General features: G+C 56.6%; 54 protein-coding genes and 2 tRNA genes (1 of these 56 running past the window's edge). 40 read left to right on the top strand and 16 right to left on the bottom strand.

Annotated elements, in window-relative coordinates; all coding sequences use genetic code 11:
- From polA to DSM25558_RS03875, 11 genes are all read left to right on the top strand, one after another.
- Positions 1-1,188, top strand: partial view of a DNA polymerase I gene (gene polA / locus DSM25558_RS03925; RefSeq protein ID WP_077102322.1) — the end only. 1,803 nt of this gene lie to the left of the window's left edge; only the last 1,188 of its 2,991 coding nucleotides appear in the window; its start codon lies off the left edge, out of view; its stop codon occupies positions 1,186-1,188.
- Between the two features lie 71 nt (positions 1,189-1,259).
- Positions 1,260-1,982, top strand: a complete 723-nt coding sequence (locus DSM25558_RS03920; protein ID WP_077101999.1) for a DUF1868 domain-containing protein — start codon at positions 1,260-1,262, stop codon at positions 1,980-1,982.
- A 191-nt stretch (positions 1,983-2,173) separates the two neighbouring features.
- Positions 2,174-2,359, top strand: a complete 186-nt coding sequence (gene rpmF, locus DSM25558_RS03915; RefSeq protein ID WP_003507205.1) for a 50S ribosomal protein L32 — start codon at positions 2,174-2,176, stop codon at positions 2,357-2,359.
- Between the two features lie 141 nt (positions 2,360-2,500).
- Positions 2,501-4,324, top strand: a complete 1,824-nt coding sequence (locus tag DSM25558_RS03910) for a sensor histidine kinase (protein WP_077101997.1) — start codon at positions 2,501-2,503, stop codon at positions 4,322-4,324.
- Positions 4,321-5,649 (top strand): sigma-54-dependent transcriptional regulator, encoded by a 1,329-nt coding sequence (locus DSM25558_RS03905; RefSeq protein ID WP_077101995.1) that lies wholly within the window; start codon positions 4,321-4,323, stop codon positions 5,647-5,649. The genes DSM25558_RS03910 and DSM25558_RS03905 overlap by 4 nt, the downstream gene beginning before the upstream one ends.
- A 120-nt stretch (positions 5,650-5,769) precedes the next feature.
- On the top strand, positions 5,770-6,201 hold the full coding sequence (locus tag DSM25558_RS03900) for a tudor domain-containing protein (RefSeq protein ID WP_083716303.1): 432 nt from the start codon (positions 5,770-5,772) through the stop codon (positions 6,199-6,201).
- Positions 6,202-6,493: 292 nt separating this feature from the next.
- Positions 6,494-7,477, top strand: a complete 984-nt coding sequence (locus tag DSM25558_RS03895; protein ID WP_077101991.1) for a tripartite tricarboxylate transporter substrate-binding protein — start codon at positions 6,494-6,496, stop codon at positions 7,475-7,477.
- A 72-nt stretch (positions 7,478-7,549) separates the two neighbouring features.
- Positions 7,550-8,011 carry a tripartite tricarboxylate transporter TctB family protein gene (locus tag DSM25558_RS03890; protein ID WP_077101989.1) on the top strand — a complete coding sequence of 154 codons (462 nt, stop codon included), beginning with the start codon at positions 7,550-7,552 and terminating at the stop codon, positions 8,009-8,011.
- 8 nt (positions 8,012-8,019) lie between these two features.
- Positions 8,020-9,525, top strand: a complete 1,506-nt coding sequence (locus tag DSM25558_RS03885) for a tripartite tricarboxylate transporter permease (protein WP_077101987.1) — start codon at positions 8,020-8,022, stop codon at positions 9,523-9,525.
- 108 nt (positions 9,526-9,633) lie between these two features.
- Positions 9,634-9,846, top strand: a complete 213-nt coding sequence (locus tag DSM25558_RS03880; protein WP_042616170.1) for a SlyX family protein — start codon at positions 9,634-9,636, stop codon at positions 9,844-9,846.
- Positions 9,847-9,856: 10 nt separating this feature from the next.
- Positions 9,857-10,408 carry a DUF924 family protein gene (locus tag DSM25558_RS03875; protein ID WP_077101985.1) on the top strand — a complete coding sequence of 184 codons (552 nt, stop codon included), beginning with the start codon at positions 9,857-9,859 and terminating at the stop codon, positions 10,406-10,408.
- Between the two features lie 78 nt (positions 10,409-10,486).
- On the opposite strand, the gene dnaJ is transcribed toward DSM25558_RS03875, so the two are convergent.
- The gene (gene dnaJ / locus DSM25558_RS03870) at positions 10,487-11,620 is read right to left on the bottom strand and encodes a molecular chaperone DnaJ (protein ID WP_077101983.1); all 1,134 of its coding nucleotides are present in this window, start codon (positions 11,618-11,620) and stop codon (positions 10,487-10,489) included.
- 85 nt (positions 11,621-11,705) lie between these two features.
- On the bottom strand, positions 11,706-13,610 hold the full coding sequence (gene dnaK, locus DSM25558_RS03865; protein WP_077101981.1) for a molecular chaperone DnaK: 1,905 nt from the start codon (positions 13,608-13,610) through the stop codon (positions 11,706-11,708).
- A 354-nt stretch (positions 13,611-13,964) separates the two neighbouring features.
- Between dnaK and DSM25558_RS03860 the strand changes: the two genes are divergently transcribed.
- The 4 genes from DSM25558_RS03860 to DSM25558_RS03845 all read left to right on the top strand — a co-directional run bounded on the left by DSM25558_RS03860 (position 13,965) and on the right by DSM25558_RS03845 (position 18,212).
- Complete coding sequence (locus DSM25558_RS03860; RefSeq protein WP_077101979.1) at positions 13,965-15,722, top strand: alkaline phosphatase; 1,758 nt, start codon at positions 13,965-13,967, stop codon at positions 15,720-15,722.
- A 93-nt stretch (positions 15,723-15,815) separates the two neighbouring features.
- Entirely contained in the window at positions 15,816-16,280 is a 465-nt protein-coding gene (locus DSM25558_RS03855) for a hypothetical protein (protein WP_077102320.1), read from the top strand.
- A gap of 2 nt (positions 16,281-16,282) precedes the next feature.
- Positions 16,283-16,963, top strand: coding sequence for an ABC transporter ATP-binding protein (locus DSM25558_RS03850; RefSeq protein WP_077101977.1), 681 nt, complete (start codon positions 16,283-16,285; stop codon positions 16,961-16,963).
- Between the two features lies 1 nt (position 16,964).
- Positions 16,965-18,212 (top strand): FtsX-like permease family protein, encoded by a 1,248-nt coding sequence (locus tag DSM25558_RS03845; RefSeq protein WP_077101975.1) that lies wholly within the window; start codon positions 16,965-16,967, stop codon positions 18,210-18,212.
- Between the two features lie 9 nt (positions 18,213-18,221).
- Here the strand turns inward: DSM25558_RS03845 and DSM25558_RS03840 are convergent, their stop codons facing one another.
- Together DSM25558_RS03840 and DSM25558_RS03835 are read right to left on the bottom strand one after the other, a co-directional pair.
- The gene (locus tag DSM25558_RS03840) at positions 18,222-20,237 is read right to left on the bottom strand and encodes a hybrid sensor histidine kinase/response regulator (protein WP_244554108.1); all 2,016 of its coding nucleotides are present in this window, start codon (positions 20,235-20,237) and stop codon (positions 18,222-18,224) included.
- 210 nt (positions 20,238-20,447) lie between these two features.
- Positions 20,448-22,076 carry an MFS transporter gene (locus DSM25558_RS03835; RefSeq protein ID WP_077101971.1) on the bottom strand — a complete coding sequence of 543 codons (1,629 nt, stop codon included), beginning with the start codon at positions 22,074-22,076 and terminating at the stop codon, positions 20,448-20,450.
- A 284-nt stretch (positions 22,077-22,360) separates the two neighbouring features.
- Here DSM25558_RS03835 and rimP point away from each other — a divergent pair, with 284 nt between their 5' ends.
- The 9 genes from rimP (at position 22,361) to DSM25558_RS03790 (ending at position 33,581) form a co-directional block, all read left to right on the top strand.
- The gene (gene rimP, locus DSM25558_RS03830) at positions 22,361-22,948 is read left to right on the top strand and encodes a ribosome maturation factor RimP (protein WP_077101969.1); all 588 of its coding nucleotides are present in this window, start codon (positions 22,361-22,363) and stop codon (positions 22,946-22,948) included.
- Positions 22,949-23,015: 67 nt separating this feature from the next.
- Positions 23,016-24,626, top strand: a complete 1,611-nt coding sequence (nusA, locus tag DSM25558_RS03825) for a transcription termination factor NusA (RefSeq protein ID WP_077101967.1) — start codon at positions 23,016-23,018, stop codon at positions 24,624-24,626.
- Entirely contained in the window at positions 24,623-25,315 is a 693-nt protein-coding gene (locus DSM25558_RS03820) for an RNA-binding protein (RefSeq protein WP_077101965.1), read from the top strand. The genes nusA and DSM25558_RS03820 overlap by 4 nt, the downstream gene beginning before the upstream one ends.
- Positions 25,316-25,417: 102 nt before the next feature.
- Positions 25,418-28,168, top strand: a complete 2,751-nt coding sequence (gene infB, locus DSM25558_RS03815; protein ID WP_077101963.1) for a translation initiation factor IF-2 — start codon at positions 25,418-25,420, stop codon at positions 28,166-28,168.
- A 75-nt stretch (positions 28,169-28,243) separates the two neighbouring features.
- A complete protein-coding gene (gene rbfA, locus DSM25558_RS03810; protein WP_067649736.1) occupies positions 28,244-28,660 on the top strand; it encodes a 30S ribosome-binding factor RbfA in 417 nt (138 codons plus the stop codon).
- 3 nt (positions 28,661-28,663) lie between these two features.
- Positions 28,664-29,611, top strand: coding sequence for a tRNA pseudouridine(55) synthase TruB (gene truB, locus DSM25558_RS03805; RefSeq protein WP_077101961.1), 948 nt, complete (start codon positions 28,664-28,666; stop codon positions 29,609-29,611).
- A gap of 176 nt (positions 29,612-29,787) precedes the next feature.
- The gene (gene rpsO / locus DSM25558_RS03800; protein ID WP_067649741.1) at positions 29,788-30,057 is read left to right on the top strand and encodes a 30S ribosomal protein S15; all 270 of its coding nucleotides are present in this window, start codon (positions 29,788-29,790) and stop codon (positions 30,055-30,057) included.
- A 285-nt stretch (positions 30,058-30,342) separates the two neighbouring features.
- Entirely contained in the window at positions 30,343-32,484 is a 2,142-nt protein-coding gene (pnp, locus tag DSM25558_RS03795; protein WP_077101959.1) for a polyribonucleotide nucleotidyltransferase, read from the top strand.
- A 77-nt stretch (positions 32,485-32,561) separates the two neighbouring features.
- On the top strand, positions 32,562-33,581 hold the full coding sequence (locus DSM25558_RS03790) for a class I SAM-dependent methyltransferase (protein WP_077101957.1): 1,020 nt from the start codon (positions 32,562-32,564) through the stop codon (positions 33,579-33,581).
- Here DSM25558_RS03790 and DSM25558_RS03785 read toward each other — a convergent pair whose 3' ends face one another.
- The gene (locus tag DSM25558_RS03785; protein ID WP_077101956.1) at positions 33,582-34,526 is read right to left on the bottom strand and encodes an AEC family transporter; all 945 of its coding nucleotides are present in this window, start codon (positions 34,524-34,526) and stop codon (positions 33,582-33,584) included. It lies immediately after the preceding gene.
- Positions 34,527-34,874: 348 nt separating this feature from the next.
- On the opposite strand from DSM25558_RS03785, the gene DSM25558_RS03780 reads away from it, so the two are divergent.
- Complete coding sequence (locus DSM25558_RS03780) at positions 34,875-35,867, top strand: adenosine kinase (protein WP_077101954.1); 993 nt, start codon at positions 34,875-34,877, stop codon at positions 35,865-35,867.
- Here the strand turns inward: DSM25558_RS03780 and DSM25558_RS03775 are convergent.
- Complete coding sequence (locus DSM25558_RS03775) at positions 35,860-36,396, bottom strand: SH3 domain-containing protein (RefSeq protein WP_077101952.1); 537 nt, start codon at positions 36,394-36,396, stop codon at positions 35,860-35,862. The genes DSM25558_RS03780 and DSM25558_RS03775 overlap by 8 nt on opposite strands.
- A gap of 184 nt (positions 36,397-36,580) precedes the next feature.
- Between DSM25558_RS03775 and DSM25558_RS03770 the strand changes: the two genes are divergently transcribed.
- The gene (locus DSM25558_RS03770) at positions 36,581-37,585 is read left to right on the top strand and encodes a 2-hydroxyacid dehydrogenase (RefSeq protein WP_077101950.1); all 1,005 of its coding nucleotides are present in this window, start codon (positions 36,581-36,583) and stop codon (positions 37,583-37,585) included.
- A 6-nt stretch (positions 37,586-37,591) separates the two neighbouring features.
- On the opposite strand, the gene DSM25558_RS03765 is transcribed toward DSM25558_RS03770, so the two are convergent.
- The 7 genes from DSM25558_RS03765 to DSM25558_RS03735 form a co-directional block, all read right to left on the bottom strand.
- Positions 37,592-38,062, bottom strand: a complete 471-nt coding sequence (locus tag DSM25558_RS03765) for a GNAT family N-acetyltransferase (protein WP_077101948.1) — start codon at positions 38,060-38,062, stop codon at positions 37,592-37,594.
- Positions 38,062-38,823 (bottom strand): molybdopterin-synthase adenylyltransferase MoeB, encoded by a 762-nt coding sequence (locus tag DSM25558_RS03760; RefSeq protein WP_077102318.1) that lies wholly within the window; start codon positions 38,821-38,823, stop codon positions 38,062-38,064. The genes DSM25558_RS03765 and DSM25558_RS03760 overlap by 1 nt, the downstream gene beginning before the upstream one ends.
- Before the next feature lie 40 nt (positions 38,824-38,863).
- On the bottom strand, positions 38,864-39,988 hold the full coding sequence (gene recF / locus DSM25558_RS03755) for a DNA replication/repair protein RecF (RefSeq protein ID WP_077102316.1): 1,125 nt from the start codon (positions 39,986-39,988) through the stop codon (positions 38,864-38,866).
- A gap of 96 nt (positions 39,989-40,084) precedes the next feature.
- Positions 40,085-40,714 carry a nucleoside triphosphate hydrolase gene (locus DSM25558_RS03750; RefSeq protein ID WP_077101946.1) on the bottom strand — a complete coding sequence of 210 codons (630 nt, stop codon included), beginning with the start codon at positions 40,712-40,714 and terminating at the stop codon, positions 40,085-40,087.
- Positions 40,711-41,493 (bottom strand): ATP-binding cassette domain-containing protein, encoded by a 783-nt coding sequence (locus DSM25558_RS03745; RefSeq protein WP_077102314.1) that lies wholly within the window; start codon positions 41,491-41,493, stop codon positions 40,711-40,713. Before DSM25558_RS03745 ends, DSM25558_RS03750 begins: the two co-directional genes overlap by 4 nt.
- An 11-nt stretch (positions 41,494-41,504) precedes the next feature.
- Positions 41,505-42,569: an ABC transporter permease gene (locus DSM25558_RS03740; RefSeq protein WP_077101944.1), complete on the bottom strand. Its 1,065-nt coding sequence runs from the start codon at positions 42,567-42,569 to the stop codon at positions 41,505-41,507.
- A gap of 134 nt (positions 42,570-42,703) precedes the next feature.
- Entirely contained in the window at positions 42,704-43,726 is a 1,023-nt protein-coding gene (locus DSM25558_RS03735) for a sugar ABC transporter substrate-binding protein (RefSeq protein WP_077101942.1), read from the bottom strand.
- A gap of 263 nt (positions 43,727-43,989) precedes the next feature.
- Between DSM25558_RS03735 and DSM25558_RS03730 the strand changes: the two genes are divergently transcribed.
- Positions 43,990-45,222, top strand: a complete 1,233-nt coding sequence (locus DSM25558_RS03730) for an ROK family transcriptional regulator (RefSeq protein ID WP_077101940.1) — start codon at positions 43,990-43,992, stop codon at positions 45,220-45,222.
- Between the two features lie 82 nt (positions 45,223-45,304).
- On the opposite strand, the gene DSM25558_RS03725 is transcribed toward DSM25558_RS03730, so the two are convergent.
- Positions 45,305-45,394 (bottom strand) — tRNA-Ser (locus DSM25558_RS03725).
- A gap of 233 nt (positions 45,395-45,627) precedes the next feature.
- Between DSM25558_RS03725 and DSM25558_RS03720 the strand changes: the two genes are divergently transcribed.
- The 12 genes from DSM25558_RS03720 (at position 45,628) to DSM25558_RS03665 (ending at position 56,580) form a co-directional block, all read left to right on the top strand.
- Positions 45,628-45,945, top strand: a complete 318-nt coding sequence (locus tag DSM25558_RS03720; protein WP_077101937.1) for a hypothetical protein — start codon at positions 45,628-45,630, stop codon at positions 45,943-45,945.
- A gap of 70 nt (positions 45,946-46,015) precedes the next feature.
- A complete protein-coding gene (msrA, locus tag DSM25558_RS03715; RefSeq protein ID WP_077101935.1) occupies positions 46,016-46,666 on the top strand; it encodes a peptide-methionine (S)-S-oxide reductase MsrA in 651 nt (216 codons plus the stop codon).
- A 304-nt stretch (positions 46,667-46,970) separates the two neighbouring features.
- Positions 46,971-47,963, top strand: coding sequence for a BMP family lipoprotein (locus tag DSM25558_RS03710; protein WP_077101933.1), 993 nt, complete (start codon positions 46,971-46,973; stop codon positions 47,961-47,963).
- A gap of 83 nt (positions 47,964-48,046) precedes the next feature.
- Positions 48,047-49,552 carry an ABC transporter ATP-binding protein gene (locus DSM25558_RS03705; RefSeq protein ID WP_077101931.1) on the top strand — a complete coding sequence of 502 codons (1,506 nt, stop codon included), beginning with the start codon at positions 48,047-48,049 and terminating at the stop codon, positions 49,550-49,552.
- 19 nt (positions 49,553-49,571) lie between these two features.
- Positions 49,572-50,675 carry an ABC transporter permease gene (locus tag DSM25558_RS03700; protein WP_077101929.1) on the top strand — a complete coding sequence of 368 codons (1,104 nt, stop codon included), beginning with the start codon at positions 49,572-49,574 and terminating at the stop codon, positions 50,673-50,675.
- A 6-nt stretch (positions 50,676-50,681) separates the two neighbouring features.
- Positions 50,682-51,653, top strand: coding sequence for an ABC transporter permease (locus DSM25558_RS03695; RefSeq protein WP_077101927.1), 972 nt, complete (start codon positions 50,682-50,684; stop codon positions 51,651-51,653).
- 3 nt (positions 51,654-51,656) lie between these two features.
- Positions 51,657-52,046: a cytidine deaminase gene (locus DSM25558_RS03690; protein ID WP_077101925.1), complete on the top strand. Its 390-nt coding sequence runs from the start codon at positions 51,657-51,659 to the stop codon at positions 52,044-52,046.
- An 11-nt stretch (positions 52,047-52,057) separates the two neighbouring features.
- Positions 52,058-52,846 (top strand): purine-nucleoside phosphorylase, encoded by a 789-nt coding sequence (locus tag DSM25558_RS03685; RefSeq protein ID WP_371479407.1) that lies wholly within the window; start codon positions 52,058-52,060, stop codon positions 52,844-52,846.
- A 1-nt stretch (position 52,847) separates the two neighbouring features.
- Positions 52,848-53,621, top strand: coding sequence for a deoxyribose-phosphate aldolase (gene deoC, locus DSM25558_RS03680; RefSeq protein ID WP_077101921.1), 774 nt, complete (start codon positions 52,848-52,850; stop codon positions 53,619-53,621).
- A 5-nt stretch (positions 53,622-53,626) separates the two neighbouring features.
- Positions 53,627-54,937 (top strand): thymidine phosphorylase, encoded by a 1,311-nt coding sequence (gene deoA, locus DSM25558_RS03675; protein WP_077102312.1) that lies wholly within the window; start codon positions 53,627-53,629, stop codon positions 54,935-54,937.
- 81 nt (positions 54,938-55,018) lie between these two features.
- Positions 55,019-56,224, top strand: a complete 1,206-nt coding sequence (gene coaBC, locus DSM25558_RS03670; RefSeq protein ID WP_077101919.1) for a bifunctional phosphopantothenoylcysteine decarboxylase/phosphopantothenate--cysteine ligase CoaBC — start codon at positions 55,019-55,021, stop codon at positions 56,222-56,224.
- The gene (locus DSM25558_RS03665) at positions 56,221-56,580 is read left to right on the top strand and encodes an MmcQ/YjbR family DNA-binding protein (protein ID WP_077101917.1); all 360 of its coding nucleotides are present in this window, start codon (positions 56,221-56,223) and stop codon (positions 56,578-56,580) included. The genes coaBC and DSM25558_RS03665 overlap by 4 nt, the downstream gene beginning before the upstream one ends.
- An 83-nt stretch (positions 56,581-56,663) precedes the next feature.
- Here DSM25558_RS03665 and DSM25558_RS03660 read toward each other — a convergent pair whose 3' ends face one another.
- Positions 56,664-57,023, bottom strand: coding sequence for a hypothetical protein (locus DSM25558_RS03660; RefSeq protein WP_077101915.1), 360 nt, complete (start codon positions 57,021-57,023; stop codon positions 56,664-56,666).
- Positions 57,024-57,169: 146 nt separating this feature from the next.
- Here DSM25558_RS03660 and DSM25558_RS03655 point away from each other — a divergent pair, with 146 nt between their 5' ends.
- Positions 57,170-57,409, top strand: a complete 240-nt coding sequence (locus tag DSM25558_RS03655) for a hypothetical protein (protein ID WP_143240011.1) — start codon at positions 57,170-57,172, stop codon at positions 57,407-57,409.
- 46 nt (positions 57,410-57,455) lie between these two features.
- Here DSM25558_RS03655 and DSM25558_RS03650 read toward each other — a convergent pair.
- Positions 57,456-57,532: transfer RNA gene (locus tag DSM25558_RS03650), tRNA-Met, on the bottom strand.
- Positions 57,533-57,671 lie beyond the last annotated feature (139 nt).

Raw genomic sequence — 57,671 nt, 5'->3', positions numbered from 1 at the left:
CGCATGGAAGAGCGGGGCATCACCGTCGACCGTCAAATCCTGTCGCGCCTCTCCGGCGAACTTGCGCAGAAGGCTGCCGCGTTCGAAGAAGAGATTTATGAGCTGGCGGGCGAAAAATTCAATATCGGTTCCCCCAAGCAGCTGGGTGATATCCTGTTTGGACGAATGGGTTTGCCGGGAGGTTCCAAAACCAAGACGGGACAGTGGTCCACCTCTGCGCAGGTTCTGGAAGATCTGGCCGCCGAAGGCGCGGAATTGCCGCGCAAGATCGTGGACTGGCGCCAGCTGACCAAACTGAAATCCACCTATACCGATGCGCTTCCGGGTTATGTTCATGCAGACACGAAGCGGGTCCACACATCCTATTCGCTGGCATCCACCACCACAGGCCGCCTCTCCTCATCTGAACCTAACCTTCAAAACATTCCGGTGCGCACGGCAGAAGGCCGCAAAATTCGCACGGCTTTCATCTCCACCCCCGGCAACAGGCTTCTGTCCGCGGACTACAGCCAGATCGAGCTTCGGGTTCTTGCCCATGTCGCCGATATTCCGCAGTTGAGAAACGCCTTTGAAAATGGCATCGACATTCACGCGATGACGGCTTCGGAAATGTTCGGCGTTCCAGTCGAGGGTATGCCATCCGAAGTGCGCCGCCGTGCCAAGGCGATCAACTTCGGCATCATCTACGGCATTTCCGCTTTCGGCCTCGCCAACCAACTCAGCATCGGGCGCTCGGAAGCGGGAGAATACATCAAGAAATATTTCGAGCGCTTCCCTGGTATCCGCGACTATATGGAAAACACCAAGGCTATTGCGCGCGACAAGGGTTACGTCGAAACCATCTTCGGCCGCCGCATCAACTACCCCGAAATCAAGTCGTCCAATCCTTCGGTACGCGCCTTCAACGAACGCGCAGCGATCAACGCGCCCATCCAAGGCTCTGCCGCCGATATCATCCGTCGTGCGATGATCCGTATAGAACCGGCACTGGAAGAGGCCCGGCTTTCTGCGCGCATGCTGTTGCAGGTGCATGACGAACTGATTTTCGAAGTGGAAGAGACGGAGATCGACAACACCTTGCCGGTCGTGGTGTCGATCATGGAAAATGCGGCCATGCCTGCCATAGACATGAAGGTGCCGCTGAAGGTGGATGCGCGCGCCGCCGCCAATTGGGACGAGGCGCACTAAGTCCAACTTGTCATTGAAGTGTCGCGTGCCGGGAGTAGGAGGCTACCTTGCTTACAAGGAGCCTTTGCACCATGCACGCGCCGTTCGTTTCACAGAAGCTTGCTGCCCTCTCCGCCGCCAATAACGATGCGCCGCCGCGCCATATTGGAACCCGGTATGACCTGAACGGCGACTTTCTGCATGAGCCGGGAAACACGGTCGTCTGTCATCTGGCAGACGGGTCACGCACCCAATATGCGATCATCAAGGCCCGCAAACAGCTTCTCGACATGCCGGAGGCCCATAGCCATCTGGCTTTCACCCCCATCTCCAGTCTCCACATGACCGTATTTCAGGGCATCATCGAGTATCGCCGCAACTGGCCCTATTGGCCAAAGGAGATGCCCGGCGATACACCCATCGAAGAGATGACGGATTTCTATCTGAACAAACTCCAGGCCTTTCCCCATCTTCCAGCCTTTGCAATGCAGGTAACCCGCGTCTCACCGCTCGGGCTGACGTTGAAAGGTGCAACGGTAGAGGATGACCGCGCCGTTGCCGAATGGCGCAATGCCTTTGCCGAAGCGTTTTCTTATCGCCATCCTGACCATGAAACCTATGAGTTTCACATTACCTTCGCCTACATCATGCGCTGGTTCGATCCTGGGTGCCTGCCGCAATGGCAAAGAATGCTCGATGAATGCCTTGAGGAACTGCGGTCCGCCGTGCCGGTTCTCGAAATGCGCCCACCAGCATTCTGTGAATTCAATGATATGAAGCATTTTGAGGAATTGATCGTTTTCGATCCAGTCTGATAGTCAGGGTAAAAAGCTTTCGCGTGAAACCCTTCCGCGATTCGGACATTCTGGAAAAAATCGACGCCGGGGCTGGTCAAAGCCTTGGGAGGCATGTATAAGCGCGCCAAAATTCAGATATAGAAACATGTGACATTCGGCCTGGGTCCTGGCTGGTTCCCGTGTTTCGCCGCTCAAGTGGAGTTACACAAATGGCAGTACCAAAGAGAAAAACTAGCCCGTCCAAGCGCGGCATGCGTCGTTCGGCCGATGGCCTGAAGTCTGCAACTTATGTTGAAGACAAGAACTCCGGCGAACTTCGCCGCCCACACCACATCGACCTGAAGACAGGCATGTACCGTGGCCGTCAGGTTCTGACACCAAAAGAAAGCGCATAATTTTTAGCGCAGTCTTCGATTGACGATTAAGCCGGCCTTTGGGTCGGCTTTTTTGTTTTGTACGGGTGCACTTCGATCGTGCTTGGAAAATCCAGCGCCTCCACTTAGACTTGCACATGGGAATGTGGAAGGGGGAGATCGGTGACATATCGCTGGATCGGTATCGTGCTTGTTTGCCTGGGGCTTGGCGGCGTCGCCTTGACCAGAGGAAGCGATCTCGTCGCCGAAAGTTATTTCGATGAAGTGGCTGCGCAAGGCGGCACGACGTTGCGGCTGGCGGTCTCTGCGCTGGGCGGGCATTTGAGCCGCTACGAGCCTCTACCGGCATTGATGGCCGATCATGACGATATCGAGGAGCTTGTCGCTCATCCACAAGATCAATCTTTGCGGTTGCGAGCCAATATCTACTTGAAATCCATCAATGATCTGCTGAAATCATCCGATATCTACATCATGACGTTGGATGGCGAGACGATTGCCGCCAGCAATTATGATGGCCCGGCAAGTTTCGTCGGACAAAACTTCAGCTACCGTCCCTATTTTCAGGACGCCGCCAAAGGCCAACAATCGAAATTCTTTGCGCTTGGCACCACCTCGCACAAGCGCGGTTATTATTTTGCCTCGCCCATTCTGTTCAACGCAGAGATCAAAGGCGTCATTGTCTTCAAGGTGGATATCGAAGGCATCGAGGCATCCTTCGGTAATGGCGAGAACCGGATTTTCGTCAATGATCCCGAAGGCATCATTTTCATGACGGGAACACCGGAATGGCTTTATTCGGCCATCCAGCCGCTGACACCCGAACGCATTGCCAGAACCGAAAGCTCTCGGCGCTATTCGGACGCCAATCTAAAGCAGCTTGCGGTGACACACAGCACCTTCGGCGCACATGATCTGATGACTATCCGCGAGGGTGAGCAAGACCGGGAGTATATTTCTTTTTCGCAGGACATGCCCGACGCCGGATGGACGGTCAATATGTTGATGGACACCGGTTCCATACGCACACAGGTCAAAACGACGATGATCGCCGTCGTTCTTTGTCTTTGCCTTGCCGGCGCGCTGGTTGCCGCAATGCTGCAACGGCGCAAGAGCCTTCAGGACAGATTGATCCATCAGGCAGAAGCGCAGGCCGAACTTGAACGACGGGTAGAAGAGCGCACCGCCGATCTCGCCCGCGTCAATGTTGACATCAAGCACGAAATTGCCGAGCGACGGCAGACCGAAAAGCGGTTGCGCAAGACGCAGAAGGATTTGATCCAGGCCGGCAAGCTGGCAGCACTCGGGCAAATGTCTGCGGCTCTCTCCCACGAGTTCAACCAACCGCTGGCCGCCGCCAAGACCTACGCCGAAAGTGCCTCATTGTTGATCGAGCGCGGCAGGGTTGGCGAGGCCTCCGATAATCTCAAACGCATCTCGGTGCTGATCGACCGTATGGCCGCCATCGGCAAGCACTTGCGTAATTTTGCGCGCAAGCCGAATGAAAAGCTCGGCCCGGTCTCGGTGGATACCGTGGTCAGCGACACACTGGAGATCGTCAATGCTCGTCTCAAGGCAGCCGATGCGCAGTTGACCGTGAATTTTGGGGCCGTGCCGCTTCAGGTCAAAGCTGGCCCTGTCAGGCTTCAGCAGGTCCTGGTCAATATCATTTCCAACGCCGCCGATGCCGTGGAGGGGCTAGAAGATCGCCGTATCGATCTGACTGCCCGGCAGGAGGGTGAGAAAATCATCCTTTCCATTCGCGACCATGGTCCTGGCGTACCGCCCGCCATCATGGAGCGCATTTTCGATCCGTTCTTCTCCACCAAGGGCGTGGGCAAGGGCTTGGGTCTTGGGCTTTCCATTTCCTACAATATCGTCAAGGATTTCGGCGGGCGTCTGAGCGTGACCAATCTTCCCGAGGGTGGCGCACGGTTTGATATTGAACTGGACGCCGACGTGCCGCTGGAGATTGCTGCTGAATGAACATGTCGCGCGTTTTGCTGATCGATGACGAAGAGGATTTGCGGCTTTCCACCGCACAGGCTCTTGAGTTGGCAGGTCTCGACGTCGTCACCGTCGACCATGCCGACCATGTCTTCGAACTCATTGGCTACAGCTTCGATGGCGTCATCGTCAGCGATATCAGAATGCCCGGCATGGATGGGATGACTCTGCTGCAAAAGGTGCGGGAACTGGATGCGGAAATCCCCGTCATTCTCGTCACCGGCCACGGCGACGTGCAGTTGGCCGTCAGCGCCATGCGCAACGGCGCTTATGATTTCATCGAAAAGCCCTTCAGCGTTCAATATCTCGCCGGCATCATCAAACGTGCGATAGATCGGCGCTCTCTTGTTCTAGAAAACCGCCGCCTCCGTGCCGTAGCTGGCAAACGTGACGATTTGGAAACGCGCCTGCCGGGACGCACGCAGGTCATGGTCGATCTGCGCTATCGCATCAGGGCAATCGGTGCTGCCGATGCCGATACGCTGATCATCGGCGACACCGGTGCCGGCAAGGAGGTCGTTGCCCGTGCGCTTCACGACGTGAGCGCTCGTGCAGACAGACCCTTCGTCGCCATCAATTGCGCAGCCCTGCCGCAGCACCTTATCGAAAGCGAGCTGTTCGGCCACGAGGCCGGCGCTTTTCCCGGCGCTTTGCGCCCGCGTTACGGCAAGTTCGAACACGCCCGCGGCGGCACGGTGCTGCTGGATGAAATCGGCTCCATGCCATCAGACATGCAAGGCAAGCTGCTGCGGGTGCTGCAAGAGCGTACGATCACCCGCCTTGGCTCAAACGAGACCGTGGAGCTCGATGTGCGCTTTATCGCGACCAGCAAGGCTGATTTGGCACAAGAGGCGCTGGCGGGGCGCTTTCGGCAGGACTTGCTGTACCGGCTGAATGTCGCGACGGTTCATGTCCCCGCGCTTTCGCAGCGCCGCTCCGATATTCCGCTGCTTTTCCTCCAGTTGGTGCGCGAAGCCGCGGCCCGTTATGGCAGGGATGATCTCGACGTACCCACCGATGTCATCTCGACGCTTGCCATGCAGGATTGGCCCGGCAATGTGCGGGAACTGAGAAATGCCGCAGATCGGCTGGTACTGGGGTTGGATGGCGGCGCATCGGATGGACCACAAACGACGTCGGAAAATGCTGCGAGCCTCTCGGACAAGGTCGCGGAGTTCGAAAAATCCGTTCTGGCAAGAGCGATCGCGCTCCACAAAGGCAATCTCAAAGCTGTCTACGAAACACTCGGAATATCCCGTAAGACCTTGTATGAAAAAATGCAAAAACATGCGCTGACGAAATAATACTTGGTGATGGCGGTTAAAATAGAATGAGAGGATCGGTCCATCCAATTTAATCATATATTGGAATAGAAAGGATAAATTTTACGAAATTCAAAACATTTCATTGAGTATTCATTCGCCATGTATATCTCTACATCCACTCATTTCAATTTATATCTGACTCGGGGGATATGGGCTTTGTTTAAATTCTTTTCTGTTTTATTTGCTGCTGGCGCGGTTGCTTTTGGTGCCGGTTCTGCCAGCGCCCAAACAAAGGGTGACTGGGTTCTTGGAAACTACAAAGGCGCTGGCTACTGGTTTCCAGGTGTTGTTGAGAAACTTTCTGGCGACAAGATCACTATTCGCTACGACGATGGCGACAGGGAAACCGTCTCAATCAATGCCGTCCGTCCTTACGACTGGATGATTGGCACGAAGGTTGAATGCAACTACAAGGGTGCAGGAAGCTGGTATTCTGGCCGCATCGCTTCACTCGCCGGTGAGAAAATCGGCATTGCCTATGACGACGGCGATAAAGAAACGACCAAGACTGGCCGCTGCCGCACGAAGTAAAGCTTTGTTCTAAAGACAATTCTCGCAGAGCCCGTCGCATCCGCGCGGCGGGCTTTCGACTGAGAAGAGCAATGAAACCGCAAGCCAATATTGAAATGGGTGGATTTTCACACATCGATATTGGCAAATGTTTCGAAATCCACCCATCTCCGGCCGTAGCGAACCACTTTGTTATTCGCTTCCTCGCGAAAGCGTTGCGTGAACGCTGACACCGATTGCAAATAGCCTCACCCCGACCGACGGCAATAGGAGTGCGCCGGTCGATGAGGCCATATTTCATCGGGAGGAAAAGATGAAAATTCTCAAGACCGTCACAGGTGCCGTGGCTGCTGCTGCCGTATCTCTATTCGCTCTGTCCGCTGCTGCGCAGACCTATCCGCAGCGCAACATCACCATGGTCGTTCCCTTCGCCGCAGGCGGCCCGACCGATACGGTTGCTCGCCTCGTTGCCGAATCCATGTCGAAGGACTTAGGGCAACAGATCATCGTGGAAAATGTCGGCGGTGCCGGTGGCACACTGGGTGCGGGCCGTGTCGCATCCGCTGATCCGGATGGTTACACCGTCCTTCTCCACCACATCGGTATGGCAACCAGCGCCACGCTGTACCGCAAGCTGGCCTACAACACGCTCGAAGCCTTCGACTATGTCGGCCTCGTCACCGAAGTGCCGATGACCATTCTATCGCGTAAGACGCTTGAGACCAACGACCTCAAGGGCCTGATCGAATATGCGAAAGCCAACAAGGACACGGTCACCGTTGCCAATGCTGGCATTGGTGCCGCCTCGCATCTGTGCGGAATGTTGTTCATGAGCGCAATCGAAACACCGCTGGTCACCGTGCCTTACAAGGGTACAGGTCCAGCCATGACCGATCTTCTCGGCGGTCAGGTCGATATCATGTGCGACCAGACGACCAACACCACCAAGCAGATCCAGGGCGGCACGGTGAAAGCCTATGCCGTGACGACACCGAAGCGTCTAGATGTTCTGCCAAACGTGCCGACCTCGACTGAGGCCGGTCTGCCGAACTTTGAAGTCGGCGTTTGGCACGGCATCTATACACCGAAAGGCACGCCTGCCGATATCAACGAGCGCCTGTCCAAGTCGCTGCAGATCGCGCTGAAGGACCCGAATGTCGCAGCCCGCTTTGCCGAGCTGGGCACCACGCCCTCGCCTGAAGCAGATGGCACGCCTGCGGCCCTCAAGGCCAAGCTCGAAAGCGAAATTCCGCGCTGGAAAACGGTGATCGAGGCTGCCGGCCAGTACGCCGACTAAGGCTGCGCCCAAGCAACCAACCGGTGGCGTTCACATGCCGCCGGTTTTCACTCGTCAGCGGGGGACAAATTCATGAAATCACTTTCTTTCGATGCAACAGAGGCGATTTGTGGTGCCTTTTTCATTCTACTCGGGATTTTCTTTGCCTGGCAATCTTACGGGCTGGAGCTGGGAACCGCGTTTCGCATGGGGCCGGGTTATTTCCCGCTGGTGCTGTCACTCATTCTCGTCGGGCTCGGCACGCTCATTCTCGTGCGGGCTGGCAAGGTTCAGGGCGAGCCGCTGGGGCCGATTGCTTGGCGCGGCATTTTTCTCATTCTGCCTGCGCCGATCTTCTTCGGCATGACAGTACGTGGCCTTGGTTTCGTTCCGGCGCTTTTCATCAGCGCACTGATTGCATCTTTTGCATCGCATAAGATGAAACCGCTGATGGCCGTCATTCTGTCCATCGGCATCACCGTCTTTTCCGTCGCAGTCTTCGACTACGGTCTTGGCCTTCCCTTCCAGCGCTTCGGCCCCTGGCTCAATTTCTGAGGTGCATGATGGAACTGTTCAATAATCTCGCGCTGGGTTTTTCCACCGCAACCTCTATCGATAATTTGTTCTTCTGCCTCATCGGTGTGCTGCTGGGAACCTTGATCGGCGTGTTGCCGGGCATCGGTGCCACGGCAACCATTGCCATGCTGTTGCCCATTACCTTTCAGCTGGAGCCGGTCTCGTCGCTCATCATGCTGGCCGGTATCTATTACGGCGCGCAATATGGTGGCTCTACGACGGCGATCCTGATCAACATGCCAGGCGAATCCTCGTCCGCCGTCACCGCCATCGATGGCTACCAGATGGCACGCAAGGGCAAGGCCGGAGTCGCACTTTCGGTCGCTGCGCTGGGCTCGTTCTTTGCCGGTACGGTCTCGACATTCCTCGTGGCAATTTTCGCCCCACCACTCACGGCGATCGCGCTTCAATTCGGTGCTGCCGAATATTTCTCGCTGATGGTGGTTGGCCTTGTGTCCTCCATCGCACTGGCCCACGGCTCCATCATCAAGGCGCTGGCCATGGTGGTCTTGGGTCTGCTCCTGGGTCTCGTCGGAACGGATATTTATAGCGGCACGCCACGCTTCACGCTGGGCATCCGCGAATATGCCGATGGCCTGAACTTCGTTGCCGTCGCCGTCGGTGTCTTCGGTATTGCCGAAATTCTGCGAAACCTCGAAAACGAAAAGACCCGTTCCGTTTTGATGGCAAAGGTCAGCGGCCTTCTGCCCAGCAAGGAAGACTTCAAGCAGATGATCGGCCCGGTTCTGCGGGGCACGGCCATCGGTTCGGCGCTCGGCATTCTGCCGGGCGGCGGTGCGATCCTTGCGGCTTTTGCGTCCTACACGGTCGAAAAGCGTGTCTCGAAACATCCGGAAGAGTTCGGCCATGGTGCGATTGCCGGTGTGGCTGGCCCTGAGTCTGCGAACAATGCCGGTGCGCAGACCTCGTTCATTCCGCTTCTGACGCTCGGCATTCCCGCCAACCCCGTCATGGCGCTGATGATCGGTGCTATGATCATTCAGGGTATCGTCCCTGGTCCCAATGTCGCCACCGAACAGCCCGCTTTGTTCTGGGGCATCATCGCGTCCATGTGGATCGGCAACCTTATGCTGGTCATTCTCAACCTGCCGCTGATCGGGCTGTGGGTGAAGTTGCTGACCATCCCCTACTACGTGCTGTTCCCCATTATCATGGCGTTCTGCGCCATCGGGGTCTACAGCGTCAACTCCAACGTCTACGATCTCTATGCCGTCGCCTTCTTCGGGCTCATCGGCTATGCGCTGGTCAAACTGCGCTGCGAACCGGCACCGCTTCTGCTCGGCTTCGTGCTGGGGCCACTGCTGGAGGAGAACCTGCGTCGTGCGATGATCCTGTCTCGTGGTGACGCAACGACCTTCGTTACGCGCCCGATCAGCGCCACGCTACTGCTGATTGCGCTGGCGGTTCTGGTCGTCGTCTTCCTGCCAAGTGTGAAGAAAAAGCGCGAAGAGGTCTTCCAGGAAGAAGATTGATCCTCCATCACATCACGGAAACCTTCAAAGGCCGGGCATCATGTCCGGCCTTTGTCTTGTTTGCGGGATATAAAGCTGGCAAAGCAGGGCATTGACGAGGAGAGACCCATGGCTGACGACAGCGAAAATCGCATCATAGCGCTCGAAGAAACCGTGGCGCATCAGGCGAAAACCATCGAAGAGCTTTCCGATCAGCTAACTGAGCAATGGAAAGTGGTCGAGCAAACCCGCGCCAAGCTGGATCGGCTGACAGACAGGTTCCTGAACCTTGAGGAACAATCGCTCGAAGCGCCCGCCATTACCAAGCCACCGCACTATTAAGGAGCGCACCATGAGCAACGGTACCGCTACGTCCGCTTCCGATGTCATGGCGTTTTGGAAAGATGCCGGACCTGAAAAGTGGTTCGACAAGGACGCCCAATTCGATGCAACGTTCCATGACCGTTTCAGGGATTTGCATTTTGTCGCCGCACGGCGCGAGCTGGACACATGGTTAGAAAGCGCTGAGGACAGCCTTGCTCTGCTGTTGCTGCTGGACCAGTTTCCGCGCAATTGCTTTCGCGGCACAGCGCATATGTATGCGACCGACCCGCTTGCTCGCCACTATACTCAAGAGGTCCTGCGGCGAGGCCATGACAAGACAATCGATCCAGAGCTCCGCATCTTCTTCTATCTTCCTTTGATGCATTCGGAAGACCTCGAAGACCAGCACCTATGCTGCAAGCTGTGCGAACCGCTGGGTGAACGCTATCTGCCGTTTGCTATAGAACATCGCGACATCATCGAACGCTTCGGTCGTTTCCCGCATCGCAATGACGTCCTCTTGCGCAAGAGCACTGAGGAAGAAAAGCGCTTTCTAGAAGAGGGCGGGTTTGCTGGCTGATCGAGCTGACACTACCGCATAAAAAAGCCGCGCATTCTTGTCGAAGCGCGGCTTTGTCATAGACTTCAGAGGCTGAAATCAACCGTCGAAGAATTCCTTCATCCGGGCGAAGAAGCCCGTGGATTCAGGGTTATTTTCCTTAGATGACAGCTCTTCGAATTCCTGGAGCAGTTCACGCTGGCGCTTGGTCAGCTTCTGCGGCGTTTCGATCTGAATCTGGATATAGAGATCACCCTGCTGCGCAGATCGCAGAACCGGCATGCCCTTACCCTTCAAACGGAACTGCTTGCCCGCCTGCGTACCCTCAGGCACCGTAACGCGCGACTTCGTTCCGTCCAGTGTCGTTACATCGAACGTTCCGCCCAGCGCTGCCGTCGTCATGGAGATCGGCACCGCACAGTAGAGATCAGCACCGTCGCGCTGGAAGAACTCGTGCGGACGCACGGACAGGAAGATGTAGAGATCGCCCGAGGGGCCACCGCGCATGCCTGCCTCGCCTTCGCCTTGCAGGCGAATGCGTGTGCCGTCTTCGATACCAGCTGGAATATTAACCGACAGAGAGCGCTCTTCCGTGATGCGGCCCTGACCATGGCACTTCACGCAAGGGTCAGTGATCGTCTGGCCGCGACCGTGACAGGTCGGGCAGGTCCGCTCCACCGAGAAGAAGCCCTGCGCTGCGCGTACACGGCCTGAGCCCTGGCAAGTCGCGCAGGTTTTGGGCTGTGTGCCAGGCTTTGCGCCGGAACCGGTGCAAACGTCACAGGTGATGGAGGTCGGTACACGAATCTGCGCGGTTTTGCCCGCAAACGCCTCTTCCAGCGAGATTTCCATGTTGTAACGAAGATCGGCACCACGTTCGCGACCGCCGGAGGAGCGACGCGCACGGCCGCCACCCATCATCTCACCGAAGATGTCCTCGAAGATGTCGGAGAAGCCACCACTGGCACCACCGCCAAAGCCGCCGCCTGCATTGCCCATGCCGCCTTGTTCGAAGGCTGCGTGACCGAAGCGGTCATAGGCGGCCCGCTTCTGCGGGTCTTTCAGTGTCTCATAGGCTTCGTTGAGTTCTTTGAATTTCTTCTCAGACTCGGCGTCACCAGGATTCTTGTCCGGATGATACTTCATCGCAAGTTTGCGGAAGGCGCTTTTCAGCTCTTTTTCGTCAGCTGTCCTGCCAACGCCAAGTGTTTCGTAAAAGTCTGCTTTCGCCATTAACTACAAGCCCCGGAAATGGATTTCCGGCTGCACAAGGCAGCCGGATTTCAGTCAAGTATCAATTGGATTTCAAAAGCCACGCTTATGCGGACTTCTTGTCATCCTTGATTTCCTCATAGTCGGCATCGACGATATCGTCCTTGCCGCCTTCATGACCGGCTTCGCCACCTTCAGCCTGCTGGGCTTCATAGATGGCCTGACCAAGCTTCATGGACACTTCCATAAGGGTCTGGGTCTTTGCCTGAATGTCATCAGCATCGGGCTCCGACGCTTCGACCGAGGTCTTCAGCGCAGCAATGGCGTCTTCGATGGCCTTGCGGTCCGTCTCGGAAACCTTGTCGCCATATTCCTTCACGGACTTCTCGGTGGAGTGGATCAGGCTTTCCGCCTGGTTCTTGGCTTCTACACCGGCGCGACGTTTCTTGTCGGTTTCGGCATTGGCCTCGGCGTCCTTCACCATCTTTTCGATGTCGGCGTCAGACAGGCCACCAGATGCCTGGATGCGGATCTGCTGTTCCTTGCCGGTGCCCTTGTCCTTGGCCGATACCTGCACGATGCCGTTGGCGTCGATATCGAAGGTGACTTCGATCTGCGGTACGCCGCGGGGTGCTGGTGGCAGGCCAACAAGGTCGAACTGACCAAGCGACTTGTTGTCGGCAGCCATTTCGCGCTCACCCTGGCTGACGCGGATCGTCACGGCAGACTGGCTGTCTTCAGCGGTCGAGAAGGTCTGGCTCTTCTTGGTCGGGATCGTCGTGTTACGGTCGATCAGACGTGTGAAGACGCCACCCAGTGTTTCGATGCCGAGCGACAAAGGCGTTACGTCGAGAAGCAGAACGTCCTTGACGTCACCCTGCAGAACGCCCGCCTGAATGGCGGCACCCATGGCAACAACTTCATCCGGGTTCACACCCTTATGTGGCTCCTTGCCGAACAGCTGCTTGACGATTTCCTGAACCTTGGGCATGCGGCTCATGCCACCGACGAGGACAACTTCTTCAATCTCGGCTGCCGTCAGACCGGCGTCCTTCAGCGCTGCCTTGCATGGTGCAACAGTGCGCTGAACGAGATCGTCCACGAGGCTTTCGAACTTGGAGCGCGTCAGCTTGAGCGTCAGGTGCTTAGGACCGGTCGCATCTGCCGTGATGAAAGGCAGGTTGATTTCGGTCTGCTGCGAAGACGAAAGCTCGATCTTTGCCTTTTCAGCAGCTTCCTTCAGGCGCTGAAGCGCAAGCTTGTCACCCTTCAGGTCGATGCCCTGATCTTTCTTGAATTCGCCGGCCAGATATTCGACCAAACGCATGTCGAAATCTTCACCGCCAAGGAACGTGTCGCCATTGGTGGATTTTACTTCGAAAACGCCGTCGCCGATTTCCAGAACGGAAATATCGAAGGTACCGCCACCCAAGTCGTAAACGGCAATCGTCTTGCCTTCCTTCTTGTCGAGGCCATAGGCCAAGGCAGCAGCCGTTGGCTCGTTGATGATGCGCAGAACTTCAAGACCAGCGATGCGGCCTGCATCCTTGGTTGCCTGGCGCTGCGCGTCGTTGAAGTAAGCAGGAACCGTGATAACGGCCTTCTCGACCTTTTCGCCGAGGTAGGATTCAGCGGTTTCCTTCATCTTCTGAAGGATCATGGCCGAAATCTGCGAAGGCGAGTAACCCTTGCCCTGCGCCTGTACCCATGCGTCACCGTTGTCGCCCTTGACGATCTCGAACGGAACGAGGCCCTTGTCCTTACCGACAGTCGGGTCTTCGTAACGGCGACCGATAAGGCGCTTTACGGCAAACAATGTGTTGGTTGGGTTGGTAACAGCCTGACGCTTTGCAGGCTGGCCGACCAGACGTTCGCCATCATCGCTGAACGCAACCATGGAAGGTGTCGTACGCGCGCCTTCGGCGTTTTCAATAACTTTAATATCCTTGCCGTCCATCACTGCAACGCAGGAGTTGGTCGTGCCAAGGTCGATACCGATTACTTTTGCCATTTTCTTCTCTCCTTGAAGCGAGTTGTCGGAACCCCGTGAGGCATTCCACTGACAACTCCTTGACTTGGATGGTCTTCGTGTTCGTGCAGCATTCTTCAACGCTGTTCTGGGGGGTATATAAGGAGCGATTTTTCCCGCTGCAAGGCGGATAGATGTGTCCATCGCAGCAAAAATCAAGAAATGCGCCTGCTGACAAAACGCATTGGGTGTCACAACGACCCGGGATACGTTGATAATGAGAAACAACCGGGTTGTACGGCACCGAAAAATTCCCGCCAACCGTCATGTCTCTGTCATGCGCAATCCCTATAGGCGGGAAGCCTTTCCATAAAACATCACTCTTTAGAGGTTATCATGCGCAAACTTTTCGCCGCATTCGTTGCCACCACCGTTCTTGCCGGTGCTGCACAGGCAGCAACGGTCTATCCCCTTGATCGAGCAACGATTCTCACCGGCTCTCCTTTTGATTTCAAAGTCGAGTTCAAGAATGTCGTAAAGCCTGAAGACGTCAAGATTACCGTCAATGGCCAGGACTACAAGGCTATCTTCGGCGCCGACGTCACCTTCACAGCCGAAGAAAAGGGCAAAGAGGACAAGGTCCTTGGTTCTGCCGTTACATTGCGCGGTTTGAAGATTGCCAAGGCTGGCGATTACAAAGTTGAAGTTTCTGCCGGTTCTGAAACTAAAAACGTCACATGGACTGTTTATGGCACAGGTGAAGCACCAAAGGCCAAGAACGTGATCTTCCTTTTGGGTGATGGTCTTTCCGTCGCGCACCGCACAGCGGCCCGCATCATGTCCAAGGGCATGACCGAAGGCAAGGCAAACGGCCGTCTCAACATGGACGAGATGGACCGTATGGCGTTCATCGGTACGTCTTCTACAGAAGCTGTAGCGACCGATAGTGCCAACACGATGTCGGCTTACATGACCGGCCACAAGACAGCCGTGAACGCTCTTGGCGTTTATGCCGACCGCACACCAGCAAGCCTCGATGACCCGAAGGTCGAAACCCTTGCAGAAGCCCTTCGCCGCCAGACGAAAAAGTCGATCGGCATCGTGACGACATCGGAACTGCAGGACGCGACACCTGCCGCCGTTGTGTCTCACACCCGCAAGCGCGGGGACAAGGCCGAAATCACCGGCATGATGTTCGATGTCAAGCCAGACGTGGTTCTCGGCGGTGGCTCTGCCTACTTCCTCGGCAAGGACACCCCCGGTTCGAAGCGCAAGGACGACAAAGACTATATCAAGCTGTTCCAGGATGCAGGCTACACGCTGGCAACCGACAAGAGCGAGCTTGAAAAGGCAGAAGGGTCCAACACCGGAAAGCTTCTCGGCCTGTTCCACACCGGCAACATGGATACCGTTCTCGACCGCAACTTCCTCAAAAAGGGCACCGTCGACAAGTTTCCGAATCAGCCCGGCCTGGTCGATATGACCACTGCTGCGCTTGGTGAGCTGTCGAAAAACCCGGAAGGCTTCTTCCTGATGGTCGAAGCTGCCAATATCGACAAGATGTCTCACCCGCTGGATTGGGATCGCGCCGTCGTTGAAACTATTGAATTCGACAAGGCCATTGGCGTTGCACGTGAATTCGCTGCGAAGAACCCCGATACGCTGATCGTCGTCACCGGTGACCACACGCACGGCGTCTCCATCATCGGAACCGTCGATGACGAAAAGCCAGGCGATGAAATGCGTGCCAAGGTCGGCACCTATGCCGAAGCCGGCTTCCCGAACTACGAAGACAAGGATGGCGATGGTTACCCTGACCGGATCGACGTCAGCCGCCGCCTGTTCCTGAATGCCAATAATGGCCCTGACCATTATGAAACATTCCGTCCGAAGATGGATGGTCCTTTCGTTCCGGCAATCCAGAACGAGAAGAAGGAATACATCGCCAACGAAGCCTACAAGAACGTACCCGGCGCAGTCTTCGTCCAGGGCAACATTCCCAAGGATGGCGACAGCGGCGTTCACGCTGTTGACGACATCGTTCTGCAGTCCACAGGCCCAGGCTCGGAAGAGTTCAAGGGATATATGGAGCAGAGCGACGTCTACCGCGTGCTGGCCGATGCTTTCGCTCTTGGCACCAAGCAGACGCAGTAAGAACGCTTGAACATTACGTGGTCCGGCTCGCATCATGCGGGCCGGATCGTCCTCGTTTCAGACTATACCGGACAGGTCGAACTGGAGATCGTCATGGCGCACCATTCCCGCATGTTCACGCGCAGGCATTCGCTCAAACTCGCCGCTCTATCGGGGGTAACGCTCTGCGCCGGGCGTGCATTCGCTGCACCATCGCCACTCACCTTCGATGAGATGTATGGCAAGATCGGCGTTCTAGGACTGGAATTTTCCGATAAGCTGAAACAGTTGACCGGCAAGGAAATCCGCATGAAGGGCTTTATGGCTCCTCCTTTAAAGGCAGAGGCCGCCTTTTTCGTGCTGACGGAAATCCCCATGGCGCTTTGCCCGTTCTGCTCGTCGGATTCGGACTGGCCGGACAATATCGTCGTCGTCTACCTCTCGGAAAAGCAGACCTTCGTGCAGCCAAGCACGACAATCGAAGTGACCGGAACTTTGGAGCACGGTTCATGGACCGACCCGGAGACGGGTTTCGTCAGCCTCGTGCGCATCAGAGATGCGCAATACTCGGTGTCCTGAACATGTTGTCTTTGACCATATCCGGTCTTACCGTTTCCTATCCCGGCCTTGCCGCACCGGTTTTGTCCATAGACGAACTGAAGGTTGCCGCAGGCGAAATGATGGCGATTTCAGGCGCGTCCGGCTCCGGTAAAAGTACATTTGTCAATGTCATCACCGGCCTTGAACGCGTCCAAGAGGGCACGGTGACCTGGGGTGATCATAATATTGCCGGATTGACAGAAACCAGACGAGATCGCTGGCGCGGCGAAAATGTCGGGCTCGTTATGCAGGAGTTTCATCTCCTGCCTGGCCTTTCGGCTATCGAAAACGTGCTGCTTCCGGTTCGCCTGAGCCGCGCTATGTGCCGCGATTACGGCAGGCGTGCAGCGGAATTGCTCGAGAAAACCGGCCTGGGCCGGCCCGACCAGAACATCAACACCATGTCGCGCGGCGAGATGCAGCGTGTCGCGATTGCACGCGCGCTGCTGCGAAAGCCTGGCGTTATCGTCGCCGATGAGCCTACCGCAAGTCTTGACCCCGATAATGGCGAGACGATCGGCCGTCTGCTGGTTGATCTGGCGCGGGCAGCTGGCACGACACTCATCGTGATCACCCATGACAGGCTTCTGGCGCAACGCCTCGATCGCCGCCTGGAACTCGCCAATGGCCGTATCTTGAGCGATACCGCCGGGAACACATGATATGATCCGTTTTATACTCTCCGATCTAAAACGCCTTTGGGCAGGCTCCCTGGTTGTCGTGTTGCTGGTTTCTCTAGCAACGGCGCTCGGCGTGACCGTCACATTGCAGGAACGTGCATTGCGCTTGGGAACGGCGCGCGCTGCCGACAAATTCGATCTCGTCATCGGCGCGGCCGGCAGCGAAACGCAACTCGTTCTGTCCTCGGTCTTCCTTCAGGCTGCACCCTTGCCGCTGGTCAGTGGCGAAACGCTGGCGTCCTTGGCCAAAGACCCGCGCGCTGCATGGGCAGGCCCGGTCGGCTTCGGAGATTCCTTTGCCGGCTACCCAATTGTAGGGACGACGACATCGTTGATCGACAACACCTCCGGTGGCTTCGTAGAAGGTCAAGGTTTTGCCGATGGCGAAGACGCCGTCATCGGCTCTGCGGTTGATCTGCCACTGGGTGCGGAGATCAAGCCAATGCACGGGGCAGCGGAAGAAGGCGGCCATACCCATACCGAGATCGTCTACCATGTTCAGGGCCGACTAAAGCCCACCGGCACGCCATGGGATCGTGCCATTCTCGTACCCATCAGTTCCGTCTGGCACATTCACGGCATGGAGGCACATGAGAGTGGTCACGACCATGAAACAGCGCAAGAACATGAAGCTCATGCCCATGATCATGCAGAGGGTGAAGAGACCGGATTGAACGAGACATTCACGGCTGAGACACCGGGTGTTCCGGCCATTCTGGTGAAACCGAAAACAATCGCCGATGCCTATAAGCTTCGCCAGCAGTATCGGCAGGGCAACACACTTGCCGTGTTCCCAGGAGAGGTTTTGACAAAGCTCTATGCCACATTGGGAGATGCTCGAGAGGTTCTCTCCGTGGTCGCCCTCGGTGCTCAGGGTCTGGTGGCAGCCTCCCTCATTCTCGTAACGCTCACGCACATCGTACAAAGGCGAAAGCAGATCGGGGCATTACGCGCCTTCGGCGCGCCGCGCTCGTCCATCTCCTTGATCGTCTGGACGGAATTGTTCGCATTGTTTGCCACGGGGATCGCACTCGGCTTTGCAATCGGTTTTGCAGCTGCGAAAATCATAACCGGCATGCTCATCGCAAAAAGTGGCGTCGTGATGCCGGTTGAGTTTGCCAAGGCGGACATGACACAAGCCGTGTTACTGCTGGCGGTGGCTGCTGGTCTTGCCATTCTGCCCGCATGGCTGGCCTACCGACAATCTCCCGCCGAGGCGCTTCGCGGATAGGCCCTGCCCTTATTGCTTGGGGTGCGCGAGCGCTTTGACCCGTTGCGCAAAAACATCAAGCTGAAACGGCTTGGTCATGACATGCATGCCGTGATCGAGATGGCCGTGGTTAAGGACGGCGTTCTCGGCGTAACCGGTAATGAACAAGACCTCCAGTTCCGGTCGTTTCACGCGCGCAGCATCCGCCAATTGGCGACCATTCATGCCACCGGGCAGACCGACATCGGTAATCAAGAGGCTGATATCTCGGGCTGAATTGAGAATTCTGAGCGCTGACGCACCGTCTTCCGCTTCTATGACGGAATATCCCAGATCTTGCAGCTCTTCGACCGCCAGCATACGGACCAGCGGCTCATCATCGACAACCAGAATCGTTTCACCACCATCGGCGCGCGGCGCATCTGATATCGCCTCATGCTGCTCTTCCACTGCCTCCAAGTCGCCTGCATGCCTTGGCAGGTAAAGGCATATGGTCGTGCCTTGCTCCACTTCCGAATAAATCCGGGCGGCACCTCCGGATTGTCCGGCGAAACCATAGACCATGGACAGACCGAGCCCTGTACCCTGCCCGATCGGCTTGGTGGTGTAGAATGGGTCGAATGCCCGCTCGATGACCTCCTGCGACATACCGGTTCCGGTGTCAGACACACAGAGGGAAACATACTGCCCCGGCTCCAGTCCCCGCAGTCGCGCAGACTTTTCATCAATCCAACGATTACAGGTTTCGATCGTCAGCTTGCCACCACCTGGCATGGCGTCGCGCGCATTGATGCATAAATTCAGCAGCGCATTTTCAAGCTGACCGGCATCGACATTCGTAGCCCAAAGCCCAGCGGCACCGACGGTTTCCACATTTATGCCTGGACCAACACTACGGGTGATGAGATCGAGCATTCCTTCGATCAGAGAGTTGATGTTGAGCGGCTTAGGATCAAGCGTTTGCCTGCGGGAAAATGCCAACAGCCGTTGGGTGAGTGCCGCAGCGCGTTTCGTCGCGCCGACTGCGCCGGTGATGTAACGCGCCAGATCGCCTACACGACCCTGCACAAGACGCGTGTTCATCATCTCGAGACTACCGCTGATGCCTGCCAGAATATTGTTGAAGTCATGGGCAAGACCGCCGGTCAATTGACCCACGGCTTCCATTTTCTGGCTGTGGCGAAGCGCTTCTTCCGCAACCATCAACTCGCCGGTACGCTCTTCCACCTGCTGTTCCAGCGTCGCATTGAGTTTCGCCAGCGCCACTTCAGCACGTCGGCGAGCGGTGATGTCCTGAAACATGACGGCAACCTGCCGCCTGCTTTCGGGCTCGATACGAACCGCCGCCAGTTCAAGGTATCGGCCTGTCGCCACAAGCTCCTGCTGAAACCGTATCGACTTGCCGGTGCGCAGGACTTCCCCATATCGGGCAATCCAGGCATCAGCTTCGTCGGGCACCATTTCGCGCAATTTTTGGCCAACGACATTTGGAATACCGGCGTGACGGGCATAGGCGTCATTGGCCTGTATGTGTATGTAGTCGCTGTTGGGACCGTGTGGTCCGTCGAAAAATTCGATGACGCAAAAGCCTTCATCGATGGCATCGAACAGGCCTTTGTAGAGCTCTTCGCTTTCGCGGCGCTCGCGCTCTGCCAATGTCCGCTTGGTGACGTCAGACCCTTCAACGAAAATAGCCTCGACCTTGCCGTCGCCATCGAGAATAGGCTGATAAATGAAGTCGATATAACGCTCAGTGATTGGCCCACCCGGTTCGGACTGAACGGCATAATGCGCGCCGTTTGCAGAGTAGGGTTCCCCCGAGCGATAGACGTTATCGAGAATGCCGACAAAGCCTTGCGCACCAGCATCAGGCAGAGCATCGGCCACGGTGCGACCAATAAGGTCCTCGCGACCGACCAGCTTCATGTAACTTGGATTTGCCAGTTCGAAACGATGGTCGGGACCTCGCAACAGAGCGATGAAGGTCGGTGCCTGCTTGAACAATTGTGTGAGAATGGGGCCGATATTGTCTGTCTGTCCGTACAATCTCATACCCCACAAGCGTATTCGTATTGCTCATTGTCGGCTATTAGCCAGCACTCAGCTCTGCCAGTTCACTGCCGTCCGTGTCAGAGCTAAATTTGCCCGATGACGAGCGTCAGATTTGGTCAGACGCATCAATCGAGACGGATAAAAAAAGTTCCTGCCGCGGGGAAATATTTCTCTGTCCCCAAAAGCTTCACACATTGCATGGGCTCAATGCGGATCAATATGAGCCTTATGGAAAATATCATCCTGCGGTGGGATTGCCTGACGCTCGATCATGCGGTGGACCCTCGGGCGGGTAGCACCCCGGTGCAGCGCCAGAATGCTGTCCCAGCTTTCAGCATCGGCCTGTGTGCGGCGATGGTTATGCCTGACATATTCCACCCAGGTCGGAACATGGTAGATTTCGGTCCAAATGTCAGGATTTTCCAGATCGCGCATCAATGTCCAGTTTTGCGCGCCATCGCGCAAACGGATTCGTCGGCGCTCGGCCATGATCGTCATGAATTCCGGCAGATCGCTATCATCGATCTCGTAATCGACAAGAATGGCAATCGGGCCGCTTCGGGGTTTGACGTCGAGCCGCAGGTTCGGTTCGACAAAGCGGTTGAGCGGATCGAGATTGAGCGACGCGAAAGCCGGCATGGTGAGCTTGAAGCCGACCACCACACCCAGCAGCATCAGCACGCACGAACAGAGAAGCGAGTAGGACAGGCCGTAATTTTCGGCAAGCGAGCCCCACAGCCAGCTACCAACTGCAATGCCGCCGAAGGTCAAGGTCTGGTAAAGGGATAGCGCACGTCCCACCACCCAGCGAGGTGTGGACAGTTGAACGATAGTGTTGAACAGCGAAAGCGCCAAGACCCAGCTTGCACCGGAAACGGTCAGCACAAGCGCCGTCAGGATCGCACTCGTGCTGACCGCCGTGACGGCAGCACTGAAGGCGAAGCCTAAAAAGGCGACACGGACGATCCATTCGCTGCTCAATGTTTCGCGCAGGCGGGCGCTGATCAACGCGCCGCCAATCGCACCGACACCAAAAGCACCGAGCATGATGCCGTATGTCAGCGGACCACCCTGGACCAGATCGCGTGCAACAAGTGGCATTAGCGCCAGAATGGCACTGGCGGAGAGGCCGAACAGGAAACCACGAACCAGAACCTTGCCAATATTAGGCGACATCGCGACATAGCGCATGCCGGCGGAAATAGCGGCAAAGAGATGTTCGCGGGGCAAGCTGGATGTGTTTTTGGGTGGCTGCCATTTGAACAGCGCGTAGAGCAGCGTAAAATAGCTGAATGTGTTAACAAGGAAGGCGGCAGCAGCGCCTGAGATGGCAACGATGACACCGCCGATGGCAGGACCGACGCTTCGTGTGATGTTGAAGCCGACACTGTTCAGCGTCACCGCCGCCGGCAGGTCCTCACGCGGAACCATTTCGCCGACAGATGCTTGCCATGAGGGATTGTTGAGCGCCGTTCCGCAGCCAATCATGAAGGTGAAAAACAGCAGAAGCCATGGCGTCAGCCATTCAGCCCAGGCAAAGACCGTCAGCAAAATAGAGGCCACCAACATCAGAAGCTGCGCTGAAATCATGATGCGGCGGCGATCGAGACTGTCGGCAAGAGCGCCCGAAACGAGAGAGAAAAGCATGATCGGCAGCGATGTCGATGCCTGCACCAGCGCAATCATGTTTTCAGACGACGAAAGCGCCGTCATCATCCATGCTGCCCCAACCGCCTGAATGAGCCCGCCGAAATTCGAGGCGATGCTCGCAAACCAGATTGTTCTGTAAGTTGGATGCCGCAGGGGCGCGAGCGGGGATTTTCTATCGGGCACGGGCAGTCCAATGATGCGATTGGTGGTTATTCTTTGCGTCAGTATAGACGCCGATTAAGAGGACGCTACTGTTTCTAACTGCCCTGTGCTGAAATTGTGACGAAAGCCAATTTCGTTGCGTTCCGGCTTTTCCTTGCAATGTCGGGCATAAGCAGTTATACGTGCAATCAAATTCTTGATCGTCTGATGAAGAGTGGGGCCGAAAGGCTCCGCTCTTTTTCGTTAGGCGCCTTAAAAACCGGTGCAAAGCGTTTCCGGTTAGACATAAAGACCGGAAGACCAGAATGGCTGAAGCCGAACCAAGACTGATAACCGAAACAGGCGTGGACCAGCGCATCGCAGAAATCATCGAGCCGGTGTTGACTGGCATGGGCTTTCTGCTGGTCAGGGTTCGCCTATCCAACCAGAACGGTTCGACATTGCAGGTGATGGCGGAGCGCGAAGACGGCACCATGACCGTTCAGGATTGCGAAGCGGTCTCGCTGGCCATTTCACCCGTTCTTGATGTGGAAGATCCTGTCGAGAAGGCGTATCATCTTGAAGTGTCGTCTCCCGGCATTGATCGGCCGATGGTGCGTAAGACGGATTTTGCTCGCTGGCAGGGCCATATCGTCAAGATCGAGACATCGATCCTGGTGGACAACCGCAAGCGCTTTCGTGGCAAGATCGCTGAGATTGAAGCAGACGGCTTCAAGCTTGAACGCGACCAGATCGCCTATGGTGAGGAGCCTGTGGTTCTGATCCCGTTCAACACGCTTTCAGATGCCAAGCTGGTTTTGACGGATGACCTCATTCGTGACGCGTTGAAGGCGGATAAGCAGGCCAAGGCCGCAGCCGCTGCCAACCAGAACGAAGAAGCAGACGAAGACTAATTCTAATTACCACGTAAGCCCTGAGATAAGGGTTAGAACGCAACTTGCGATTTACGGAGACAGAAAAATGGCAGTAAGTGCTAACCGGCTTGAGCTTCTGCAGATCGCCGACGCCGTCGCGCGTGAAAAGGTCATTGACCGCGAAATCGTGCTCGCCGCGATGGCTGACGCCATCCAGAAAGCTGCCCGCTCGCGTTACGGTTCCGAAACCAATATTCGCGCCGACATCAATTCCAAGACGGGTGAAATCCGTTTGCAGCGACTTCTCGAAGTCGTTGAAAAAGCCGAAGACTACGGCACGCAGATTCCGTTGGAACTGGCACGCGACCGCAACGTCGACGCCAAGATCGGCGATTACATTGCCGATCCACTGCCGCCAATGGATTTCGGCCGTATTGCCGCCCAGTCCGCCAAGCAGGTCATCGTCCAGAAGGTTCGTGAAGCCGAGCGTGACCGCCAGTATGACGAGTTCAAGGACCGCATCGGCGAAATCATCAACGGTACCGTCAAGCGCGTCGAATATGGCAACGTCATCGTTGATCTCGGTCGTGGCGAAGGCATTATCCGCCGTGACGAGATGATTCCTCGGGAAAACCTGCGTTACGGCGACCGCGTTCGTGCCTTCGTTTACGACGTGCGCCGCGAACAGCGTGGCCCGCAGATTTTCCTGTCGCGTACGCACCCGCAGTTCATGGTCAAGCTCTTCACCATGGAAGTGCCTGAAATCTACGATGGCATCATCCAGATCAAGTCGGTTGCCCGTGACCCAGGTTCGCGCGCCAAGATCGCCGTTATCTCCAACGACAGCTCGATCGATCCGGTCGGCGCTTGCGTCGGTATGCGTGGTTCGCGTGTTCAGGCCGTTGTCGGTGAGCTTCAGGGCGAAAAGATCGACATCATTCCCTGGTCCCAGGACCCGGCATCCTTCATCGTCAACGCCCTTCAGCCTGCTGAAGTTTCCAAGGTCGTTCTCGATGAAGAGGCAGAGCGTATCGAAGTCGTCGTTCCCGATGAACAGCTGTCGCTGGCCATCGGTCGTCGCGGCCAGAACGTACGCCTCGCATCGCAGCTGACCGGCTGGGACATCGACATCATGACGGAAGCCGAAGAGTCCGAGCGCCGCCAGAAGGAATTCAACGAACGCACCGGCATCTTCATGGAAGCGCTGGATGTGGACGAGATGGTCGGCCAGGTTCTGGCATCCGAAGGCTTCGCGCAGGTCGAAGAACTGGCCTATGTGGACTTGAGCGAAATTTCGTCCATCGACGGTTTCGATGAAGACACGGCTGTTGAAATCCAGACCCGCGCCAAGGAATATCTCGAGCGTATCGAGACCGAGATGGACGCAAAGCGCAAGGAACTCGGTGTTTCCGACGAACTTCGCCAGATCGACGGCCTGACATCGCAGATGCTGGTCGCGCTGGGTGAAGAAGGCGTCAAGAACATCGAAGACTTTGCAGGCTGCGCCGCCGACGACCTGGTTGGCTGGAGCGAACGCAAGGACGGTGAAACCAAGAAGTTCGAAGGCACGTTCTCCAAACTCGACGTGTCGCGCGTTGAAGCTGAAAACATGATCGTTCAGGCTCGCCTTCTGGCTGGCTGGATCACGGCTGAAGATCTTGCCGCACAGCAGGAAGCAGTAGCGACCGAGGAGGCGGATACCGCCGATCAGGAATGATGTCGCAAGCGCATGAGCCGGACGAACTGTTCGATGACGAGCAGTTCGAAGGCACCGCAAGCGAGCGGATGTGCATCGTGACACGGCAAATCGGATCGCCGGATGAGTTGATCCGCTTTGTCGCAGGCCCGGACCAGAGTGTTGTTCCGGATCTGAAACGCCAATTGCCGGGGCGCGGTTGCTGGGTCACACCCGAGCGCGCCCTGATCGAAAAGGCCATTGCGAAGAAGCTTTTCGCGCGCGCCTTGAAGACGGATGTGAAAGCCGGGCCGGACCTTCTGGATATGATGGACCGGCTGATGGCACAGCAACTGGCCGGAATGATCAGCATGGCCCGCAAGGCCAGTCAGTTCATCTCCGGCGCTACGAAAGTCGATGCCGCCGTGCGTTCGGGAAAGGCCATTGCGGTGTTTCACGCCACGGATGCAGCGCCGGACGGTGTGAGAAAGATAAATCAGGCCCGCAAGGCCTGGACGCTCGGCTCAGGTGCCGAGACTGAAATACCGTCCTTTCGGCTCTTCAGTGAGCAGGAAATGGACGAACTGATGGGCCAGAATGCTTTTATCCATGCTTGCGTGCTTGCAGGGCAGGCGGGTGAAGGTGTAGTGAAGCGCGCAAAGATGCTCGAGCGGTATCGCAATGGCGATCAACCTCAAGCGGATTTAGACGCTGCCCGGACAGAACAATGACGCGGTCATCGGACGATATCCGCCACCGCGTTCGGATGCAGCTAGTTAAAGACAGGGCCTGATGAATGTCATCCGGCTCTCGTCCGAAGGAACGGGAACGGAATGACCGAGAACAACGACGACAAGACACTCAACGCACAGCCCAAGAAGACTCTCACTCTCAAGCCGAGCGGAGCGTCGACGGGAACTGTGCGTCAGGATATGGGTCGTGGTCGCACCAACGCGGTTGTCGTGGAGACACGCAAACGCCGCCCATTGCGTCCTGAAGACGAAAAGCCCATTACGCCGACAGTAACGGCAGCGCCGCAGCCTGCCCGGCCAGCAGCACCCGCTGCAACGCCCGCAGCAGCACAGCGCCCGCAGCAGCCTCAGTCGCAGCGGCCTTACCAGTCTGGCAACCAGAACAATAATAACAATCAGAACCGCTCTGCGCCATCTTCGCAGCCACAGCGTCAGCCGGACCGCCCACGTGGTGCCGTCCTGCATGACCTTTCGGCTGGCGAAATGGATGCGCGCCGTCGGGCTCTTGCAGAAGCTCAGGCTCGCGATATCGTTGAAGCCAAGCAGCGTGCCGAAGACGAAGCTCGCCGCAAGGTAGAAGACGAAGCCCGCGCAGTGGCCGAAAAGGAAGAGGCTGCGCGCCGCGCCGCTGAGGAAGCCCTCGCCGCCAAGACGGCACCGGCACCCGCTCCAGTTCAAGCACCTGCAGAGACTACACCGGTACCGGCCGCCAGCAGAACCCCTGCCAGCACCGGTCGCCCCGATGCGCGTCCTCAGACGACACGCACGGCACCTGCTGCCCCTACACCGATCGACAGCGCTGGCCCACGTGGCCGCCGCGCTGGCGAAGAAGAAGACGATCGCGGCGCTCGCCGTACCGGCGTGCCGGTTCGCGGCAAGATCACGGCACCGGTTCCGGCCAAGCCTGCCGCTCGTCTCAAGACCGAAGAAGAACGCCGTCGTGGCAAGCTGACGGTTACGTCCAATCTGGAAGAAGACGGTCAGGCCCGTGGCCGCTCGCTCTCTGCCATGCGCCGTCGCCAGGAAAAATTCCGTCGCGGCCAGATGCAGGAAACACGCGAAAAGGTCATGCGCGAAGTTATTCTGCCTGAGACCATCACCATTCAGGAGCTGTCGCAGCGTATGTCCGAACGGGCTGTCGATGTGATCAAGTATCTGATGAAGGAAGGTCAGATGATGAAGCCGGGCGACGTTATCGACGCCGATCTAGCTGAAATCATCGCTGGCGAATTCGGTCATACCGTCAAGCGCGTCTCTGAATCCGACATTGAAGAGGGCATCTTCAATGTCTCGGACGAAGATGGCGGCGGCGAACTGGTTTCGCGTCCTCCTGTCGTCACCATCATGGGTCACGTCGACCACGGCAAGACATCGCTGCTCGACGCTATCCGTCAGACCAGCGTCGTTTCAGGTGAAGCCGGTGGCATCACCCAGCATATCGGTGCCTATCAGGTCGAGAAAAACGGTCACAAGATCACCTTCATCGACACCCCCGGCCACGCCGCCTTTACGGCCATGCGTGCTCGTGGTGCGCAGGCAACCGACATCGCCATTCTGGTGGTTGCAGCCGATGACAGCGTGATGCCGCAGACGATTGAATCGATCAACCATGCGAAAGCCGCTGGTGTGCCGATCATCGTTGCGATCAACAAGATCGACAAGCACGAGGCAAACCCTGAAAAGGTTCGCCAGCAGCTGTTGCAGCACGAAGTGTTCGTGGAATCGATGGGTGGTGAAGTTCTGGACGTGGAAGTCTCCGCAAAGAACAAACTCAACCTCGACAAGCTTCTCGAAGCCGTTCTTCTCCAGGCCGAAATTCTCGACCTGAAGGCCAACTTGAGCCGCACGGCTGAAGGTACGGTCATCGAAGCTCAGCTTGATCGTGGCCGTGGTTCCGTTGCCACCATTCTGGTTCAGAAGGGCGTCTTGCGTCCGGGCCAGATCATTGTCGCTGGCGACCAGTGGGGTCGTGTTCGTGCCCTCGTCAATGACAAGGGTGAACACGTCAAGGAAGCCGGTCCGGCCATGCCGGTCGAGGTTCTTGGTCTCTCGGGTACACCGTCCGCCGGTGATCGCTTCGCGGTTGTCGAAAACGAGAGCCGTGCTCGCGAAATTGCAGAATACCGTCAGCGTTTGACCCGCGATAAGGCTGTTGCCCGTCAGACCGGTCAGCGCGGCTCGCTCGAACAGATGATGACGCAATTGCAGTCGACAGGCCGCAAGGACTTCCCGCTGCTCATCAAGGGCGACGTGCAAGGTTCCATCGAAGCGATTATCGGTTCGCTGGACAAGCTCGGCACAGACGAAGTTCGCGCTCGCATCATTCACTCGGGTGCCGGTGGCATTACCGAGTCGGATATTTCGCTCGCCGAAGCATCGAACGCAGCCATCATCGGCTTCAACGTTCGTGCCAACGTGCAAGCACGTCAGGCGGCTGAACGGGCTGGTATCGAAATTCGCTACTACAACATCATCTACGATCTGGTGGATGACGTGAAGTCGGCAATGTCGGGCCTTCTATCTCCGGAACGTCGCGAAACCTTCCTCGGCAACGCCGAAATCCTGGAAGTCTTCAACATCACCAAGGTCGGCAAGGTTGCCGGTTGCCGTGTGGTCGAAGGCAAGGTGGAACGTGGTGCTGGTGTTCGTCTGGTGCGTGACAACGTCGTCATCCACGAAGGCAAGCTCAAGACGCTCAAGCGCTTCAAGGACGAAGTCGGCGAAGTGCCGGTCGGCCAGGAGTGCGGTATGGCGTTCGAGAACTACGAAGACATCCGTGCGGGCGATACCATCGAGTGCTTCCGCGTAGAGCACATCACCAGAACGCTCTAAGCGTTTCGCCGCAACACAAGAAAACTGTCGGGCGCCGGCTTAACCGGCGCTCGCTCTGTTTGAGGCTTGATAAAAATGGCAAAAGTAACATCATCCGCGCCCTCGCAACGCATGCTGCGTGTTGGCGAACAGGTGCGCGCTGCGATCACACAGATTCTTCAGCGCGGAGAAGTGAATGACGATCTGATCGAAAAGACGGTGATTTCCGTTTCGGAAGTGCGCATGTCGACCGACCTCAAGATCGCAACCGCCTATGTGACGCCGATTGGCGTTGACGACCACACCGATACGATAACGGCATTGAACCGCCACGCCAAGTTTCTTCGCGGTCGTCTTGGCCCGAATTTGCGGCAGCTGAAATATGTGCCGGAACTGCGTTTCCGGGACGATACCAGCTTCGACAATTACAAGAAGATCGACGCGCTCCTGCGCTCGCCGGAGGTACAGCGCGATCTGGGACCTTCAAACGATAAAGACGACGAACAGAATTGAAGCATGTCCAAACCACGTAAACAGCAAAATCGTAAACCCAAGGGACGGCCGATTTCCGGCTGGATCATCCTCGACAAGCCTTTCGATTTCGGCTCGACTGAAGCCGTCTCGAAGATCAAATGGCTGTTCAACGCCCAGAAGGCAGGACACGCCGGAACGCTTGACCCTTTGGCTTCCGGCATGCTGCCGATTGCGCTGGGTGATGCTACCAAGACCGTTCCTTACGTCATGGACGGCCGCAAAATCTATGAGTTCACGGTCACCTGGGGTGAAGAACGCACCACCGACGATATGGAAGGCGATGTTCTGAACTCATCGACCAACCGTCCCGCTGAACAGGCGATCCGGGATTTGCTGCCCAACTATACCGGCACCATCTTTCAGACCCCGCCGCAGTTTTCGGCCATCAAGATTGCCGGTGAGCGGGCTTATGATCTTGCTCGCAGCGGCGAAGCAGTCGAAATTCCAGCGCGCGAAGTTGAAATTCACCGCATCACCCTCCTCGCCTGCCCGGATGCCGATACTGCACATTTCGAAGTGGAATGCGGAAAAGGCACCTATGTCCGTGCATTGGCGCGCGATCTTGGCCGTGATCTCGGCTGCTACGGCTTCATTTCTCAACTGCGCCGTTCCATGGTCGCACCCTTTGCGGAAGACGCCATGGTTCCACTTGAAAAGCTGGTCGAATTCGAGGCCATCGAAGACCGCGATGAAAGACTGGCAGCACTCGATGCCTATCTGATCGATACGTCTGAAGCCCTCTCATCCTTGCCTCATCTCATCATCAATGATGACCAGGCCCATCGTCTGAAAATGGGCAACCCTATTCTGTTACGCGGCCGCGATGCACCGACGCAGGAAACGGATGCCTATGCCACCGCGCGCGGTAAGCTGGTTGCCATTGGTGACATCACAGAAGGCGAATTCCGCCCCAAACGCGTTTTCGGCTAAAGCGTCGAACGACTGATAGGCTGAGAGGGGCGGTGGTAATCGCCTCTTTCCTTTATAGACCAATTGGTTTATAGGCAGCGGCAGCTTGGGCAGCGCCCGCGCTAATGAATGGCCAGTGCTGGACGACATCCCGGTGCTTGGCGTCCCGTTTTTCCTTAAATAGAAAGGATCGTCCGATGTCGATTACTGCAGAGCGCAAAGCCGCCCTCATCAAGGAATATGCCATCAAGGAAGGTGATACCGGTTCGCCGGAAGTTCAGGTCGCAATTTTGACCGAACGGATCAACAACCTGACAGGCCACTTCAAGGATCACAAGAAGGACAACCACTCGCGTCGTGGCCTTCTGACCATGGTTTCCAGCCGCCGTTCGCTTCTCGACTATGTCAAGAAGAAGGACGAAAGCCGTTACACCAAGCTGATCGGTGCCCTCGGCATTCGCCGCTAAAAACAAATCCCGGCGGGTTTCGATAAGAAATTTCCGCCGGTTTTCTTATGGCAGTCCTTAACAGGACGCCGAAAACGAAGATGGGCCGGATGGGCCGGTGCCATCTGAAATAAACCGATGACCTGTCATGGGGCAGGATTGCCGGATGCTTTTGTTACGCTGAACGCGTCACCGCATATCGATGGATATGCCGCTCCAAAGCCTCCAGCTGTCTTGCCCGTGACGTGTTAAAGCCCGCGTGTTTTCCTTCGATGTGAGAACCGAGGCTTCTTTTAAGGACAAGATATGTTCAATCAACATTCCGTCGAAATCGAGTGGGCAGGCCGCCCTTTAAGACTTGAGACAGGCAAAGTTGCCCGTCAGGCCGATGGTGCGGTTATCGCAACCTACGGCGAAACAATGGTTCTTGCGACCGTCGTTTCCGCAAAGTCGCCGAAGCCAGGTCAGGATTTCTTCCCGCTGACCGTCAACTACCAGGAAAAGACATACGCAGCCGGCAAGATTCCCGGTGGCTACTTCAAGCGCGAAGGCCGTCCTTCCGAAAAGGAAACTCTGGTTTCCCGTCTGATCGACCGCCCAATCCGTCCGCTGTTTCCTGAAGGCTACAAGAACGACACACAGGTTGTCGTCACCGTCATTCAGCACGATCTCGAAAATGACCCGGACGTTCTGTCGATGGTTGCGGCCTCTGCTGCCCTGACGCTGTCTGGCGTTCCTTTCATGGGCCCAGTCGGCGGCGCGCGCGTCGGCTATATCAACGGCGAATACGTTCTGAACCCACATCTCGACGAGATGGACGAATCGGTTCTGGATTTGGTCGTTGCCGGTACGCAGGACGCCGTCCTGATGGTCGAGTCCGAAGCCAAGGAACTCAACGAAGAAATCATGCTCGGCGCTGTGATGTTCGGTCATCGCGGTTTCCAGCCGGTCATCGACGCCATCATCAAGCTGGCTGAAGTTGCTGCCAAGGAACCACGCGAATTCGAGCCGGAAGATTTTTCCGCTCTCGAAACAGAAATGCTCGGCCTTGCCGAAGCTGAATTGCGCGACGCCTACAAGATCACCGAAAAGGCTGCCCGTTACAACGCAGTTGACGCCGTCAAAGCCAAGGTCAAGGCGCACTTCTTCCCAGAAGGTGCAGAACCTAAGTACACCAACGAAGTCATCGGCGCTGTTTTCAAGCACATTCAGGCGAAGATCGTTCGCTGGAACATTCTGGACACCAAGAGCCGCATCGACGGTCGCGACTTGTCCACCGTTCGCCCGATCGTTTCTGAAGTCGGCATGCTGCCACGCACCCACGGTTCGGCGCTCTTCACACGCGGCGAAACCCAGGCCATCGTTGTTGCCACACTCGGCACCGGCGAAGACGAGCAGTACGTGGACAGCCTGACGGGCATGTACAAGGAACGCTTCCTTCTGCATTACAACTTCCCTCCCTACTCGGTTGGTGAAACAGGCCGCATGGGCTCCCCGGGCCGCCGCGAAATCGGTCACGGCAAACTGGCATGGCGCGCAATCCGCCCTATGCTGCCATCGGTCGAACAGTTCCCTTACACGCTGCGCGTCGTCTCCGAGATCACCGAGTCCAACGGCTCGTCCTCGATGGCAACCGTTTGCGGCACATCGCTCGCTCTGATGGACGCAGGTGTTCCGCTTGCCAAGCCAGTGGCCGGTATTGCCATGGGCCTGATCCTTGAAGGTGAACGCTTCGCCGTTCTGTCCGACATCTTAGGCGATGAAGATCACCTTGGCGACATGGACTTCAAGGTTGCTGGTACTGCAGACGGCATCACCTCGCTGCAGATGGACATCAAGATCGCCGGTATCACCGAAGAGATCATGAAGGTCGCTCTGGAGCAGGCAAAGGGCGGTCGTACGCACATCCTGGGCGAAATGGCCAACGCCATCACCGAAGGTCGATCGCAGCTCGGCGAATTTGCTCCACGCATCGAAGTCATGAACATTCCGGTCGACAAGATTCGTGAAGTCATCGGCTCCGGCGGCAAGGTCATTCGCGAAATCGTCGAAAAGACCGGCGCGAAGATCAACATCGAAGACGATGGCACCGTGAAGATCGCGTCTTCTTCCGGCAAGGAAATCGAAGCAGCCCGCAAGTGGATCCACTCCATCGTTGCAGAGCCTGAAGTTGGTCTTATCTACGAAGGCACAGTCGTGAAGACCGCTGACTTCGGCGCATTCGTCAACTTCTTCGGCGCACGTGACGGCCTCGTTCACATCTCGCAGCTGGCAGCCGACCGTGTTGCCAAGACCTCCGACGTCGTCAAGGAAGGCGACAAGGTTTGGGTCAAGCTGATGGGCTTCGATGAGCGCGGCAAGGTTCGCCTGTCCATGAAGGTTGTCGACCAGACAACCGGCAAGGAAGTTTCGGCTGAGAAGAAGAGCGAAGGCGAAGCTGCCGAATAAGGCGGCTTGCGCTATCCGATATCGAGGCGCGGGCTTTTCCCCGCGCCTTTTTTCTATTTGACCTTAGGAACCACCCCATGAGCCGTGACGCCGTTAAAACCCTGTTCCATCCCTTCGCTGCGCAGATGCTTGACGCACCCGGTCAAGGGGAGCGCGTATTGTTTCTCGGCGCGGAAGCAGGCGCGCCGCGTCTGGAAGGCTTTGATGCCACGATTACCGCAGTCCAGAGCCAGCGCCCGCTTTACCGGGCATTGCAGGCACAAGGTGCCGAGGTCACACCTGACCTTTCTGGCGAGGATTTCGACAGCGCACTCATCTTGTGCGGCAAGCATCGTGGTGAAAATGAAAACCGGGTTGCCGAAGCTCTGAGCCGTGTGAAAGCCGGTGGCATGGTCGTAGCTGCTGGTTCCAAGGAAGATGGCATCGCCACCCTGCGCAAGACCCTGTCGAAACTCGGCATCGAAGCAGATTCGACACCCAAATATCACGGCGTTGCCATTTGGTTCAAAAGACCGGAAGAGGTTTCAATGACCGTTTCCAAGCTCAAGCAGGAAATTGCCACGATCGAAAACCGCTTCACGGCCCTGCCCGGCATGTTCTCGCATGACCGTGTGGATGGTGGCTCGGAACTTCTGGCCTCACGTTTCCCTGCTGATTTCGATGGCAATGCAGCAGACTTCGGCGCGGGCTGGGGTTATCTCTCCGTCATGCTGGCTGAAAAATCGCCGCGCACGGCGCGCATCGATCTATTCGAGGCTGACTGGAACGCTCTCGAATACGCAAAAACCAACATGCTGGAAAACTGCCCGCGTTTGCCGACACGTTTCTTCTGGCAGGATCTGGCTGCAGAGCCGCCGAAGGAAAAATACGACCTTATCATCATGAACCCGCCATTCCACGCAACCGGACAGGCCTCTGAGCCGGCTCTTGGTCAGGCGCTGATCAAAACTGCCGCAACGGCTTTGCGAAGCGGCGGCAAGCTATTGCTGGTTGCCAATCGCGGCATGCCCTATGAGACGGTTCTGTTGACGGACTTCCGTTCCAGCCAGGAAGTGTGCCGCAACTCGCGCTTCAAGGTGCTGAGCGCGCAGAAATAATCAACTGAGAAACCACGCCCAAAACGACACGGTCAGCACCCCGAATAAGGTGGAAATGCTGATCGTGGAGGCGGCAATGCTGTGGCCGATGCCGAAGCGGTTGGCCAGCAGCCAGGAATTGATACCTGTTGGCACGCAGGACGTCAGAACCAGTGCTGCCGTCCATGCCGGGCTCAAGCCTAATGCATGGGCCGTCAACCAGACACAGGCTGGCATGAGCACCAGCTTGAAGGCCGTCATCGTCATGGCGATGCGCAGATTGCCGCGAATGGGATATTTGGTGAGCGCCATACCAAGCGAAATCAACGCCGCCGGTCCCGCCATCCCGGCAATCTGATCAATGACCGTCGTCATCACAGTGGGCATCGGCACGCTTATCATGTTGAAGCCGAGCCCCAGCACAAGCGCAATCACCAGCGGGTTCTGTGCCAGATTGCGCCCAACCTGCTTCAAGACGGTGAACATGCTGCGCTTGTCTCCGCCCGTGACTTTGTGGGTCGCATTCTCCATCAGAATAGTCCCTGCAATCATCATGATGGGCAGATGCACCACCAGAAGAATGGAAATGGCAACGATACCTTCACTGCCGATGGAGCGACCGACAAGTGGCAGGCCGATGAAGATATTGTTGGCAAAGGCCGATGAGATGCCAGCGATGACGCCGACCCGCAGATCCTGTTTGAACACATGGCGCGTGACCAACTGTCCGGCCGCCCAGGTGATGGCGACACCGGTAAAGTAGGTAAGCCAGAGTTTGAAGGGTGACGCACCGTGAAAATCGGCGGCCGCCAGAGTGCGAAAAATAAGTGTCGGGACCGCAATCTTGAATACGAAGTCGCTCAGGACGTCGCCAGCTTCCGCCTTGAAGAGCTTCGCTTTGACCGTCAGCCAGCCAATCAGGATAAGAAGAAAAATCGGCGCGACATTGACGGCGACAGCATACATGGGGGAGGACTTTCGCGGGCCTTGCAGGGGTGCGTTCGGTCTAACGCATATGGCACAGGCAAACAAATGATTTTGCCTTGCTTGCCGCAATCGGACAGCAACGAAAAAGAGAGCAAGAAAAAAGCGGGGTTGCCCCCGCCTTCATCCCGCACGCCGCGCCAGTACATCCGTGGCACAGCGACGCGCATTCTATAACAATCCTCCATGACAGATGCATGACGCGGAAAATTAACGACAAGGGTGTGCCGACGCCCTCCAGAATGCGGTTTTGGCTTTTCATGTCGGCAGAAATCTTTAAGACCGAGTTCTGGATAACGCATCGTTCGATGCGGTTCGGACGAGAGGCACATGACAAAATTCGACGTACTGACCGTTGGCAACGCCATCGTGGACATCATCTCCCGCTGCGATGACGCTTTTCTCAATACCAATAGCATCACCAAGGGCGCAATGAACCTGATTGATGCCGAGCGTGCCGAACTGCTCTATTCGTTGATGGGCCCAGCTTTGGAAGCCTCCGGCGGCAGCGCTGGCAATACGGCAGCTGGTATCGCCAACTTCGGCGGACGCGCGGCCTATTTCGGCAAAGTGGCCGAAGATCAGCTCGGTGAGATTTTCCAGCACGATATCCGTGCCCAGGGCGTTTATTTCGAGACCAAACCGGAGGGCACATTCCCGCCGACAGCACGCTCAATGATTTTCGTCACCGAAGACGGTGAGCGCTCGATGAACACCTATCTGGGTGCCTGCGTCGATCTCGGGCCCGAGGACGTCGAACCCGAAGTCGTCGCCCAATCAAAGGTTACCTATTTCGAGGGTTACTTGTGGGACCCACCACAGGCCAAGGACGCCATTCGTGATTGCGCCAGGATTGCCCATGAAAATGGCCGCGAAGTCTCGATGACGCTATCGGACAGTTTCTGCGTCGGTCGTTACCGCGATGAGTTTCTCGATCTCATGCGCTCCGGCACCGTCGACATCGTTTTTGCCAACAAGCAGGAAGCGCTCTCGCTCTACGAGACCGACGACTTCGAGCTGGCGCTGACGAAGATCGCTGCCGATTGCAAGATCGCGGCCGTGACCATGAGCGAAGAAGGTGCGACCATCGTTTCCGGCACAGAGCGCATTAAAGTCGAGGCCTACCCGGTTTTTGACGTGGTGGACACGACGGGTGCTGGCGATCTTTTTGCGTCCGGCTTTCTCTATGGCTACACGCAGGGCCGTTCGCTGGAAGACAGCGGAAAGCTCGGATGCCTGGCGGCAGCAGCCGTCATTCAGCAAGTAGGCCCACGGCCCATGTCATCGCTGAAAGCACTGGCAGAAAAGCACGGCCTTATTTAAAGGCCTCGCCGGGATAAGCTCCCCAAATTTCGCCTTGAGATACCCAGCCGGTCACCTGACCGGCATGGGCCCGGCACCAGTCGCCATTGCACTCGCCAATGCTGATCTGAACGCCTGGCTCCAGCCGGGCAATGACGGCGGCCCCGGACTGCGCTTCGCGGCGCATGTTCACGAAGACGTCCTTGCCTTTGCCACGCATCCACGGCGCAGCCACAGCCGTTCTCTCGCCGGACAGAAGCGCCTGGTTGACCCAGCCTTCGGTGCCATCCGCATCGCGAATGCGCCGCCAGTTTTCGTATTCCTGGATAATCTCTACCGGCATGCCCGATTTCATGTACATCCACGACACGGCATAATCAGTGCTTGGACCGATGCGCATGTTGACGCGACGCGACTTGAGGCTGACGAACCGTGGCAGCGGCAGGCCGCTAGCGCCCTTGGCTGCACCCTGCGCGTATGCGGGCGTGCTTGCGGCGTCGATCAAACCCAGCGACAATGCAATGCAGATAATCGAAACAATGCTACGCATGCCGGTTTCCGTTCCTTGCTTTTTAGCAATAGAGAAGTGTGATCGGGGTCATCGTTTCTAAAGGCTGCGACTGCGACATGCGAGATTTGTTTGTCTTCGTCGTTGGGTCTGGTAGAAACGCCCGTGGTGAATGAAATTATCGCTCTTTCTGGTTAATGACCTCTGAACAAGGTGCCTGCTGACGATGACGAATAAAAAGAGACCTTCCGTCTATTTGACACGCAAATTGCCGGATTTGGTCGAAACCCGCATGCGCGAGTTGTTCGACGCGGAACTGAACATAGAGGACGCCCCGCGTACGACGGCGCAACTGGTTGCAGCGATGCAGCAGGTGGATGTTCTGGTGCCGACCGTCACAGACCGAATCACGGCAGAGATGATTGATCAGGCTGGCCCGCAACTGAAACTGATTGCCGGTTTTTCCAACGGCATCGACCACATCGACGTGGATGCGGCGGCTCGCAAAGGCATTACGGTTACCAACACGCCGAACGTGCTGACCGAAGATAGCGCCGATATGACCATGGCCCTCGTTCTCGCCGTTCCGCGCAGACTGGTGGAGGGCACCCGTGTGTTAGCCAACGGTTCCGACGAATGGAGCGGCTGGTCGCCCACGTGGATGTTGGGACGGCGTTTGTCCGGCAAGCGCATTGGTATCGTCGGCATGGGACGTATCGGCACCGCCGTTGCGCGCCGCGCCAAGGCATTCGGCCTGTCCATCCATTATCACAACCGCAAGCGTGTGAACCCGGCAACGGAAGCAGAGCTTGAGGCGACCTATTGGGACAGCCTCGATCAGATGTTGGCGCGGGTCGATATCGTCTCGGTCAACTGCCCCTCGACCCCCGCTACCTACCATCTGATTTCCGCCCGCCATCTGGCGCTGATGCAGCCGACGAGCTACATCGTCAACACGGCACGCGGCGATATCATTGACGAAGCGGCGCTCATTCGCTGCCTGATGGACGGCAAGATCGCCGGTGCAGGTCTGGATGTTTTCGAAAACGAACCGGTCGTAAACCCAAAGCTCATCAAGTTGGCTAAAGAAGGCAAGGTTGTCCTCCTGCCGCATATGAGTTCGGCCACCATCGAAGGCCGGATCGACATGGGTGACAAGGTCATCATCAACATCCGCGCCTTCTACGATGGCCATCGCCCGCCCAACCGTGTGTTGCCGGGGCGTAGCTGAAGAGTTTCAGCCCAGGCGTTTGGTCATTTCGATAGAGGTGATGCTGTCATAGCCTGGGTGGGAGTTTTCAGCAGTTTTGGTAAAACCCCATGCCGAAAACCGCTGATGGTTTCCAGTCAGCTCGATGCGCGTTTCCAGCCGCAACGCCGCGAAACCCAAGCTGGAGGCAATGTCCTCGGCCCTGGCGAGCAGTGCGCGTCCCACGCCTTTTCCTTGCGCGGTCGGAGAAACCGCAAGCTTGCCGACATACAAGCTTGTTGCTTCCGGTTTGCAGAAAATACAGCCCAACAGGTCTTCACCATCAAGCGCTGCAAAGGCAATTTCGTCCGTCGCTTTCTGCTTTAAAGTTTCTGATGTCAGGCGATGCGCAGATGACGGAGGATCGATGACGCCATCCATGTAGGCGAAAGACGAACGGATCAGCGCCAGCAGTTCATCGAAGCGCCCCAAGCTTTGTCCTATTCTCACGATATCCATTACGCCTTTTCCTGTCGGCGCTTGTAACGAACCGTGTCGAAGCGGCATTCCAGCGCATCGTATAGAAGCAAGCGCCCCAACAGCGGCTCGCCTGTCTGCGTGATAAGTTTGATCGCTTCCATCGCCATGATCGTGCCGATAACGCCGGTCAGCGCTCCAATGATACCGGTTTCGGCACAAGACGGCACCACGCCCTGCGGCGGGGGCGTTGGGAACAAATCCCGGTAGCCGGGTAATAGCACGCCCTCGGGGCCTATCTCATAGGGTTTGAGAGCCGTCACGGAACCATCGAATCGACCCACTGCGCCCGTCACCAGCGGCACTTTGGCTGTCTCTGCCGCATCCGCTGCGGCATAGCGGGTATCGAAATTGTCGGAGCCATCGATGACCAGATCGAAGGACTTCAGATGATCATGTGCCCAGACAATAGAGAAGCGCTCTTCGAAATGGATTGTCCGCACGTGCGGGTTGAGTCGCGCGATAGACCGACGCGCGCTTTCGGTCTTCTGCTCGCCAATCGTGCCTGTATCATGAATGACCTGGCGCTGGAGATTGGATAGAGAGACGACGTCATCATCAATGATGCCAAGCGTTCCGACGCCTGCCGCCGCCAGATAATAAAGAACCGGCGCTCCCAGACCGCCCGCACCGATAACCAGCACTTTCGCCGCTTTCAGCCGCTGCTGCCCGACGCCGCCGATTTCCGGCAACAGGATATGTCGTTTGTAGCGTTCGATTTCCTCTGGGCTCAAGGGATCCAAAATCGCGTCTCCGGTGATTTTTAAGAGGATGTAAGCATTATCATCCGATGCTTCCATCGGAAACGTTGAAAAACTGTGCCCTGTCCTGCAACCCTGAAAACATCGATGCATCCGTTCCGGTCATGAAGCTTTGACCTCCCAGTGCGTGAATGAGATCAAACAGTGCGGCGCGGCGGCCTTCATCCAGATGGGCAGCGATCTCATCCAGCAACAACACCGGCGCATGGCCCGTCATATTGGCTGTCAATTGTGCATGAGCCAGGATCAAACCAACAAGCAGAGCTTTCTGTTCACCCGTGGAACAGCGGCCAGCATCCATATCCTTTTCAGCATGGCGGACGTAAAGGTCGGCACGGTGCGGCCCATCCAGCGTGCGCCCGGCACCGGCATCGCGATAACGATTGTCCTTCAACAGCGCGAGATATTCATCCTCCAAATCGACGGCGGGGCGGTGAAATTCGCCGTCCATGAATCCGGACAACGTTAGCAAAGCGGTCGGGAAATTCGCATCATTGCCACGGCTCTCGATCAGCGCTCTCAACAGGCCCAGCATCTCGTGACGCGCAACGGCCATGGAAATGCCGAGTTCGGCCATTTGCTTTTCGATGCCTTCCAGCCAGACCGGATCGAAACGTCCGTCTGACAACAGGCGATTGCGGCCACGCATGGCTTTTTCGAAATCACTGGCACGGCGTCCATGACTGGGATCGAGTGACAAAACCAGCCGGTCGAGAAAACGACGGCGGTCAGACGACGAGCCGGTGAAAAGCCCGTCCATGGAAGGTGTCAGCCACAAGACACGGAGGTGGTCGGTCAATTCGTCCACGGATCTGACCGGTGTCCCATTCAGCCGCAGCCGGCGGGAAAGAGCCTCGCCTTCGCCCTCGACACCGGTACCAATCGCGACGTCGCCATCCATGCCGGTGACTTCAGCAAAGATCGAAAAGCCGATGTTTTCCGCACCCACCTGGGTAACATCGGACAGGGTCGCACGACGCAAACCCCGCCCCGGCGACAAAAAGGAAATCGCCTCTAGCAGGTTGGTCTTGCCGGAACCATTATCGCCCGTCAGCACAACATGCCGCTGGTCCAGACGCAATGAAGCCTCCGCATAATTGCGAAACGCGTTCAGTTTCAACCTTGTGAGGAAAACCTTGGCAGTCATGCCGCATCCAGAATCGTCATGGATCATGACCTACAACATACGCTGAAAAATCGGAATCAAATTTCACCAATCGAGCGGGACAAGGAGCAGAAACCCCTACTCCCAGATGTCGATCTTGATGTCCGCCTCTTGCGAATTCTGAACCACGCGTTTGCCATTCGGCAGATCGTTTTCATAGAGTTTTGCGGCAATGCCAGCGTCGTCCAGCCCGTATCCGATCCAGCGATCTCGTAAACGCTGCTCCAGAACCTCGACGGTCGGTCCGACGAAAATGGAAAAATCGAAGCTGTTTTTCAGTCGCACCCATGGCTCCTCATTCAGCAGAAGATAGTTGCCTTCCGCCAAAATGAACCGTGTTTCAGAAGAGACGGAGCGTGCGGATGCAATGGCGATTTCCCGCGAGCGGTCGAAGACCGGTACCAGAACGTCCTGATCCGCCTTTCGCACCGCGGTTACGATATCAAAGAAACCGCGCACGTCGAACGTTTCAGGAGCTCCCTTGCGGGAGAGAAGGCCGCGCTCACGTAAAATGCCGTTGTCCATATGGAACCCGTCCATGGGCAGAACTTCGGCTTTTTCGCTACGCTTGATCAGTTCGCTGTAAAGTGCATCGGCCAAAGTGGATTTGCCGGCCCCTGGGGGACCGGCAATGGCGACGATGAAGCGGGAATGTCCCGACGCGCGCTGCAGGATAGCGTCGGTCAGCGTACCGAGTGTCATAGTCATGCGGCCATAGTTTCCCTTGGAGGCTCCTTGGCACCCGTCATGAAGGCAACCGCATCCGACATCGTGAATTCCTTCGGGTTTATGACGCAGAGACGCTTTCCAAGCCGGTGAATGTGAATGCGGTCTGCGACTTCAAACACATGCGGCATGTTGTGCGAGATGAGCACGATGGGCATGCCACGGGAGCGAACGTCCAGAATAAGCTCCAGCACGCGCCGGCTTTCCTTCACACCCAGGGCCGCCGTCGGCTCATCCAGAATAACGACCTTGGAGCCGAAAGCCGCAGCTCTTGCAACGGCCACACCCTGACGCTGGCCACCCGACAGGGTTTCCACCGACTGGTTGATGTTTTGAATGGTCATCAGCCCGAGTTCGGAGAGCTTGTTGCGGGCGAACTTGTCCATGGCCGCATGGTCGAGCTTGCGCAGGACCGTGCCCATAAAACCCGGTTTTCTGAGCTCACGCCCCAGGAACATATTGTCCGTGATCGACAGGGCAGGTGAAAGCGCAAGGTTCTGATAGACGGTCTCGATGCCAGCATCGCGGGCTTCGAGCGGCGTTTTGAACTGCACTGGCTTGCCATCCAACCTGATCTCGCCTTCATCAGGACGCACAGCGCCCGACAGAGCCTTGATCAGCGAGGATTTTCCCGCACCATTGTCGCCGATGACGGCAAGGATTTCGCCCGGATAGAGATCGAAATCCGCATTGTCGAGAGCGGTCACGCGGCCATAACGCTTGACGAGACCATGGGCGGAAAGAATGGGTTGCTTGGTCATATCAACAGTCATCACACGCCTGCCTTTCTGATCCATTGGTCAATTCCGACGGCGGCGATGATCAGCCAGCCGGTCAACATGACTTTCCATTGCGGGTCTGCACCGAGCATGTTGAGACCCATGGACACGACACCTACCAGCATCGCGCCAAACAGCGTGCCGAGAATGGAACCGCGCCCACCGAACAAGGAGATACCGCCGATAACCGTCGCCGTAATGGCCTGAAGGTTATAGTCGGTCACCGCAGCAGACGGTGAAATCGAACCGTTACGACCGATAGCGACCCAGGCGGCAAAGGCTGCGATAACGCCGGCAACCGTATAAACACTCAAGAGAACCTTGCGCGTCTGAATGCCGGACAGTTTTGCCGCCTCGGGATCATCACCCACCGCATAGACGTGGCGACCCCATGCCGTGTGATTGAGGACGTACCAAAGAAAAGCGACCAGCAGGACCATGGCAATCACGCCAAGCGTGAAGATTGCGGTTCCAACACGAAAGTTCGTGGCAAAGATATGAAGCAGCGGCGCACTCTGCGCCACATCCGCGTCACGTATCGTCTCGTTTGCGGAATAGATGAAATTCGTCGCCATGACGATATTCCATGATCCCAGCGTGACGATGAAGGGAGGCAATTTGACAACCGCGACAAGGAAGCCGTTGAAGAAGCCGCACAATCCGCCAACCACAAAGCCTGCGAGGATCGCAATGCCTGTCGGCAAGCCGTAGGTGACAGCAAAATTGCCCATGACGACGGATGAAATGACCATCACGACGCCAATCGAAAGGTCGATACCGGCGGTCAGAATGATCAGCGTCTGTGCTGAGCCCAAAATACCGACGACGGCAATCTGCTGCAGAATGAGCGTCAGCGTATAGGAAGAAAAGAAGCGCCCGCCGATGGTGAGACCAAAGATGGCGACCGACAATATCAACACGATCAGCGGCACCGCCGCAGGGGTCGAGTGCAGGAAGTGCTGCGCGCGTTTAAAGGGTGAAATCTTTTGCTGGTCGAAGGAAGCGACATTCTTGTCGCTTGAATCCAGCACTTTCTCGAATTCCTGTATTCCGCTCATGTTTCCTCCTGCCGCCCGCCAGCACAGCCATTCAAGGCGCCCGTTATTGAGCCGGGTAATCTGACAGCGAAATCTTTGGGACGGAACCGGCCGGGATTTGGTCCCGGCCAGCGCGCGTTAATCGATAGAGGCTATTAGCCCCAGCACTTGGCAAGGCCTTCCTTGACGCTGATGGCTGGCACGCCGGAAACCGGCTTGTCGGTAACGAGCGAAACGCCCGTGTCGAAGAACGACTTGCCTTCGGTTGGCTTTGGCTTCTCACCCGTGTCGGCAAACTTCTTGATCGCTTCCACGCCCAGCGCTGCCATCATCAGAGGATATTGCTGAGATGTCGCACCGATCACGCCGTCCTGAACCGATTTCACGCCGGGGCAACCGCCGTCAACGGAAACGATGAGCACGTTCTTTTCCATGCCGACAGCCTTCAGGGCCTGATAAGCGCCAACAGCAGCAGGTTCGTTGATGGTGTGAATGACGTTGATGCCTGGATCCTTCTGGAGAAGGTTTTCCATAGCCTTGCGGCCGCCTTCTTCATTGCCGTTGGTCACATCATGGCCAACGATGCGTGGATCGACTTCATCGCCGATTTTGTTCGGGTCTTTCGGATCGATGCCGAAGCCGATCATGAAGCCCTGGTCACGCAGAACGTCGACGCTTGGCTGGTCAGGCGTCAGGTCGAGGAAGCCGACTTTAGCGTCCTTCGCCTTGTCGCCCATCGTTCCCTTTGCCCATTCGCCGATCAGCTTGCCCGCGAGCAGGTTGTCCGTTGCGAACGTCGCATCTGCAGACGCGATTGGGTCAAGCGGTGTGTCGAGCGCGATGACGAGAATGCCAGCGTCGCGGGCCTTCTTGATGGTCGGGACGATGCCCTTGGTGTCGGATGCGGTAATCAGGATGCCCTTTGCGCCATCGGCAATGCAGGACTCGATCGCGGCAACCTGGCTCTCGGAGTCGCCATCAACTTTACCGGCATAGGATTTCAGCGTAACGCCGAGTTCCTTGGCCTTGGCTGTCGCGCCTTCCTTCATTTTTACGAAGAATGGGTTCGTGTCCGTCTTGGTGATGAGGCAGGCCGAAGTGTCGGCAGCGGATGCGACAGATGCAAAAGAAACGCCAAGCGCAAGCGCGCCGAGAAAGGCGGAAACGGTGCTTTTCATGTAGTCCTCCCAGTGATGAGTGCTTCTTGTCGAAGCGACTTTTGCGGCCCTTCTCCTCCTAGATCGGGTGCCACTGGCGCAGATGGAAACATCAAAACTGCACCCTGTCAATAAATAAATCCAATTGAATTATTAATTTGTTGTGGCATTTTATGATTTTCGTAACCATTGAAAAGTGTGTTTGGAGGCACTGCTTTTCGCAAACATGGTGGTTCCGAAGTGCAGATACTGGCGGCTTAAATGTCGTCATCGGGAGGAAAAGAATGACACGCTCAGCGGAAGCCACCCGGCACGCGCCAGCGAATGTGCCGGATCTGAGTGGCGGGGCCAATCAGGTTCGCGTGCGCGCCTATAATGAGCGCCTCGTTCTCTCCCTCGTGCGTCGGCACAGCGGCCTTTCGAAAGCGGAAATCGCCCGCAGAAGTGGCCTTTCGGCACAAACCGTCTCCGTCATCATGCGCTCGCTGGAAAGTGACGGACTGCTCATTCGCGGCGAACGCTTGCGCGGTAAGGTCGGCCAACCGTCTACGCCGATGAGGCTGAACCCGGATGCGGTGTTTTCATTCGGCGTCAAGATCGGCCGGCGCAGTGTGGATCTCGTCCTGATGGATTTCGTCGGCCGGATCAGGCTAAAGTTGCGCAATACCTACCCCTACCCCATGCCCGAGTGGATATTGCCGTTTTTGATCAATGGAATGGCGGAGCTGGAAGCACGCTTGACCCCGGATGAACGCGAGAGGATTGCCGGTATAGGCATCGCAGCGCCCTTCGAAATGTGGAGCTGGGCAAAGGAAGTTGGTGCGCCACAAAAGGAAATGGATCGTTGGCGCGGCGTGGATCTCAGGGCCGAAATCGCCAATCAGGTTAGCTACCCGGTTTTTCTCCAAAACGATGCCACCAGCGCCTGCGGTGCAGAACTGGTTTTTGGCCTAGGCCAGAACTACCCTGATTTTCTCTATGTTTTCATAGGATCGTTCATCGGAGGAGGCGTCGTGCTGAACTCCGCCCTGTTTTCCGGGCGAACCGGTGCTGCGGGTGCCATCGGGCCCCTTCCCGTTCAAGGGCGCGATGGCTCCACCGTTCCGCTGCTCAAGATCGCCTCTATCTTCGTTCTGGAAGACATGCTGCGTGAAAACCACATCGACCCCAAACCTCTGTGGTTTTCCCCTGATGACTGGGTCGATTTCGGCGAGCCGCTGGAACGCTGGATACAAAATACGGCCGCAGCCCTTGCGCAGGCCGTGCTCGCCGCAGCCTCGATCATCGATTTCGCATCAGTCATCATCGACGGCGGTTTTCCGGGCTGGGTCCGAACGCGCATCACCGATGCGACCCGTAAGGCTTTGGATTTGCACGATCTTCAAGGGGTAGTGGTGCCCGAAATACTGGAAGGTGCCGTCGGCAGCCAAGCGCGCGCCATCGGAGGAGCAAGCCTGCCACTCTTCTCACGGTACCTTCTGGACCAGAATGTTCTTTTCAAGGAAACGACAGTTTGAACGAATGACACGCATCAGCCGTGTTCTAAAGAACGCGAGCCTTGCTGGGGCTGTCGGATTGTTGGTCAACATCTTGAAGGGATGGCGGACAGGGTGGGATTCGAACCCACGGTACGCTTTCACGCACACACGCGTTCCAGGCGTGCGCCTTAAACCACTCGGCCACCTGTCCGTCTAAACATCTGCATTTCGTGAAAACTGCAAATCACTGGAACGGCGCGATATATACCGATGAATTCGCAGGGATCAACCCGAATCTGACAGTTTTTTTATTTGTGCAACAATTGCTTGCTACGGATGTGGATTGCAAAGACGGTTTGGCCGCATTATCCAGAGGGTTCTCGGTCAAAACATAGCGCGCCAACCGGCCCGCGGTTTTGCGATAATCATCGGAGCGGCCATTCCATGAAAACGGTTTTCCGGTTCATCAGCTTCATAGCTCTGGCTGCGGCAGTTGGCGTCGGCATTCTGGATTCGATCCGCTCTGTCTCGACGTCATCCGTCGATTTGATGAGCACGCAGGATGCGTGGGTGAAATTTTTTCCTGCGTCGGTCACCATGGTAGAAGCCGGGGTCGCGCACTATATTCATCCTGAAGCGTGGCGTTGGGTCGAAAATGGCCTGTCGATGGTTCCGGCTTTTGCGGTTCTTCTTATCCTGTCTCTCCTGTTCTGGATGGCTGGATACAAGAAGCACAGAGCCATGGGCCGCTTTGCCGCTTGAACCGGCCACAGTCACGCACATTCATGCTGAAGCCAGAAGAGGCCCCGTTTGGGCGCGCAAGGAGACTGCAATGTTCGGATTTGATACGATGTCCAAAAAAACCGTCATGCCGACACCGGAAACCGCCTATCCCGGTCGCGATGAGCCGTTGGTGATCCCGGAACATCATTTCGTCAACGGCAATCCGTTGAAAGGCCCCTACCCGGATAATCTGGAGACGATTTATCTCGGCATGGGATGCTTCTGGGGTGCGGAACGCCTGTTCTGGCAAACACCGGGCGTGTGGGTCACAGCGGTTGGCTATGCTGGCGGCATCACACGAAATCCCACCTATCAGGAAACGACCACGGGGCTGACAGGTCACACGGAGATGGTGAAGGTCGTGTTCGATCCGGCAAAGGTTTCGCTGGCAGCATTGCTGAAGACATTCTTCGAGGAGCACGACCCAACGCAGGGCATGCGCCAAGGCAATGATGTCGGCACGACCTATCGATCCGCCATCTATACCACCAGCGACGCGCAGTTGGCCGAGGTCCAGGCCGCCCGTGATGTATTCCAGCAAGCCTTGACGGATGCCGGTCACAGACAGGCGATCACCACGGAAATTGAGCCACTAGACGTGTTTTATTACGCAGAAGACTATCACCAGCAGTATCTGGCGAAAAATCCCGGCGGTTATTGCGGCCTTCGCGGAACGGGCGTGAGCTGCAATATCAGCTAAGTCTTTGTGCCGACCAGCGGTGAGGCGAAGGTATTGCGGTTTTTTTCGCTGACCTTTGCCGCCCTCTCGGTATTGCTTATTGTTATCGCAACGTCGCCGCACTTTTTTGCGCATGTTGCTTTAGAAAACAGCAGTTAACGGTTTTTCCACTGGGTAAAAAAAACCGGATGAATTTTTCTCGCAGCCGTGCAAGGATATCCTTACGCACAGTCTAGAAAAGGCTGGCAGTTCCGCAGACATGCCCGTTTCTCGGGTTTGCGGGAGGACCCTTTAAAAAACCAAACTGTAACAACAGGGCTGCACAATGAAAAAATCCCTTCTGACGCTTTTCGCGCTGGCCGCGATGTCGGCTTCCGCTTTGGCTGCGGACATCAAGCCTGCGCTGGTCTATGGCACGGGCGGCAAATTCGACAAGTCGTTCAACGAAGCCGCTGCGACAGGCGCGGAAAAATTCAAGGCGGAAACCGGCACTGAATACCGCGATTTCGAGCCAACCAGTGATACGCAGGGTGAGCAGGCGATTCGCAACTTCGCAAGCCGTGGGTTCAATCCCGTTGTTGCCGTGTCTTTCGCATGGACGTCAGCCATGGAAAAGGTTGCAGCCGAGTTTCCCGACACCAAGTTTGTGATCGTCGATTCCGTCGTCGAGCTGCCGAATGTGCGCTCCGTCGTCTACAAGGAAGAAGAGGGTTCATACCTCGTTGGTCTCTTGGCCGGCATGGCATCCAAGACCGGTAAGGTGGGCTTCATCGGCGGCATGGACATTCCGTTGATCCGCAAGTTCGCTTGCGGTTACGCACAGGGTGCCAAGGCTGCCAACGCCAAGATCGAAGTCTTCCAGAACATGACCGGCACGACCGGTGCCGCCTGGAACGACCCGGTTCGCGGTGGTGAACTGACGAAGAACCAGCTCGATCAGGGCGCGGACGTGATCTACGCGGCAGCAGGCGCCACCGGTCTCGGCGTTCTCCAGACCGCAGCCGACAACAAGAAATACTCCATCGGCGTGGACAGCAACCAGAACCACCTGCACCCCGGCTCTGTCCTGACCTCCATGGTCAAGCGCGTCGATCTGGCTGTCTACAACGCCTTCAAGGACACCAAGGACGACAAGTTCACCGGTGGCGTTCAGTCTCTGGGCGTTAAGGAAGACGGCGTTGCATACGCGCTCGACGACAATAATAAGGCTCTGATCACGCCGGAAATGACGGCAGCTGTCGATAAGGCGAAGGCCGACATCATTGCTGGCACCGTCAAGGTTCACGACTATATGTCTGACAACTCTTGCCCAAAGTGATGTGATTATTGGAACAAGGGCGCATCGCGGCATTCGCGTTGCGCCCTTTTCATATCCAGCCTCCGGAGACATTTGGGTTGACGATGGAACCTGCGATCGAGCTTGTCGGTATCGATAAAAAATTCGGCACCGTACACGCCAACAAGAATATCAATCTCACCGTTGCCAAGGGCACCATCCACGGCATCATCGGGGAAAACGGAGCGGGGAAATCGACGTTGATGTCGATCCTTTACGGCTTCTATTCTGCCGATTCAGGTGAAATCCGCATCGACGGCAAACCCGTCAACATCAGAGATAGTCAGGCGGCCATCGATGTCGGCATCGGCATGGTGCATCAGCACTTCATGCTGGTCGAGAATTTCTCGGTGCTGGAAAACATCATGCTGGGTGCTGAAGGCGGCATGCTCCTGGCCAAGGGCACCGCGGCAACCCGCAAGGAGTTGAAGCGTCTCGAAGACGAATATGGCCTCGAGGTTAATCCCGATGCGATCATCGAGGATTTGCCGGTGGGCCTGCAACAGCGCGTCGAAATCCTCAAAGCCATGTATCGCGGTGCGGAAATCCTCATCCTCGATGAGCCGACCGGCGTGCTGACACCGGCGGAAGCCGACCACCTCTTCAAAATCTTGGGGGTGCTGCGCGATCAGGGCAAGACCGTTATCCTCATCACCCACAAGCTGCGCGAAATCATGGCCATCACCGACGAGGTCTCTGTCATGCGCCGCGGCGAGATGGTTGCCACCCGCAAGACGTCCGAAACAACAGTCGAAGAACTGGCAGAACTTATGGTCGGCCGCCGCGTGCTTTTGCGTGTAGAAAAGGGTCAAGCCAATCCTGGCGATGTTCTGTTTTCGGTCCGCAACCTCACGGTCAAGGATAGCCGTGATGTGACCATGGTGGATGATGTGTCTTTCGACGTGCGCGCTGGCGAAATCGTCGGTATTGCCGGTGTCGCTGGCAACGGCCAGTCGGAACTGCTGGAGGCCATCGCTGGCATTCGCAAACCCTATTCCGGTGAAATTCTGATGGGCGGCAAGACGGTCGACAAGGTCGATCCCGCGGTCCTTCGCAAGCTGGGCTTGGCCCATATTCCCGAAGACCGCCACCATATGGGGCTGGTGCTGAAGTTCGAGGAGTATGAAAACTCCATCCTCGGCTATCACCGCGACGAGCGCTACGGCATGGGGCCGTTCCTTAATCCAGAAGCCATCCGTAAGGATGCCGTAGAGAAGATAGAGAAATACGATATCCGCCCGCCAAATGCGAATTTGAAAACCGCCAATTTCTCGGGCGGCAATCAGCAGAAGATCGTCGTTGCGCGCGAAATCGAGCGTGATCCGAAGATGTTGATCATCGGCCAGCCGACACGTGGCGTCGATATCGGTGCCATCGAATTTATCCATCGCCGCATCATCGAAATGCGTGATGCGGGCAAAGCCATTCTGCTGGTGTCGGTGGAGCTTGATGAGATACGGTCGCTGTCGGACCGTATTCTGGTCATGTTCGCGGGCCGGGTCGTTGGAGAGAAAACGGCGGAAGCCGAAGAACAAACGCTGGGCCTGATGATGGCCGGCATCGCCGCATAAGGCAAAGGCTTTAAAGCTCATGAGTACAGCTTCCGTCCCTCTCCCCAACTGGATGTCCTACGGCCTGTTGCCGTTTTTAAACATTCTCACCGCCTTTTTCATCTCCGGGCTTGTCGTCTGGGGCATTGGAGAAGACCCCTTCGCCGCCTTGCAGCTTTTGATCGAAGGTGCGCTGGGTCGGGGTGATGCCATTGGTTTTACCCTGTTTTACACCACCAGCTTCATCTTCACCGGTCTATCGGTGGCCGTCGCTTTCCATGCCGGTCTGTTCAATATCGGTTCCGAAGGTCAGGCTTACATTGGTGGCTTGGGTGCGGCCCTCGTGGCACTCGCGCTAGACCGTTACGTGCCTTGGTATGTGACCATGCCGTTTGCAGTCATCGGTGCGGCAGTCTTTGGTGCGGCCTGGGCCTTCATTCCCGGCTGGCTTCAGGCAAAACGCGGCAGCCATGTCGTCATCACCACCATCATGTTCAACTTCATAGCTGCTGCTTTGATGGTGTATCTTCTGGTCAATGTGCTGATCGTGCCGGGCAAGATGGCACCGGAAACCCGCACCTTTCTGCAGGGCGGGCAATTGCCGAAGCTGGACTGGTTGATGGCGATGTTCGGGCTGAAGCTGGGGCCGGCACCTTTCAACGTCTCCTTCATCATCGCGCTCGTTATGGCTTTTCTGGTCTGGGTGCTCATCTGGCGCACCAAGCTTGGTTATGAGATGCGCACGCTGGGCATCAGCCCCTCTGCTGCCGTTTATGCCGGAATTCCCTATTCGCGCACGGTCATCATCGCCATGCTGATATCAGGTGGTCTGGCGGGTATGATGGCGTTGAACCCGGTGATGGGCGCGTCTGCCCGTTTGCAGGTGGAATTTGTCGGCGGCGCAGGTTTCGTCGGCATTGCCGTATCGCTGATGGGCCGCAGTCACCCGCTTGGTATCGTCTTTGCGGCGTTGCTTTTCGGAATCCTTTATCAGGGTGGTGCCGATCTCTCGTTCGAAATGCCCAACATCACCCGTGAGATGATCGTCGTCATTCAGGGTCTAGTCATCCTGTTTGCGGGCGCGCTTGAATTTATGTACCGCCCCGCGCTCGTGCGCATCTACCAGCAATTCGTGAAGAGGTAACGGCCCATGGAAACCTTCGATATGCTGGTCAGCATTCTCGGTTCGACCGTTCGTCTGACAATCCCGCTTTTGTTCACGGCATTGGCCGGGCTGTTTTCCGAACGCGCAGGCGTGTTCGATATTGGCCTTGAAGGCAAGATGTTGGCGGCGGCTTTTGCCTCGGCCTGCGTGGCCTATTTGACCGGAAACCCATGGGCCGGACTTGCCGCAGGCATTGGCACTGCGATCTTTTTCTCGCTGGTGCATGGCTTTGCCGTTATCACCAATCGCGGTAACCAGATTGTCTCAGGTGTGGCCTTGAATTTCGTTGCCGCTGGTCTGACGGTGGTTCTCGGCCAGGCATGGTTTGGACAAGGCGGTCGCACACCGCAAATCCCTGGCGAAGGTCGTTTTCCGCCCATTATCCTGCCCGGCGCTGACATGATGCGCGAAGTGCCCTTCATTGGTCCGCTCTACGCCAACGTCATTTCCGGCAACAACATTCTGACTTACCTCGCCTTTCTCGCCGTGCCGATTTCCTGGTGGGTGCTCTACCGTACACGCTTTGGTCTTCGTCTTCGTGCCGTCGGTGAAAATCCCGGTGCGGTGGATACGGCAGGCATTTCGGTTGCATGGATGCGCTTCCGCGCGGTCATCGTTGCCGGTTTTCTCTGTGGCTTTGCCGGGGCCTATCTTGCCGTCGCACAATCGGCTGCCTTCATTGCTAATATGTCTGCGGGCAAGGGTTATATTGCGCTGGCAGCGCTGATCTTTGCCAAGTGGAAGCCGGTTCCCGTGATGTTCGCCTGCCTGCTGTTCGGTTTTTTGGACGCCATGGCAAACTTCATGCAGGGCAAGGCCATTCCGGGCATTGGGGAAGTGCCGGTGCAAATTTTTCAGGCCCTGCCCTATGTTCTCACATGCATTCTGCTGGCTGGCTTCATTGGCGTTGCAAAACCGCCGAAGGCCGGTGGCGTCGCCTATTCGAAGGAGCGTTAGTCCATGTCTCATGAGCTGTTCGAAGCCGCCCGCGAGGCCATGGCCTTTGCCCACGCGCCCTATTCAAAATTCCCCGTTGGTGCAGCCATCCGCACCGAAGACGGCAATATCTACAAGGGTGCCAACATCGAGAACCTTTCCTTCCCACAGGGCTGGTGCGCGGAACCATCCGCTATCAGTGCCATGATCATGGGTGGGGCAAAGAAGATCGCAGAAATCGCTGTCATCGCTGAAAAGTTGGCGCTCTGCCCGCCTTGCGGCGGTTGCCGCCAGAAGATTGCAGAATTCGCCTCTGCCGACACGAAAATCTATCTGTGTGACGAGGCCGGTGTTCAAAAGGTCATGACCATGGAAGAGCTTTTGCCTTTCAGCTTCAAGACCGAGCTACCGTGATGGATCACGCAATGATCGACGTTCTCGTCGACAGGCTGAATGGACTTGTGCCGCGAACCGCCATCGTTTTGGGCTCCGGGCTTGGGTCTTTGGTGGATGAGGTCACAGACGCCATCCGCATTCCCTATTCGGAAATTCCCGGTTTTCCGGAAAGTGCCGTCTCCGGCCATGCCGGCGAACTGGTGGCGGGATATCTCGGCGGACAGCCCGTCATTATGCTGGCGGGCCGTGTCCACTACTACGAAAAAGGCGATGCGGCGGCCATGCGACCCGCGATCGAAGCTCTCGCAGGTATCGGCGTCCAATCGCTCATTATGACCAATTCTGCGGGCTCCGTACGGCACGACATGCCACCGGGGTCGGTGATGCAAATTACCGACCATATCAACTATTCTGGCATGAACCCGCTGATCGGCGAAGAGACCGATCGCCGTTTCGTTGGTATGACCAGTGCGTATGATGCGGAATTATCGATTGCTATGCGCAATGCCGCCATCCGTGCAACTGTTCCGCTGTTCACCGGTGTCTATATGTGGTTTTCCGGCCCGAGTTTCGAAACGCCTGCGGAAATCCGTATGGCGCGCACGCTGGGCGCAGATGCCGTTGGCATGTCGACAGTGCCAGAAGTCATCCTCGCGCGATTTTTCGGGATGCGTGTTGCCGCTGCTTCCGTTATTACCAATTACGGTGCCGGTATGACTGGCGACGAACTGAGCCATGAAGAAACCAAAGACATGGCCCCGATTGGCGGCAAACGACTGGCCGCGATTTTAACGGAAATGATTTCTGGAGGAAATTGAGATGGAACTTCAGCGCCCGCGTGAAGCTGCCGCTCTCGCCCTATCCCTGCTGGACCTCACCAATCTGAAGGAAAATTGCACTCCGGAGCAGATTGCTGCGCTGTGCCAGAAAGCGCATACGCCATATGGCAATACGGCTGCGATCTGCATTTGGCCGCGTTTCGTGGCCCAGGCCCGTGCCGCCTTTGGTAAGGACCATTCGATCCGGATTGCCACGGTCGTCAATTTCCCTTCGGGCGATCTTGATCTCGCAACCGTCGTCGGAGAAACAGAGCGTGCCATCAATGATGGTGCTGACGAAATCGATTTGGTGATTCCGTACAAAAAATTCATCGCAGGTGATGAAAATGCCGTGGCAGAGATGGTCGCCGCCGTGCGTAAGGTCTGCGTTTCCCCCGTTCTGCTCAAGGTCATTCTGGAAACCGGCGAGTTGAAAGACAAGGCTTTGATTCGCCGCGCCTCTGAAATCGCCGTTGCCGAAGGCGCGGACTTCATCAAGACGTCTACCGGCAAAGTTTCTGTCAACGCAACGCTGGAGGCCGCAGACATCATGCTGCAGGTCATTCGCGACAGCAAGAAGAAGGTCGGCTTCAAGCCCGCTGGCGGGATTGGAACGGTGGCAGATGCCACGCTTTATTTGCGCTTGGCAGAAACCATCATGCAGCCCAACTGGGCCATGCCTTCCACTTTCCGTTTCGGCGCATCCGGCGTTCTGGATGATATCGTAAATGTGCTGGCAGGTGGTGAACCGGCCAAGGCATCCAACGGCTATTGATCGCCATGATCCCGCAGGAAATTATCCGTCGCAAACGTGATGGCGAAACGTTGACGGCCGTTGAGATTACCGCCTTCATCGACGCCTTGTCCAACAACGGAATCTCCGAAGGGCAGGCCGCGGCCTTCGCTATGGCGGTTTTTTTCCGTGGCATGAGCCGGGATGAGACGATTGCGCTGACCCTTGCAATGCGCGACAGCGGCGATGTTCTTTGCTGGTCGAATATCGACAAACCCATCGCCGACAAACACTCCACTGGTGGCGTCGGTGATAATGTCTCGCTCATGCTCGCGCCGATCGTTGCGGCTTGCGGGTTGGCCGTACCGATGATTTCAGGCCGGGGGCTTGGTCATACAGGTGGCACACTGGACAAGCTGGAATCAATCCCAGGCTATAACGTCATGCCGGACGAAGCCTTGTTCCGCCGCACAGTGGCCAAAGCGGGTTGCGCCATCATCGGCCAGACGGGAGACCTCGCTCCTGCGGACAAACGGCTTTATGCCATTCGCGATGTAACGGCGACCGTCGATTCGGTGCCATTGATCACAGCCTCCATCTTATCGAAGAAGCTGGCGGCGGGGCTGAATACATTGGTGCTGGACGTGAAGTTCGGTAATGGTGCTTTCATGCAAAGCCCGGATGAGGCTGAGACACTGGCGCGGTCGCTTGTCGATGTCGCCAATGGCGCGGGCGTGAAAACATCCGCCCTCCTCACCGACATGAACCAACCACTGGCCGACGCCGCCGGCAACGCAGTCGAAATAATCCACTGCCTCGATTTTCTCCGCGGCAAGAAGTCGGGCACACGTATCGAGACACTCGTTTTTGCCCTTGCCGCCGAAATGCTGGTTCAGACTGGGCTTGTTTCAACGCTTGAGGACGGTGCAGAAAAGGCCAGAGACGCGCTGGCGAGCGGTGCGGCGATGGATCTCTTCGGCCGTATGGTATCCGATCTCGGCGGGCCGAAGGATTTCGTCGAAAAGCCGGATCGCTATATTAAATCTGCTCCGCATATCGTCCCGGTGATGGCTCCGCAGATAGGTTGGCTCTCATCGTGTCAGACCCGTGATCTCGGCATGGTCGTTGTCGAACTTGGCGGCGGGCGGAGGAAACCTGACGATATCATCGATCATCGCGTTGGAATTTCGAATATCCTGCCATTGGGAACGAAAGTAGAAAAAGGCCAGCCAATCGCGATGGTACATGCCGCAACAGAGCGAGCTGCCGAGCAGGCCGTGGCTGCGGTTTTGAACACCTATGGTTTTTCGCCAATGCCCCTCTCTGAAACTCCCATCATCCACGGTCGCATTGCTTAGAGCGGTAGAAGCTGAACGCGTGATTGCACTTTGAAAGCTGAGCGCTTAGTTTCCCCATGAAATGGAAATTGGTCCGGCATCATGGCGCTTTCAGGCAAACATATTCTTCTCATTATCTCGGGCGGTATCGCGGCTTATAAGAGCCTCGATCTCATCCGCCGCTTGAGGGAGCGAGGGGCAAAGGTCACGCCGGTGATGACACGCGGCGCGCAGGAGTTCGTCACTCCGCTTGCTGTCGGCGCTTTGTCTGCTACCCATGTGTTTACAGAGCTGTTCTCGAGACAGGATGAGCAGGACGTCGGCCATATAAGATTGGCACGGGACTGCGATCTGGTGCTCGTAGCACCTGCTACGGCTGACCTGATGGCAAAGATGGCAAACGGACTGGCCGACGATCTGGCCTCTACCGTACTGCTCGCTACGGAGCGTAAAATTCTCATCGCACCGGCCATGAACCCCAAAATGTGGAGCGCCAAGGCGACGCAGCGTAACGTCGAAACCTTGAAAATCGATGGCATCCACTTCATCGGGCCGATGGGGGGTGAAATGGCAGAAAAAGGCGAAGCTGGACTTGGCCGCATGGCGGAGCCCTTGCAAATCGTCGAGACTGTCGAAGCGCTGCTTGATGATGGGCCAAAGCCTTTGGCAGGAAAGAAAGCAATCGTCACCTCCGGCCCGACGCACGAGCCGATCGATCCGGTGCGGTACATCGCCAATCGCTCTTCCGGCAAGCAGGGCCACGCCATCGCAAAAGCCCTCGCGGCACTGGGTGCGGACGTGACGCTGGTATCTGGCCCGGTCACGATTACCGACCCGTCCAACGTAACGACTGTCCATGTTGAGCGTGCCGAAGAGATGCTAGACGTAGTGCTTGCTCACCTGCCGGCCGATATCGCCGTGATGGTGGCAGCTGTCGCTGATTGGCGTGTTGCGGCGTCCGCGGATCAGAAGATCAAGAAACACCCGGACGACCTACCGCCAGTGCTACAATTGACGGAAAACCCCGACATCCTCAAGACAGTCGGCCATCATGCGAACAGGCCAGGTATCGTCGTCGGTTTCGCTGCGGAAACGCAGGACGTTGAAACCAACGGACGTGCAAAGCTGGAGCGCAAAGGAGCCGATATTATTATCGCTAACGACGTGTCCGCCACCACCGGCGTGATGGGCGGTGACCGCAATAGCGTGAAGGTTATCTCAAAGATAGGCATACAGGACTGGCCCGATCTCGAAAAAAGTGAGGTGGCCAGACGACTTGCAGCGTTGATTGCGGAAAAAATCACATGAGCCTATTCGACCGCCAAAGCTTTGATTCGACCTTGAAAACATGGCCGGGTGTTCATTTCGTTGATCAGTGGGATTCACATGTCGCCAAGGTAGGGGATAAGGTCTTCGCCGTGTTGGGCGAGCGGGAAAATTGGCGGCTTGTCGTCAAATGCTCGGAAGAGAGCTTCGAGATTTTGACCGCCCTGGAAGGAATAGGGCAGGCCCCCTACTTCAGCAAACGCAAATGGATATCGATCTCAGACCACTCTCCGCTCGACGCATCGGAAGTGGAGCACTATGTTTTGCGGTCTTATGAATTGGTAGCAAGAGGACTAACGAAGAAACTGCGGGCCGAGCTTGGAATTGCGTCGAGCTGAAAGACATCTGCTCCAACGTGCCGGTCGCGCATAGCTTTACCCGAAGCCCTCTACTGTTTCAGGGGAAATGCTCCAAGCGGTACTTAGGCCTCCACCTTGTCGCTGACGTCATCCAGCAAAAAATGCACGACGACATATTTTGTTTGAAATGGCTTACCACTGTCGGAAATCTCTTCCTCAAATCCGCCATCCACTGGGTGCCATTTCTGATAGTGAGGATTGTTGGTGATCAGCGTTATGGCCTTGCCCGACAAACGACCTTGGACGCGGTACCGTATCTCGGCGAGTGGCCATATGCGCTCATAGTCCGCCTGCGTCAGACGCGCGCTCAATGCCTTCCGCTTGGTCACGTCCCCGTCGGGGCCTGCTGCAGGAACATCAAGTGTAACCTCCCGCGCCTCGTTCAGAATAGAATTGAATTCATCCGGCCACATCCGTCTCATAAAACGCTCCTCCCAAGCTTTTCTCCCTAAGCCAAAGAAATATAACCGGTCCCCGTCAGCAAGCAATCCCTCTCTTTGAGGGTGGGGTGGTGAACGACATGGCGGCTTCACTTCGTGACAATGTCGATAAGAAGGCTTAGCTTCGCGTGATGCTGATCGTGCGGGATCTGATCCAGACGGTGATGATGTGCAAGACCCGGGGCCGCCAGCCAGCATCCTTGCAGGTGCATGGCGACATCCCCACCATCATGGGATATTTGGAGGTTATCGACATGATTGAACAGCGTTACCTCGCCTCTGCCAAGACCGAAGTGATACCCCGGCTTGTGTCGGTTGAGATCGACACGGCTGCCCGCCGCAAAAGGCTTTTCTACGAGTATTTGTGAGGCGCTTTGTGTCTGTATTTTAAATGATCGAATTTTTGGAATTTTTTGGTTGCGGGGGCAGGATTTGAACCTGCGGCCTTCAGGTTATGAGCCTGACGAGCTACCGGGCTGCTCCACCCCGCGTTACCAGCGTAAATCCCTATGGGATTTATCGCGCCAGAGCAAACTCGCAGAGTTTGCGCCTCTACCGGCGCAAATCCACTTGGATTTGTCGCCTCTACTCGACTTTTGCCGGAGGCAAAGTGTCATCTTTTCCCGGTAT

The organism is Agrobacterium sp. DSM 25558 (assembly GCF_900100825.1).
GTDB lineage: Bacteria > Pseudomonadota > Alphaproteobacteria > Rhizobiales > Rhizobiaceae > Agrobacterium.
The sequence above is the reverse complement of the archived record's forward strand: the minus strand, read 5'-3'. Positions and strand labels throughout refer to the sequence as shown.

Coding starts and splice junctions, on each gene's coding strand:
- DSM25558_RS03690 (WP_077101925.1), top strand. CDS start 51,657: ATGTCTCATGAGCTGTTCGAAGCCGCCCGCGAGGCCATGGCCTTTGCC.
- DSM25558_RS03885 (WP_077101987.1), top strand. CDS start 8,020: ATGGAACTGTTCAATAATCTCGCGCTGGGTTTTTCCACCGCAACCTCT.
- DSM25558_RS03740 (WP_077101944.1), bottom strand. CDS start 42,569: ATGAGCGGAATACAGGAATTCGAGAAAGTGCTGGATTCAAGCGACAAG.
- DSM25558_RS03770 (WP_077101950.1), top strand. CDS start 36,581: ATGACGAATAAAAAGAGACCTTCCGTCTATTTGACACGCAAATTGCCG.
- DSM25558_RS03775 (WP_077101952.1), bottom strand. CDS start 36,396: ATGCGTAGCATTGTTTCGATTATCTGCATTGCATTGTCGCTGGGTTTG.
- DSM25558_RS03790 (WP_077101957.1), top strand. CDS start 32,562: ATGAGCCGTGACGCCGTTAAAACCCTGTTCCATCCCTTCGCTGCGCAG.
- dnaJ (WP_077101983.1), bottom strand. CDS start 11,620: ATGGCGAAAGCAGACTTTTACGAAACACTTGGCGTTGGCAGGACAGCT.
- nusA (WP_077101967.1), top strand. CDS start 23,016: ATGGCAGTAAGTGCTAACCGGCTTGAGCTTCTGCAGATCGCCGACGCC.
- DSM25558_RS03765 (WP_077101948.1), bottom strand. CDS start 38,062: ATGGATATCGTGAGAATAGGACAAAGCTTGGGGCGCTTCGATGAACTG.
- DSM25558_RS03845 (WP_077101975.1), top strand. CDS start 16,965: ATGATCCGTTTTATACTCTCCGATCTAAAACGCCTTTGGGCAGGCTCC.
- infB (WP_077101963.1), top strand. CDS start 25,418: ATGACCGAGAACAACGACGACAAGACACTCAACGCACAGCCCAAGAAG.
- DSM25558_RS03785 (WP_077101956.1), bottom strand. CDS start 34,526: ATGTATGCTGTCGCCGTCAATGTCGCGCCGATTTTTCTTCTTATCCTG.
- DSM25558_RS03895 (WP_077101991.1), top strand. CDS start 6,494: ATGAAAATTCTCAAGACCGTCACAGGTGCCGTGGCTGCTGCTGCCGTA.
- DSM25558_RS03820 (WP_077101965.1), top strand. CDS start 24,623: ATGATGTCGCAAGCGCATGAGCCGGACGAACTGTTCGATGACGAGCAG.
- DSM25558_RS03850 (WP_077101977.1), top strand. CDS start 16,283: ATGTTGTCTTTGACCATATCCGGTCTTACCGTTTCCTATCCCGGCCTT.
- truB (WP_077101961.1), top strand. CDS start 28,664: ATGTCCAAACCACGTAAACAGCAAAATCGTAAACCCAAGGGACGGCCG.
- DSM25558_RS03710 (WP_077101933.1), top strand. CDS start 46,971: ATGAAAAAATCCCTTCTGACGCTTTTCGCGCTGGCCGCGATGTCGGCT.
- deoA (WP_077102312.1), top strand. CDS start 53,627: ATGATCCCGCAGGAAATTATCCGTCGCAAACGTGATGGCGAAACGTTG.
- DSM25558_RS03855 (WP_077102320.1), top strand. CDS start 15,816: ATGGCGCACCATTCCCGCATGTTCACGCGCAGGCATTCGCTCAAACTC.
- rimP (WP_077101969.1), top strand. CDS start 22,361: ATGGCTGAAGCCGAACCAAGACTGATAACCGAAACAGGCGTGGACCAG.
- rpmF (WP_003507205.1), top strand. CDS start 2,174: ATGGCAGTACCAAAGAGAAAAACTAGCCCGTCCAAGCGCGGCATGCGT.
- DSM25558_RS03905 (WP_077101995.1), top strand. CDS start 4,321: ATGAACATGTCGCGCGTTTTGCTGATCGATGACGAAGAGGATTTGCGG.
- DSM25558_RS03745 (WP_077102314.1), bottom strand. CDS start 41,493: ATGACCAAGCAACCCATTCTTTCCGCCCATGGTCTCGTCAAGCGTTAT.
- DSM25558_RS03705 (WP_077101931.1), top strand. CDS start 48,047: ATGGAACCTGCGATCGAGCTTGTCGGTATCGATAAAAAATTCGGCACC.
- DSM25558_RS03720 (WP_077101937.1), top strand. CDS start 45,628: ATGAAAACGGTTTTCCGGTTCATCAGCTTCATAGCTCTGGCTGCGGCA.
- DSM25558_RS03730 (WP_077101940.1), top strand. CDS start 43,990: ATGACACGCTCAGCGGAAGCCACCCGGCACGCGCCAGCGAATGTGCCG.
- DSM25558_RS03750 (WP_077101946.1), bottom strand. CDS start 40,714: ATGACTATGACACTCGGTACGCTGACCGACGCTATCCTGCAGCGCGCG.
- DSM25558_RS03890 (WP_077101989.1), top strand. CDS start 7,550: ATGAAATCACTTTCTTTCGATGCAACAGAGGCGATTTGTGGTGCCTTT.
- DSM25558_RS03875 (WP_077101985.1), top strand. CDS start 9,857: ATGAGCAACGGTACCGCTACGTCCGCTTCCGATGTCATGGCGTTTTGG.
- DSM25558_RS03880 (WP_042616170.1), top strand. CDS start 9,634: ATGGCTGACGACAGCGAAAATCGCATCATAGCGCTCGAAGAAACCGTG.
- pnp (WP_077101959.1), top strand. CDS start 30,343: ATGTTCAATCAACATTCCGTCGAAATCGAGTGGGCAGGCCGCCCTTTA.
- DSM25558_RS03695 (WP_077101927.1), top strand. CDS start 50,682: ATGGAAACCTTCGATATGCTGGTCAGCATTCTCGGTTCGACCGTTCGT.
- rbfA (WP_067649736.1), top strand. CDS start 28,244: ATGGCAAAAGTAACATCATCCGCGCCCTCGCAACGCATGCTGCGTGTT.
- coaBC (WP_077101919.1), top strand. CDS start 55,019: ATGGCGCTTTCAGGCAAACATATTCTTCTCATTATCTCGGGCGGTATC.
- deoC (WP_077101921.1), top strand. CDS start 52,848: ATGGAACTTCAGCGCCCGCGTGAAGCTGCCGCTCTCGCCCTATCCCTG.
- DSM25558_RS03920 (WP_077101999.1), top strand. CDS start 1,260: ATGCACGCGCCGTTCGTTTCACAGAAGCTTGCTGCCCTCTCCGCCGCC.
- dnaK (WP_077101981.1), bottom strand. CDS start 13,610: ATGGCAAAAGTAATCGGTATCGACCTTGGCACGACCAACTCCTGCGTT.
- DSM25558_RS03860 (WP_077101979.1), top strand. CDS start 13,965: ATGCGCAAACTTTTCGCCGCATTCGTTGCCACCACCGTTCTTGCCGGT.
- recF (WP_077102316.1), bottom strand. CDS start 39,988: ATGACTGCCAAGGTTTTCCTCACAAGGTTGAAACTGAACGCGTTTCGC.
- DSM25558_RS03665 (WP_077101917.1), top strand. CDS start 56,221: ATGAGCCTATTCGACCGCCAAAGCTTTGATTCGACCTTGAAAACATGG.
- DSM25558_RS03685 (WP_371479407.1), top strand. CDS start 52,058: ATGATCGACGTTCTCGTCGACAGGCTGAATGGACTTGTGCCGCGAACC.
- DSM25558_RS03735 (WP_077101942.1), bottom strand. CDS start 43,726: ATGAAAAGCACCGTTTCCGCCTTTCTCGGCGCGCTTGCGCTTGGCGTT.
- DSM25558_RS03700 (WP_077101929.1), top strand. CDS start 49,572: ATGAGTACAGCTTCCGTCCCTCTCCCCAACTGGATGTCCTACGGCCTG.
- rpsO (WP_067649741.1), top strand. CDS start 29,788: ATGTCGATTACTGCAGAGCGCAAAGCCGCCCTCATCAAGGAATATGCC.
- DSM25558_RS03660 (WP_077101915.1), bottom strand. CDS start 57,023: ATGAGACGGATGTGGCCGGATGAATTCAATTCTATTCTGAACGAGGCG.
- DSM25558_RS03780 (WP_077101954.1), top strand. CDS start 34,875: ATGACAAAATTCGACGTACTGACCGTTGGCAACGCCATCGTGGACATC.
- DSM25558_RS03900 (WP_083716303.1), top strand. CDS start 5,770: ATGTATATCTCTACATCCACTCATTTCAATTTATATCTGACTCGGGGG.
- msrA (WP_077101935.1), top strand. CDS start 46,016: ATGTTCGGATTTGATACGATGTCCAAAAAAACCGTCATGCCGACACCG.